The 56,056-nt window shown below is 44.2% G+C and carries 61 protein-coding genes and 2 pseudogenes (1 of these 63 running past the window's edge); 27 read left to right on the forward strand and 36 right to left on the reverse strand.

Annotated elements, in window-relative coordinates:
• Positions 1-207: 207 nt before the first annotated feature.
• Positions 208-476 (reverse strand): annotated as a pseudogene (locus NL645_RS04205) (IS1-like element transposase); the annotation flags it as partial.
• A gap of 404 nt (positions 477-880) precedes the next feature.
• Between NL645_RS04205 and NL645_RS04210 the strand changes: the two are divergent.
• The gene (locus tag NL645_RS04210) at positions 881-2,485 is read left to right on the forward strand and encodes a S8 family peptidase (RefSeq protein WP_253651266.1); all 1,605 of its coding nucleotides are present in this window, start codon (positions 881-883) and stop codon (positions 2,483-2,485) included.
• Positions 2,486-3,256: 771 nt separating this feature from the next.
• Positions 3,257-3,526 (forward strand): hypothetical protein, encoded by a 270-nt coding sequence (locus NL645_RS04215; RefSeq protein ID WP_253651267.1) that lies wholly within the window; start codon positions 3,257-3,259, stop codon positions 3,524-3,526.
• 111 nt (positions 3,527-3,637) lie between these two features.
• Here NL645_RS04215 and NL645_RS04220 read toward each other — a convergent pair whose 3' ends face one another.
• Both NL645_RS04220 and NL645_RS04225 read right to left on the reverse strand, forming a co-directional pair.
• Entirely contained in the window at positions 3,638-3,883 is a 246-nt protein-coding gene (locus NL645_RS04220; protein ID WP_046873683.1) for a hypothetical protein, read from the reverse strand.
• A 40-nt stretch (positions 3,884-3,923) separates the two neighbouring features.
• Entirely contained in the window at positions 3,924-4,139 is a 216-nt protein-coding gene (locus NL645_RS04225; protein ID WP_005375557.1) for a DUF3820 family protein, read from the reverse strand.
• A 143-nt stretch (positions 4,140-4,282) separates the two neighbouring features.
• On the opposite strand from NL645_RS04225, the gene NL645_RS04230 reads away from it, so the two are divergent.
• On the forward strand, positions 4,283-4,591 hold the full coding sequence (locus NL645_RS04230; RefSeq protein ID WP_074189939.1) for a cysteine-rich CWC family protein: 309 nt from the start codon (positions 4,283-4,285) through the stop codon (positions 4,589-4,591).
• Between the two features lie 38 nt (positions 4,592-4,629).
• On the opposite strand, the gene NL645_RS04235 is transcribed toward NL645_RS04230, so the two are convergent.
• A complete protein-coding gene (locus tag NL645_RS04235; RefSeq protein ID WP_253651268.1) occupies positions 4,630-4,974 on the reverse strand; it encodes a HopJ type III effector protein in 345 nt (114 codons plus the stop codon).
• A 199-nt stretch (positions 4,975-5,173) separates the two neighbouring features.
• On the opposite strand from NL645_RS04235, the gene NL645_RS04240 reads away from it, so the two are divergent.
• Complete coding sequence (locus NL645_RS04240; protein WP_253651269.1) at positions 5,174-6,943, forward strand: choice-of-anchor I family protein; 1,770 nt, start codon at positions 5,174-5,176, stop codon at positions 6,941-6,943.
• 70 nt (positions 6,944-7,013) lie between these two features.
• Here the strand turns inward: NL645_RS04240 and NL645_RS04245 are convergent, their stop codons facing one another.
• Both NL645_RS04245 and phhA read right to left on the reverse strand, forming a co-directional pair.
• On the reverse strand, positions 7,014-7,352 hold the full coding sequence (locus NL645_RS04245) for a 4a-hydroxytetrahydrobiopterin dehydratase (protein WP_167427626.1): 339 nt from the start codon (positions 7,350-7,352) through the stop codon (positions 7,014-7,016).
• On the reverse strand, positions 7,342-8,136 hold the full coding sequence (phhA, locus tag NL645_RS04250) for a phenylalanine 4-monooxygenase (protein WP_253651270.1): 795 nt from the start codon (positions 8,134-8,136) through the stop codon (positions 7,342-7,344). The genes NL645_RS04245 and phhA overlap by 11 nt, the downstream gene beginning before the upstream one ends.
• 222 nt (positions 8,137-8,358) lie before the next feature.
• Here phhA and NL645_RS04255 point away from each other — a divergent pair.
• Positions 8,359-10,331 (forward strand): annotated as a pseudogene (locus NL645_RS04255) (acetoacetate--CoA ligase).
• Positions 10,332-10,486: 155 nt separating this feature from the next.
• Here the strand turns inward: NL645_RS04255 and NL645_RS04260 are convergent.
• A complete protein-coding gene (locus NL645_RS04260; RefSeq protein ID WP_006742039.1) occupies positions 10,487-11,062 on the reverse strand; it encodes a class I SAM-dependent methyltransferase in 576 nt (191 codons plus the stop codon).
• A 171-nt stretch (positions 11,063-11,233) separates the two neighbouring features.
• On the opposite strand from NL645_RS04260, the gene NL645_RS04265 reads away from it, so the two are divergent.
• Positions 11,234-12,112, forward strand: coding sequence for a LysR family transcriptional regulator (locus NL645_RS04265; RefSeq protein WP_006742040.1), 879 nt, complete (start codon positions 11,234-11,236; stop codon positions 12,110-12,112).
• A gap of 176 nt (positions 12,113-12,288) precedes the next feature.
• Positions 12,289-13,185, forward strand: coding sequence for a cation diffusion facilitator family transporter (locus tag NL645_RS04270; protein WP_046873689.1), 897 nt, complete (start codon positions 12,289-12,291; stop codon positions 13,183-13,185).
• A gap of 112 nt (positions 13,186-13,297) precedes the next feature.
• Here the strand turns inward: NL645_RS04270 and NL645_RS04275 are convergent, their stop codons facing one another.
• The 3 genes from NL645_RS04275 to yddG all read right to left on the reverse strand — a co-directional run bounded on the left by NL645_RS04275 (position 13,298) and on the right by yddG (position 15,661).
• Complete coding sequence (locus NL645_RS04275) at positions 13,298-13,627, reverse strand: hypothetical protein (protein ID WP_237308981.1); 330 nt, start codon at positions 13,625-13,627, stop codon at positions 13,298-13,300.
• Between the two features lie 24 nt (positions 13,628-13,651).
• Positions 13,652-13,981, reverse strand: coding sequence for a hypothetical protein (locus NL645_RS04280; RefSeq protein ID WP_080936685.1), 330 nt, complete (start codon positions 13,979-13,981; stop codon positions 13,652-13,654).
• A gap of 777 nt (positions 13,982-14,758) precedes the next feature.
• A complete protein-coding gene (gene yddG, locus NL645_RS04285) occupies positions 14,759-15,661 on the reverse strand; it encodes an aromatic amino acid DMT transporter YddG (RefSeq protein WP_253651271.1) in 903 nt (300 codons plus the stop codon).
• Between the two features lie 120 nt (positions 15,662-15,781).
• Between yddG and NL645_RS04290 the strand changes: the two genes are divergently transcribed.
• From NL645_RS04290 to NL645_RS04310, 5 genes are all read left to right on the forward strand, one after another.
• Entirely contained in the window at positions 15,782-15,931 is a 150-nt protein-coding gene (locus tag NL645_RS04290; RefSeq protein ID WP_114322900.1) for a hypothetical protein, read from the forward strand.
• 12 nt (positions 15,932-15,943) lie between these two features.
• Positions 15,944-16,594 carry an isoprenoid biosynthesis glyoxalase ElbB gene (elbB, locus tag NL645_RS04295; protein WP_104972772.1) on the forward strand — a complete coding sequence of 217 codons (651 nt, stop codon included), beginning with the start codon at positions 15,944-15,946 and terminating at the stop codon, positions 16,592-16,594.
• A gap of 333 nt (positions 16,595-16,927) precedes the next feature.
• Positions 16,928-18,076: an L-threonine dehydrogenase gene (gene yiaY / locus NL645_RS04300; RefSeq protein ID WP_005391135.1), complete on the forward strand. Its 1,149-nt coding sequence runs from the start codon at positions 16,928-16,930 to the stop codon at positions 18,074-18,076.
• Positions 18,077-18,214: 138 nt separating this feature from the next.
• Positions 18,215-19,291 (forward strand): PQQ-dependent sugar dehydrogenase, encoded by a 1,077-nt coding sequence (locus NL645_RS04305; RefSeq protein ID WP_253651272.1) that lies wholly within the window; start codon positions 18,215-18,217, stop codon positions 19,289-19,291.
• Positions 19,292-19,433: 142 nt separating this feature from the next.
• Entirely contained in the window at positions 19,434-20,054 is a 621-nt protein-coding gene (locus NL645_RS04310) for an HAD family hydrolase (protein WP_074189932.1), read from the forward strand.
• A gap of 99 nt (positions 20,055-20,153) precedes the next feature.
• Here the strand turns inward: NL645_RS04310 and NL645_RS04315 are convergent, their stop codons facing one another.
• From NL645_RS04315 to NL645_RS04355, 9 genes are all read right to left on the reverse strand, one after another.
• Complete coding sequence (locus tag NL645_RS04315; protein ID WP_048625240.1) at positions 20,154-20,633, reverse strand: Dps family protein; 480 nt, start codon at positions 20,631-20,633, stop codon at positions 20,154-20,156.
• Positions 20,634-20,933: 300 nt separating this feature from the next.
• Positions 20,934-22,934 (reverse strand): methyl-accepting chemotaxis protein, encoded by a 2,001-nt coding sequence (locus NL645_RS04320; RefSeq protein ID WP_253651273.1) that lies wholly within the window; start codon positions 22,932-22,934, stop codon positions 20,934-20,936.
• Positions 22,935-23,078: 144 nt separating this feature from the next.
• Complete coding sequence (locus NL645_RS04325; RefSeq protein WP_253651274.1) at positions 23,079-24,287, reverse strand: hypothetical protein; 1,209 nt, start codon at positions 24,285-24,287, stop codon at positions 23,079-23,081.
• Positions 24,277-24,993, reverse strand: a complete 717-nt coding sequence (locus NL645_RS04330; protein ID WP_074189928.1) for an ABC transporter ATP-binding protein — start codon at positions 24,991-24,993, stop codon at positions 24,277-24,279. Before NL645_RS04330 ends, NL645_RS04325 begins: the two co-directional genes overlap by 11 nt.
• Positions 24,993-26,228 (reverse strand): FtsX-like permease family protein, encoded by a 1,236-nt coding sequence (locus tag NL645_RS04335; RefSeq protein WP_253651275.1) that lies wholly within the window; start codon positions 26,226-26,228, stop codon positions 24,993-24,995. The genes NL645_RS04330 and NL645_RS04335 overlap by 1 nt, the downstream gene beginning before the upstream one ends.
• Positions 26,218-27,447 carry an FtsX-like permease family protein gene (locus NL645_RS04340; RefSeq protein ID WP_005391149.1) on the reverse strand — a complete coding sequence of 410 codons (1,230 nt, stop codon included), beginning with the start codon at positions 27,445-27,447 and terminating at the stop codon, positions 26,218-26,220. The genes NL645_RS04335 and NL645_RS04340 overlap by 11 nt, the downstream gene beginning before the upstream one ends.
• A 35-nt stretch (positions 27,448-27,482) precedes the next feature.
• Positions 27,483-28,229, reverse strand: a complete 747-nt coding sequence (locus NL645_RS04345; RefSeq protein WP_046873698.1) for an outer membrane lipoprotein-sorting protein — start codon at positions 28,227-28,229, stop codon at positions 27,483-27,485.
• 117 nt (positions 28,230-28,346) lie between these two features.
• Positions 28,347-29,789, reverse strand: coding sequence for a diguanylate cyclase (locus tag NL645_RS04350; protein WP_253651276.1), 1,443 nt, complete (start codon positions 29,787-29,789; stop codon positions 28,347-28,349).
• A 142-nt stretch (positions 29,790-29,931) separates the two neighbouring features.
• Positions 29,932-30,273 (reverse strand): alternative ribosome-rescue factor A, encoded by a 342-nt coding sequence (locus NL645_RS04355; RefSeq protein WP_085344318.1) that lies wholly within the window; start codon positions 30,271-30,273, stop codon positions 29,932-29,934.
• A gap of 365 nt (positions 30,274-30,638) precedes the next feature.
• On the opposite strand from NL645_RS04355, the gene NL645_RS04360 reads away from it, so the two are divergent.
• From NL645_RS04360 to NL645_RS04375, 4 genes are all read left to right on the forward strand, one after another.
• On the forward strand, positions 30,639-30,848 hold the full coding sequence (locus tag NL645_RS04360; protein WP_005375625.1) for a cold-shock protein: 210 nt from the start codon (positions 30,639-30,641) through the stop codon (positions 30,846-30,848).
• A 91-nt stretch (positions 30,849-30,939) separates the two neighbouring features.
• Positions 30,940-31,485: a YaeQ family protein gene (locus NL645_RS04365; RefSeq protein ID WP_253651277.1), complete on the forward strand. Its 546-nt coding sequence runs from the start codon at positions 30,940-30,942 to the stop codon at positions 31,483-31,485.
• Positions 31,472-32,014 (forward strand): hypothetical protein, encoded by a 543-nt coding sequence (locus NL645_RS04370; RefSeq protein ID WP_124007598.1) that lies wholly within the window; start codon positions 31,472-31,474, stop codon positions 32,012-32,014. The genes NL645_RS04365 and NL645_RS04370 overlap by 14 nt, the downstream gene beginning before the upstream one ends.
• A gap of 111 nt (positions 32,015-32,125) precedes the next feature.
• On the forward strand, positions 32,126-32,485 hold the full coding sequence (locus NL645_RS04375; protein WP_053809555.1) for a glutaredoxin: 360 nt from the start codon (positions 32,126-32,128) through the stop codon (positions 32,483-32,485).
• Positions 32,486-32,676: 191 nt separating this feature from the next.
• Here NL645_RS04375 and NL645_RS04380 read toward each other — a convergent pair whose 3' ends face one another.
• Positions 32,677-33,303 carry an OmpA family protein gene (locus NL645_RS04380; protein WP_253651278.1) on the reverse strand — a complete coding sequence of 209 codons (627 nt, stop codon included), beginning with the start codon at positions 33,301-33,303 and terminating at the stop codon, positions 32,677-32,679.
• A gap of 278 nt (positions 33,304-33,581) precedes the next feature.
• Here NL645_RS04380 and NL645_RS04385 point away from each other — a divergent pair, with 278 nt between their 5' ends.
• Positions 33,582-34,214 carry a thiol:disulfide interchange protein DsbA/DsbL gene (locus NL645_RS04385; protein WP_150917905.1) on the forward strand — a complete coding sequence of 211 codons (633 nt, stop codon included), beginning with the start codon at positions 33,582-33,584 and terminating at the stop codon, positions 34,212-34,214.
• Between the two features lie 13 nt (positions 34,215-34,227).
• Entirely contained in the window at positions 34,228-34,701 is a 474-nt protein-coding gene (locus NL645_RS04390; RefSeq protein ID WP_005391162.1) for an FKBP-type peptidyl-prolyl cis-trans isomerase, read from the forward strand.
• A gap of 79 nt (positions 34,702-34,780) precedes the next feature.
• On the opposite strand, the gene cyoE is transcribed toward NL645_RS04390, so the two are convergent.
• The 4 genes from cyoE to NL645_RS04410 are packed head-to-tail and all read right to left on the reverse strand — an operon-like array spanning position 34,781 to position 38,073.
• Entirely contained in the window at positions 34,781-35,680 is a 900-nt protein-coding gene (gene cyoE, locus NL645_RS04395) for a heme o synthase (RefSeq protein ID WP_006742059.1), read from the reverse strand.
• Entirely contained in the window at positions 35,673-36,692 is a 1,020-nt protein-coding gene (locus NL645_RS04400; RefSeq protein WP_253651279.1) for a heme A synthase, read from the reverse strand. The genes cyoE and NL645_RS04400 overlap by 8 nt, the downstream gene beginning before the upstream one ends.
• 12 nt (positions 36,693-36,704) lie before the next feature.
• The gene (locus NL645_RS04405; RefSeq protein ID WP_046873706.1) at positions 36,705-37,241 is read right to left on the reverse strand and encodes a hypothetical protein; all 537 of its coding nucleotides are present in this window, start codon (positions 37,239-37,241) and stop codon (positions 36,705-36,707) included.
• Positions 37,231-38,073, reverse strand: a complete 843-nt coding sequence (locus NL645_RS04410) for an SURF1 family protein (RefSeq protein ID WP_237284340.1) — start codon at positions 38,071-38,073, stop codon at positions 37,231-37,233. Before NL645_RS04410 ends, NL645_RS04405 begins: the two co-directional genes overlap by 11 nt.
• Between NL645_RS04410 and NL645_RS04415 the strand changes: the two genes are divergently transcribed.
• Entirely contained in the window at positions 38,021-38,257 is a 237-nt protein-coding gene (locus NL645_RS04415; RefSeq protein ID WP_005391169.1) for a DUF2909 family protein, read from the forward strand. The genes NL645_RS04410 and NL645_RS04415 overlap by 53 nt on opposite strands.
• Positions 38,258-38,270: 13 nt before the next feature.
• Here the strand turns inward: NL645_RS04415 and NL645_RS04420 are convergent, their stop codons facing one another.
• Genes NL645_RS04420 through coxB form a run of 4 tightly spaced genes read right to left on the reverse strand, consistent with a single transcriptional unit; the run spans position 38,271 to position 42,558 of the window.
• A complete protein-coding gene (locus NL645_RS04420; protein WP_114322885.1) occupies positions 38,271-39,155 on the reverse strand; it encodes a cytochrome c oxidase subunit 3 in 885 nt (294 codons plus the stop codon).
• Positions 39,156-39,206: 51 nt separating this feature from the next.
• The gene (locus NL645_RS04425; protein ID WP_005391173.1) at positions 39,207-39,746 is read right to left on the reverse strand and encodes a cytochrome c oxidase assembly protein; all 540 of its coding nucleotides are present in this window, start codon (positions 39,744-39,746) and stop codon (positions 39,207-39,209) included.
• A 20-nt stretch (positions 39,747-39,766) separates the two neighbouring features.
• Positions 39,767-41,398, reverse strand: a complete 1,632-nt coding sequence (ctaD, locus tag NL645_RS04430) for a cytochrome c oxidase subunit I (RefSeq protein ID WP_048625255.1) — start codon at positions 41,396-41,398, stop codon at positions 39,767-39,769.
• On the reverse strand, positions 41,395-42,558 hold the full coding sequence (coxB, locus tag NL645_RS04435; RefSeq protein ID WP_167427641.1) for a cytochrome c oxidase subunit II: 1,164 nt from the start codon (positions 42,556-42,558) through the stop codon (positions 41,395-41,397). The genes ctaD and coxB overlap by 4 nt, the downstream gene beginning before the upstream one ends.
• A gap of 330 nt (positions 42,559-42,888) precedes the next feature.
• Between coxB and NL645_RS04440 the strand changes: the two genes are divergently transcribed.
• Positions 42,889-44,583, forward strand: a complete 1,695-nt coding sequence (locus NL645_RS04440) for a phospho-sugar mutase (RefSeq protein WP_253651280.1) — start codon at positions 42,889-42,891, stop codon at positions 44,581-44,583.
• A gap of 99 nt (positions 44,584-44,682) precedes the next feature.
• Here NL645_RS04440 and NL645_RS04445 read toward each other — a convergent pair whose 3' ends face one another.
• Positions 44,683-45,105, reverse strand: a complete 423-nt coding sequence (locus NL645_RS04445) for a GNAT family N-acetyltransferase (RefSeq protein WP_253651281.1) — start codon at positions 45,103-45,105, stop codon at positions 44,683-44,685.
• 79 nt (positions 45,106-45,184) lie between these two features.
• Positions 45,185-45,817, reverse strand: coding sequence for a LysE family translocator (locus NL645_RS04450; protein ID WP_006742069.1), 633 nt, complete (start codon positions 45,815-45,817; stop codon positions 45,185-45,187).
• A gap of 230 nt (positions 45,818-46,047) precedes the next feature.
• Here NL645_RS04450 and NL645_RS04455 point away from each other — a divergent pair, with 230 nt between their 5' ends.
• From NL645_RS04455 to NL645_RS04465, 3 genes are all read left to right on the forward strand, one after another.
• Positions 46,048-46,875 carry an AraC family transcriptional regulator gene (locus NL645_RS04455; protein ID WP_006742070.1) on the forward strand — a complete coding sequence of 276 codons (828 nt, stop codon included), beginning with the start codon at positions 46,048-46,050 and terminating at the stop codon, positions 46,873-46,875.
• A 79-nt stretch (positions 46,876-46,954) separates the two neighbouring features.
• Entirely contained in the window at positions 46,955-47,665 is a 711-nt protein-coding gene (locus NL645_RS04460; protein WP_253651282.1) for an AzlC family ABC transporter permease, read from the forward strand.
• Positions 47,665-47,976, forward strand: a complete 312-nt coding sequence (locus tag NL645_RS04465; RefSeq protein ID WP_006742072.1) for an AzlD domain-containing protein — start codon at positions 47,665-47,667, stop codon at positions 47,974-47,976. Before NL645_RS04460 ends, NL645_RS04465 begins: the two co-directional genes overlap by 1 nt.
• On the opposite strand, the gene NL645_RS04470 is transcribed toward NL645_RS04465, so the two are convergent.
• The 3 genes from NL645_RS04470 to NL645_RS04480 all read right to left on the reverse strand — a co-directional run bounded on the left by NL645_RS04470 (position 47,973) and on the right by NL645_RS04480 (position 50,402).
• Positions 47,973-48,587: a fumarylacetoacetate hydrolase family protein gene (locus tag NL645_RS04470; protein ID WP_065645772.1), complete on the reverse strand. Its 615-nt coding sequence runs from the start codon at positions 48,585-48,587 to the stop codon at positions 47,973-47,975. The genes NL645_RS04465 and NL645_RS04470 overlap by 4 nt on opposite strands.
• 221 nt (positions 48,588-48,808) lie before the next feature.
• Positions 48,809-49,867 carry a porin gene (locus tag NL645_RS04475; protein WP_005391188.1) on the reverse strand — a complete coding sequence of 353 codons (1,059 nt, stop codon included), beginning with the start codon at positions 49,865-49,867 and terminating at the stop codon, positions 48,809-48,811.
• A gap of 256 nt (positions 49,868-50,123) precedes the next feature.
• On the reverse strand, positions 50,124-50,402 hold the full coding sequence (locus tag NL645_RS04480; RefSeq protein WP_253651283.1) for a hypothetical protein: 279 nt from the start codon (positions 50,400-50,402) through the stop codon (positions 50,124-50,126).
• Positions 50,403-50,476: 74 nt separating this feature from the next.
• On the opposite strand from NL645_RS04480, the gene NL645_RS04485 reads away from it, so the two are divergent.
• The 3 genes from NL645_RS04485 to NL645_RS04495 all read left to right on the forward strand — a co-directional run bounded on the left by NL645_RS04485 (position 50,477) and on the right by NL645_RS04495 (position 53,429).
• Complete coding sequence (locus NL645_RS04485; protein WP_253651284.1) at positions 50,477-51,448, forward strand: porin; 972 nt, start codon at positions 50,477-50,479, stop codon at positions 51,446-51,448.
• A gap of 464 nt (positions 51,449-51,912) precedes the next feature.
• Positions 51,913-52,770 (forward strand): DMT family transporter, encoded by an 858-nt coding sequence (locus NL645_RS04490; RefSeq protein WP_053809570.1) that lies wholly within the window; start codon positions 51,913-51,915, stop codon positions 52,768-52,770.
• 44 nt (positions 52,771-52,814) lie between these two features.
• The gene (locus tag NL645_RS04495) at positions 52,815-53,429 is read left to right on the forward strand and encodes a glutaredoxin domain-containing protein (RefSeq protein ID WP_053809571.1); all 615 of its coding nucleotides are present in this window, start codon (positions 52,815-52,817) and stop codon (positions 53,427-53,429) included.
• A gap of 126 nt (positions 53,430-53,555) precedes the next feature.
• Here the strand turns inward: NL645_RS04495 and NL645_RS23090 are convergent, their stop codons facing one another.
• From NL645_RS23090 to NL645_RS04505, 3 genes are all read right to left on the reverse strand, one after another.
• The gene (locus tag NL645_RS23090) at positions 53,556-53,690 is read right to left on the reverse strand and encodes a hypothetical protein (RefSeq protein WP_005391196.1); all 135 of its coding nucleotides are present in this window, start codon (positions 53,688-53,690) and stop codon (positions 53,556-53,558) included.
• Positions 53,691-53,823: 133 nt separating this feature from the next.
• Positions 53,824-54,171: a hypothetical protein gene (locus NL645_RS04500; protein WP_005391198.1), complete on the reverse strand. Its 348-nt coding sequence runs from the start codon at positions 54,169-54,171 to the stop codon at positions 53,824-53,826.
• A gap of 178 nt (positions 54,172-54,349) precedes the next feature.
• The gene (locus NL645_RS04505) at positions 54,350-55,543 is read right to left on the reverse strand and encodes a multidrug effflux MFS transporter (protein WP_253651285.1); all 1,194 of its coding nucleotides are present in this window, start codon (positions 55,541-55,543) and stop codon (positions 54,350-54,352) included.
• A 105-nt stretch (positions 55,544-55,648) separates the two neighbouring features.
• Between NL645_RS04505 and NL645_RS04510 the strand changes: the two genes are divergently transcribed.
• Positions 55,649-56,056: the beginning of a LysR family transcriptional regulator gene (locus NL645_RS04510; RefSeq protein ID WP_253651286.1), read on the forward strand. 480 nt of this gene lie beyond the right edge of the window; 408 of the gene's 888 nt are visible here — the first part of the coding sequence; the start codon lies at positions 55,649-55,651; its stop codon lies off the right edge, out of view.

Here is a 56,056-nt window from a genome sequence, read left to right on the forward strand (position 1 = left end):
GAAGTCAGACTCAAAAAATGTGTGATATCTAGTGACCCTGTAAATAATTCTCTTTGACACTTGTTGCAACTCATTTTGGGGCAAAGGTGTGTTGCAGTTCTTAAATGGGGAAGTGTTTTCCTCATATTCCTTAACCAATGCAGCTAGCCTTTCAAGTTTACAAATTAGTCTTATATTTGCTCTATCGAAAGGTATTGAGGTTACTTACCTTGGCGAGATTTTTTTAAAGTGCTCAATACCGCGTTGTATGCGACATTCAACACTTGTGCTGTTTCCCAAACTCCAGAGCTATTCATTAACATATCGACAATTTTTTCTTTTACATCTGGCTTGCGGACTTCGTAAACTTAATCGAGTTGAAAGCCCTTTCGACACTCGATACACCTGAAACGAGGAAAGACAGAATGCCCTTTTCCATGTTCACGGACGGGCTCTGTTTTATTACAGAAACGACATTGAACTTGGATAGTAGCCATGAGTTAAAAAACATCAGAAATCAGGTGGCTATATTAACATCTATCAACCGATTTGAGTCATGACCAATGAAAGAATAGTTAGGTTTTTATTGCGTAAATTATCGGTAAGAATAGTGCACATAACAGGCAATAAGTCAGGTGTGTAGAATTATTCTATTTTAGGGATTTTGCTCTAAGTCTAAATGAATTTTTGCATTTCAATTTCAATAAAGCTTGGTTATTGATCATGTTTCTGAGTATGTGAATTATTATCAATTATGCATATGGTTGGTCATTGTCTAGTTTGATTTGTGTAACGTCACTGCAGCACGTATTGAGCGTACTACGCTGATTGTCTGTGTTTTCGTGTTGACAGTTTGGTACTAGGTAAAAATCAACAAGACTATGATTTCAAGGAACATTTTATGTTAAAGAAACTACTAAGTTGTTGTATCACCTCGGCACTCTGTTTTCATTCTTCTATCGCTTTTTCGCAATCTAATGAGATTGCGGACAGTGCAGAGTTACAACAAGCTCCCGACACATTGCCTGCCACTTTGATGCTTGCACCGGACGACATCGCCATTGCAGATCGCTACATAGTGGTATTTCAACAACCGCAAATGATGGCGAGCAACTCAACGGAATTCGAGCAATTCACGCAGCAGTCTGTAGACCGCATGTCTGGTTTGTATTCGATACAAGTGGAGTCGGTTTTTGACCACTCGATCAGCGGATTTGTCGCTAACTTGAGTCCTGAGCAACTGAAAGATCTGCGTTCTGATCCTCGTGTGGATTACATTGAGCAGGACAGAATCCTATCGCTTGACCCAATAGTCTCGGCAGACGCAAATCAAACCAACGCCATTTGGGGACTAGACCGAATCGACCAACGTAACTTACCACTCGATAACAACTACAGTGCCAACTTTGATGGGACTGGGGTAACGGCTTATGTTATCGATACTGGTGTGAACAACGCGCATGTTGAGTTCGGTGGTCGCTCGGTCTCAGGGTATGACTTTGTCGATAACGATGCAGATGCAAGTGACTGTAATGGACACGGTACACACGTTGCGGGCACCATCGGCGGCAGCTTGTATGGTGTTGCGAAAAACGTCAACCTTGTCGGCGTGAGAGTGTTGAGCTGTAGCGGATCGGGTTCTACGTCTGGTGTTATCGCCGGTGTGGACTGGGTGGCAGCGAACGCTTCCGGACCTTCAGTCGCCAATATGAGTTTGGGTGGCGGTCAATCTGTCGCTCTCGATAGTGCGGTGCAAAGTGCGGTTCAATCAGGTGTCAGCTTTATGCTTGCAGCAGGTAACTCCAACGCCGATGCGTGTAATTACTCCCCGGCGCGCGTTGCTACTGGTGTCACTGTCGGCTCGACCACCAGCACGGATGCACGTTCGAGTTTTTCAAACTGGGGCAGTTGTGTGGATGTATTTGCGCCAGGCTCACAAATCAAATCTGCGTGGTATGACGGTGGTTACAAAACCATTAGTGGTACATCGATGGCGACGCCACATGTAGCGGGTGTAGCAGCACTGTATCTTCAAGAAAACAGTTCGTTATCTCCAAGCCAAGTAGAGGCCTTGATCGTGAGCCGCGCAAGTACCGGAAAGGTGACGGATACAAGAGGCAGCGTGAACAAGCTGCTTTATAGCTTAACGGATGCTGATTGTGGCCAAGACTGTGGTGGCCCAGATCCAACACCAGACCCAGAGGGCAAGTTAACCTCGGGCGTGCCAGTGAGCGGTTTAAGTGGCTCAAGCGGTCAAGTAGCGTATTACTATGTTGATGTAGAAGCTGGGCAGCGCTTAACCGTACAAATGTATGGTGGCAGCGGTGATGCGGACCTGTATCTCCGTTTTGGTGCAAAACCAGCACTGAACGCATGGGACTGCCGACCTTTCAAATACGGTAACAATGAAACATGTACGGTCAGCGCGACACAAAGTGGACGTTATCACGTCATGATTCAAGGTTACTCAAACTATAGCGGTGTCAGCATTCAAGCTAACTACTAGTTGTTACTCTCGTTACTAAAAGAGAACAAAGCCCGCTTTTCGGTGGGCTTTGCTTTCGGGAATACTGAGTTTAATAGGTGGCGTTCGATGCTATTCAAACGCACCGGCCTTTTTCTTCAAGAACTCAACTCGAAGCGGCATCGAAGCTTTCTATTAGTACACCGCATAAGTCGGGTTCTCAAAGTCGTGCACATCAAATAGGGTGGCGAACTTAATCTCCTCGAGCTAGCTCTTTCTCCATCATAAATCTTGGCATGATGGCAAACCCAAGATGATACAAAACAAATTCTTTACTGTGACCGCAGTTCTCACTTGCACTTTTGGGCTGTGAGACAAACGCGTGACCTGACCTTGGCTGTTGGTCATCGTGAACGATATGGTGGCTAATCCGAGAAGATTATATCCACTCAAAACTCAGACCCTATACTGTACATGTTGATGGGCTGGCAACAGTAACATTGGATGAAATGGGCCTTGAACCACGGCAAGATCATTATAAATGGGAACTATTAGGCAAAGAGACGCTCAAACGAGCTAAATTGGAATGGGGCAAAAACGTTACAAACCATACCGACACGCCTCTGGATATAAATGTTCGAGTCCTTTTCTATTAAATCATTAATAACCAAGGATATTGCAAAGAGAGTTGTGGACAGTTAGCAGTATCAGTAGGCTTGTGCCAGTCAGGGCACCTGACTTTGGGAGAGCACTAAACATAAACCTTGGATTCTGCTACCGTAAAGCCCATATTTAATTTGAGAGAGATGGATAATGAACGACAGTTGGGCTAACTTCTTTCCGTACTTTGCTGGAGCTTTTAAGCTTATTGTATTAGGTATTGGAGCTTACTTAGCTATTAAATGGCATTTTGATGAAGAGCGAAGAGTAAGGGAAGCCGAAGGCGTGGTATTCGATAAACCAAGCTTCAAGAAAAAGTTCGCAATGATGCTAACCTTCCCATTCCTTTTAGGTCTTCTAGTCCTTCTCGTTATTTATGCAACTAACTGGTTTCTCTACTTTATTGATACGATCAATGTTTAAGCTCTCAACGGGTTTGGAGCAAAAAAGAGTCAGCCTAACGGTCTGGCTCTTTTGAATGAAAATACATAGTATCGTGGAAGCACTAGGGAGGCTGTGGCAGGTTACACTCACTTACTCCTTAGGCAGGTGACCAGTTTCCTTCGCAAGCTTTTGCATCGCCTCGGCAAACGTTGTTGTCCCGCCTTTAGCTTTAACCTGTATTACCTTATACCCCATTTTTTCCAACGCTTGGCGCTCTGCCAAAACAGCTTTGTCATCTTGCTGGCTACCTTGAGCTGGCTGATGAATGTAACATCCCTCTAATTTACCATCTTCGACCAATTGGTGGTGTTTCAGTGCATCGATATCAAAATTCATAATAAGTCTTTTCATTAAAAGTGGGAGTTTCTGTGGCAGGTTACATACGCTTCAAAGGCTTCACGACACTATCTAAGCCTTCAATTTTGAGCGCTAAACACAGCTTGAGCAAATCCCCTAGCTCGCCGCTTGGCCAGCCCTTTTTATCGAACCACAGTAAGTATTCTTCAGGTAGGTCGATTAACACTCGCCCTGCGTATTTCCCAAATGGCATTTGCATTCTAGCGAGTTTAATGAGGTTTTCTTTTTCTAACATAAGTGACAAAGATTTGAGGTAACTCGTCCAAGAATATCACTGCCGCCCTCTCCTCACCAGCAAATCGCACTCACGTTTATTTTGGCGGCTTTGACTCGCTTTGTGCTAGAGTACGCGGCATAAAAAATGAGAACGAGAAAGCAATGAAGTCACCTTGTCGAGCAGCATGTAAAAATAACGCCGGAATATGCTCTGGTTGTCACCGAACGATGGATGAAATCATCCAATGGAAAGACAAAACCGATCTCCAACGAGATACGATTATCGAACAAATCGCAGGGAAAGATTCAACGCACAATTGTCCTGAGTGCGGGACTCAAGCCCATTGTGATATCGTCGCAGGCAAAGAAACCTGTTGGTGCTTTACTATTGAAACCCGTGATTTACCCAAGCCAAGCGCCAACCAGTTGTGTTTGTGCCGAAAATGTCTAGAAAAAAAGCCAGTCGCATAATACGACTGGCTTACTGTTCTGCGTTTTCTGACTGGTGTTTATTTAGCGGTTAAAGCGGGGGCTTCAAACTTAATACCATCCCACCCTGTTACCATAAAATTACGAATATTCTGGTGATCGTTATTCTCTGGATGCTGCAATACATCTTCACGATAAAAACGGCCAAAGCAGGCTAGCGTCGCTTCTTTGTCTAGGTTATTTAGCAAGCCGAAAGCGAAGATCTTACACGAACCGTTGTTCTCACCCGCGTTGTTTTGCGTCTCACCATTAACAAAAGCGGTTGGCTCAAACGTATAGTTTTCTTCGATCACCGCCATCGTTGCTTCAAATTCGACCTGCTCTGGTGAAGCTGCCAACAAATCTAAAAACGATTTTAATTCCATTATTCCTCTATCCCTACTTCATCATTTTGATGACACATTAGTTTCATAAAAAGCCAATATAAGAGTCATCAATCATACATATATTCAGAGCCTTACCAAATCACACGTCATTCAGCGTTCCATCATTCCAATTGCGGAAATGGACAGAAGCATAAACCCCATGCTGATTGACAACGTATCGGATTGATAAGGAGATATCATGATCACCCCTTTAAAGGCAATCGGTGCACTCGCATTGTCATCACTTGCCATCGCGTGTTCATCACAACCCGAAGATACCGTGGCTTCATTCGCTACACAATGCAAACCCACCACTACGCCCGTTGCTGGGGAAACTTCAATTCAAGGGTTAACGTTTATCGGGACATTCGTTGCTGATGCCCCATTCGACACATCGGCAGCTGAAATCGTCAGTTATGACGCCTGTACGGATAAGCTCTATGTGATCAATGCTGAAGCAAAACGTGTCGATGTACTTTCTATGGATGACAACGGCGTACCAACGCAAACCGCATTCATTGATCTCAACAGCGCTGGCGAAGCAGCTGGCGTTGAAATTGGCGCTGCAAACAGTGTCGCTGTATTCAATGGTTTGGTCGCGGTTGCGATTGAAAACAGTAATAAACAAGCGAATGGTATTGTTGGTTTGTACCGCTCCGACGATTTGTCATTAGTCACGACGTTCCCAACAGGCGCATTGCCAGACATGGTGGGCTTCTCGAAAGATGGCCGATACATCGCAACCGCTAATGAGGGCGAACCAAACAGCGATTACAGCATCGATCCTGAAGGTAGCGTCACTTTGATCGATCTGAACCTTGGCGTTACTCAAGCAGAAGTGACACAAATTGGCTTTAATGAGTTTGATGGTTCACGAAAAGCAGAGCTCCCAATGAATGTGCGTATTTCGGGGCCAAACGCCACTATCGCTCAAGATCTAGAGCCTGAATACCTCACTTTTGCAGATAACGGTAAAATCTATGTCGCGCTACAAGAAAATAACGCCATGGCAATCGTCAATCCAGTGAGCAAATCGGTAGAAAAAATTGTTGGCTTAGGTGAGAAGTCTTGGTCGGACGCTAAACTCGATGCATCTAACAAAGACAAAATTATTGGAAACTTGAAAAGCTACCCACAACTGGTTGGCTTATTTATGCCTGACACCATCGACAGCTACTCAGTGAATGGGAGTACTTACATCGTATCCGCAAATGAAGGCGACGGGCGCGAGTACGGATTCAAAACCACTCAAGAACTGTGCGACAAAGCTGGCTTTATGTGGGATGAAGACGATTACCTTGGTACAGATGAATACACATCTGAGCAAGGGAGCTGTTTAAGCCATATTGATGAAGTGCGCGGTAAGAAGCTGAAAGTAGCAGCAGAACACCCATTGGCAGAGGCACTAAAAGACAACAAACAACTCGCGCGTTTAAAAGTGATTAAGCCGGCACAAACGCTTTCTGCACAAGATAAGGTTCAAGCATTTGGCGCACGTTCATTCTCGATTTGGGATGAAAACGGCAAGTTGGTGTTCGATAGTGGTGACGATTTCGCGACCATCGCGCTGCTGAATGAAGGTAAAAACTTCAACAGTACCAACGATAACAATCACAGTGGCGATGACCGAAGTGATGATAAAGGCATTGAGCCAGAGGCGATTGAAGTAGCACAAATTAACGGTCGTCATTACGCGTTTATCGGCTTGGAGCGTCAAGGCGGTATCATGATTTATGACATTACCGATCCGAAACAAGCGCAGTTCCTACATTACGTAAACCGTCGTGATTACAATCAGCCAGTGTGTACAGAAGTCGAAGATGGTGAATGCGCGAACGGCACATACAATCCAAAAGCAGGCGATTTAGGCCCAGAATCCATCAATTACTTTACCCGTAGTGGTGGTCATTTTATCGCTGTTGGCAATGAGGTATCTGGCACGACATCCGTCTTCCGAATCAATCTATAAAGTAATGTAAAAGTCATTTAGAACCAAAACGCCCGACGTAAGCCGGGCGTTTTTTGTATGAGGTAATGTCCTACTCTGCCGATGCTAGCGCGTCACATTTTGATGCGCAGATAAAATCGTTCTTATGCAGACCTTTGATCGAGTGACTCCACCAAGTTACGGTGACCTTACCCCACTCCAACAAAATAGAAGGATGATGGAATTCATCTTCTGCCAGTTCCGCGATTTTATTGCTGAAGGCCCATGCTTGTTTGAAGTTTTTGAATTTATACGCCTTTTCTAGTTGAGGTATATCTTCTCTTTCAATGATCTGCCAATCAGACAATTGCAGCAGCAGAGATTGTTGTTCTTCTTTGCTTAGTGCAATGGCATCGATACTACAAGCTTCGCATTTTTGTTCATTCAACATGAGCAGGTTCCTTTGGTTCAAAAAGTGGAGGAAGCAGTCCAGCTTCAATCGCTAGATCGGCTTGTTTCAATAAATTTAACTGACTGATTTTAAAGAGCTGAGAAAAGTCATCAATCACGTAGTATTTCGGTTGCATGATGTCGATACGATAAGGAGTTCTCAGCACAGTTTGTAATTCAAATGGATCGCGAATTGCTACATCACTCTCTAATGCATAGAGGGTTTCGCCAGGAGATGAGAGAATACCACCACCGTAAATTTTGGTTTTGTCCCCTTCTTTCACCAAGCCAAACTCTACGGTAAACCAGTAGAGACGAGCGAGATAGGCTCTTTGTTTTGGTGTAGCGGCTTGCCCTAGTTGACCATAATGCTCGGTAAATGCAGCAAAATCTGGGTTGGTTAACATCGCGCAATGACCAAATATTTCGTGGAAGAAATCCGGCTCTTGCAAGTAATCGAACTCTTTTCTGGTACGCAAGAAGGTGGCGACGGGAAAGCGCTTATTACCGAGCAGATTAAAAAAACGGTCGAAGTCAATAAGCGCAGGAACGGGCTCCACTTGCCAACCTGTTGTCTCCATCAAGACACGATTAATTTCTGGCAATTGAGGAACGCGGTCTTGAGGTAAATCAAGCAGCGTTAAACCGTGTAAATAAGCCTTACAAGCTCTGTTTTGGATCACACCCATTTGTCGTGTTACCAAATCTCGCCAAATGGCGTCTTCTTCACGGCTCCATTCAACCCTGCCTTCCTGGTTTACGGGTTTAGAACGATACTGAGTCATGGCACATCTCCATTAACAATTCCTTTACATTAAGCCTATCTTCAGTCTTGAGAGCTTCCAATCCCTACACGATTTTCTCAGTATCGATTTGATGTAACATATTGTTTACAACACATCGTAACTGCATGATTTTTATGACACGATATAATATCTAGCTTGTTTGACTTTATCGTGTATTCCTCTCAAACTAAAATCTGTTACCACTTTGTTATAGAGGGACCTATGCGCGAGAGCAGCAAAGTATGGCAACCGAGCGAAAGTCGTATCGAAGAAGCCAACATCACACAGTTTATTGAACACATTAATCGACAAGGAAATACCATTGGAAACTTCGCCGATCTGCATCAATGGTCGCTCGATCATGTGGAAAAATTTTGGCAAGAAGTCTGGTTATTCTGCGACGTCATTGGTACTCAAGGAGAGACCGTAAAGGAGCAAGCAGAAAGTCGCTGGCAGCAACCCGTCGAAAATAGAGACATAAAATGGTTCCCAAACGCACAAATTAACTACGCAGAAAACTTGCTAACCTACGCGTGTCACCAACCCGATGATCTCGCGATTTGGTTTGAAAATGAACGTGAAGAAAAGCAAACCTACACATGGAAACAATTGTGTGAAGAAGTTTCGAGTGTCCAGCAATGGTTGAAAGAATGTGGAATCAAGCAAGGTGATGTCGTCGCTGGCTATTTGCCTCACTTACCTCAAACGGTGATAGCCATGTTAGCAACCACCAGTTTAGGGGCAACCTGGACTTCTACCTCACCTGATTTTGGCGTTGAAAGCGTTTTGGAGCGCTTTGGTCAAGTGAAACCTAAAATCCTGTTTACTTGTGATGGCTATACATTCAATGGCAAAACTTTCGATATGTCTGAGAAAAACCAGCACATTGCGGATCATCTTGATGGTCTTAAACAGGTTTGCCAAATTAGCTACCTGAAACCACACATTTTTGAATGCGACGTCTGCACTCAAGATTGGCAAAACGTCCTGAATCAATACACACCCGAAGCGCTGACTTTTACTCGTGTTAATTTTAACGATCCGCTATTTGTGCTCTATTCTTCAGGCACGACAGGCAAACCGAAATGCATCGTTCATTCCGTCGGCGGAACAGTGCTTAACCATTTGAAAGAGCATCAACTGCATTGCGACATCCAACCGAACGACAGAGTGTTTTATTACACGACCTGTGGCTGGATGATGTGGAACTGGCACGTATCTTCACTCGCGAGCGGCGCATGTTTAGTAATTTTTGATGGTAGCCCTGTTTATCCGACTCATAACGTGCTTTGGGACCTCACTGAACAAGCCGAAGTGACGCTGTTTGGAACTTCGGCGAAATACCTAGAGGCATTGGAAAAAGTTTCTTTTTCTCCGCCGAAAAGTGATGCATTTCCAAGTCTGAAACCATTTGCTCAACGGGCTCAGTTCTGTATCCAGAACAGTTTGATTATGTCTATCAGCACATTAAAGAAGATGTCCACCTCGCATCGATCTCAGGCGGGACAGACATTTGTGGCTGCTTTGTGTTAGGCAACCCTATTTCTCCCGTTTATCGAGGAGAGTGCCAATCAGCGGGATTAGGGGTCGATGTCAGAGTCTTTAACCCGCAGGGTAATAGCGCAATCGGAGAGCGCGGTGAGTTGGTTTGTGCCAATGCATTGCCCAACTTCCCCGCTGGCTTTTGGAACGACACCGGGGAGAGATATCATCGTGCTTATTGGGATAAGTTCGACAATATTTGGCACCACGGCGACGATGTTGAACAAACCAGCGTTGGTGGATACGTGTTTTATGGTCGAAGTGATACCACGTTGAATCCCGGTGGCGTAAGAATCGGCACGGCCGAAATCTATCAGCAAGTGAACAGTATAGACGGTATTCTAGATTCCATCGCAGTAGGAAAAGAAGTCGATCGCAACGAACAAATATGGCTGTTTGTCCAATTAATGAAAGGGGTAGAGCTCAACGACGAGATGATCGCCTCCATCAAAGCACAGCTAAAATCTGCATGTTCTCCAAGACATGTACCTAGTGCGATTTACGCAATAAGCGATATTCCTAAGACCCGTTCCGGAAAACTGGTTGAGTTAGCCGTTAAGCAAGTCGTTAACAATCGGAGCGTAGAAAATTTAGGCGCAATAGCCAATCCTGAAGTGTTGGAGGAGATACGCAGGATAATCGCCCAAAAATAACCTCAGAACACTTGGTTGTTAGAGAACCACTTTGCGTACACCCGCGGCGACAGGTTGAAGAACAAGTGAGATTAACTTAGTTACATCCCCTCAACCGATAAGAAAAAAGCGAGCTAGGTAGCTCGCTTTTATCATGTAGTGTTCTTTATTCAGTCTTAACGGCGACCAAGCCCCATTAATACCGACATCGTTTTACCGTCAGATGTAATGTCAAAAACGTGTTGCGATTCAACCTCAGTAAAACCTGCATCTTTCAAAGCACGTTTAGACTTCGCAAGGGTAAAACCGTCTTGTTCAGATTCTGCAATCCAATCAAAATGAACAAAGTAACCGCCGTGGTTAAGTAAAGAATGCGAGATTTTTAATGACGCATCTAAGTCTTCCACAAACGCTAAAACTGACGATGCAACTACTAGGTCAAACTGTCCACGAAACGCTGGATGCTGAGCGACCAAGCCGCGAGACAATGCATCTACGACAGGTTCTACATTGGCAAGCTCTTTTTTATCGAGTTCTTCAATCATGGCTTCCGATGCGTCTAATGCTACGATGTCTTTAACCATCGGTGACAATCGTTGACTTAACTGCCCTGTTCCGCATCCAAAATCTAGTACTTTAATGCCATCAAGCTGAGTTAGCTGTTGTAACTGCTCAAACACCGACTGCGCAAATTGCTCTGTTGCTGGATTTGATTCCCAGTTTTTTGCTAAGCCGTCCCAATCTTGTGCCATCGTGGCCTCCATGTTCACTTTTTGTAACCCACATAGATTACCGCAAAACCGTTAAAAGACCATAGACTTATCTGGCGGATTCGCGTTTTTTTCGATAATCTTTCACGGCTTTGGGAGCATATCTGCATAATACCCAAATTATTTGAATTCATTTATTGGTTGTGTCAAATCATGAACTTAACTCAAGTAGAAGCCTTCTGCACCATCGCTGAGTGTGGTTCTGTTTCTGAAGCAGCAAGGCAACTCGATTGTAATCGCACCAAACTCAGTATGTCGATTAAGGCTTTAGAGAAAGATCTCAACGTTGAGTTGTTTACCCGAACTGGCAACCAGCTCACTCTCTCTGAAGCTGGGAAAGCCATTTACAAAGATTGCGAACACCTACTTATCATCGCACAGCGGATAAGAAAAACCTGTGCTCAAATCTCGGAAGGTTTTAACGCGGAAGTTTGGGTTGCACGTGACGACTCCTTACCTGATGATCTCTGGCAAGAGCTTTCGCATACATTGAATAACCGCTTCCCTTCCACAACCTTCAACTTAATCCTGGCATCCAGTGGCGACTTGGCCAACTTAGTCAGTACCCACCAAGTGGATTTTGCTTTCGGCGTTGATTATGAGCGCGTCGACGATCCTCGTATCGTATATAACCCGCTAGGCAAGATACGTATGATGTCTGTATGCAGTGCAGAACACCGCCTAAGTAAGATGCGCCGAGTCTCAGACGAAGATCTGCGCAGCCAGATGCAAGCGTTGATGGTTTACCTAAATGAGAAAGACAACCCTGAACTGCAGCCTTTCTCGACTCGATACATTGGCTTTTCGAGTTTTGACTACATGCTCAACACCATCTTAGAAGAAGACGCTTGGGGTGTACTGCCAGAACCATTAATCCGCCATTACCTTCGCCAGCAAAAGCTCGCCGTTATCAAGCATACATACGGATTGACACAAGAAGACTACTGTATGTTTTCACCTAACGGTCAAACTGAGCACCCAGCAATGACATGGTTAGCGGATAAATTGAGCGAGTATTTATTTGACTTCTAAACATTTTATCAGTGAGCGCCAATTTTATTGGCACCAAGATCATGCAGCAAGTCATTGTTTTATAAGAGTATAAACAAAAACGCAACTTTTTAGATTAGAACCTGCTCACTTAGTGGTTGCCTAAATTACCTTATGCGAGAAGAATAGTAAGGTATTAAAATTTAAAGGCATCTTTTATGTGTGACAGGACAAGCAAAAACGAAAACCGTATTCTAACCATTTCAGCCCTTTTAGCATCTGGGTTCGCTGCTGGTGGTATGGTACTTGGCTTGCTTGTAGGATCAATTGTCATCGTTTTTGACGGTGTTTACTCTTTGGTCAGCTTACTGTTAACTTTATTGTCACTGGCCGCTTCCTACTATATTAACAAGCCCTCAAAATCTGTATTCCCATTTGGAAAAGCGGTCTTAGAGCCAATCGTTATTGCGATAAAAGCGGCTGTTATTTTAGTGGTTGTAAGCTTTTCTCTTTACTCTGCAATTTCAGCATTGATGTCCGGAGGCCGTGAAGTCGATGCTTCTATTGCCACTCTATTCGGCATCGTAAACGTCATCGGTTGTGGTTACGCTTGGTGGTTTATGGCTAAACGCAGCCGTCGCTTCTCATCAGGCTTGATTGAAGCAGAGAAAAAACAGTGGCAGATGGATACGCTATTAAGTGTGGCAGTGACGGTAGGATTTGTTGCTGCTTGGGCTGTATCACTAACGCCATTCGCTGAATATGCGGTTTATGCCGATCCTATGATGATGGTGCTAATGGGCTTCTACTTTCTGAAAGTTCCTTTTGATATGTTGGTTGGTGCACTACGTGAGCTACTAATGATGACACCAAGCAAAGAGCTATGTCAGGTCGTTGGCAATGATGTACTAGAGATAGAAAAAACATCTGACCACCAGCTAAAGTTAGCAGGTATCACTAAAGTGGGCCAAGAGCTTCGCATTAACATCGATTTGCACGTCGATGACGACACCATTGCATTGGATAAGTTGGAACAAACTCGTACTCAGTTAACAAAACGTCTGTCGAAGCACAGATTTAAACTGCAACTCCATTTAAACGTCGCAAACTGTTAGAACACGAAAGAAAAAACCAAGTATGTTTCTATCTCAAAAGCACCTAAATTGAATGTTCAGTCTTTACTAAAATGAAAAAACCGCCGATTACGACGGTTTTTTTATATCTGGATTAAACTATACCTTTGAAGTCTACTCGGCCAATTACGCGATTTACGTATTGGAAAATTTGGATTGGAGCCGAAGCTTGTTCTAGGTGGATTGGAATGTTGGCAGCTCGATAACTTACATCATTCTTAAAACCATACTTTTCAACTAACTCGTTATCGATAAGCCGATGAATGAGAGCCGTTGCAGAGTGAATATTTAACCCCGTTTTCTTGGAAATATCATCTGCATTGAGCCCAAAGTGCTTACCCTCGTATATCCGGCCACGAACCAATTCGTGATATAGAGCGATCGTCGTGTTCTTCAAAGTCTTTGTGTCTAATAAGCCAAGCATGTATAACCTTATCTAGTATTCGGATTAAGTTAGACCTTTGAAGTCTACTCGGGCAATTGCTCGTTTTACGTATTGTAAAATGCTGTTTGGAGAAGATGTTTCATCTAAATAAATCGGGACATTAACAGCTCGATAGCAAACCACATCCAAAAAATCATATTCTTCGACCAATCCGCTTGCGACAAGCCGATGAATGAGGCTGCGCGATGAGAACAAGTTGAGTCCTGTCTTTTCTGATATATCATCTGCGCTGAGTCCGTAATGCGTTCCCTCATGTATGCGTCCACGTACCAATTCTTGATATAGATTCGTCGCTATATTCTTTAAAGCTTTTCTTTTGAAGAAGCCAAACATATCCACCTCTTGCGTTGTTGCATCAAAACTTTAAGGACTGCGATTGTCCACACAATTGCATATCCAATCCTTGCAGTTCGTCACTATTTGCAATTGGTCGCAATAGAAAATAATGATCCTCGGGAATAGCAATTTTAGTTGCGTTTTAAGGGGAGTAAGTCGGTATTATTTTTTGATAATCTGGATTCAATGAGGTGAAAAAATCTTGAACTGAATCACTGTTTTAAAAGCCGAAATTGTGAAAAATCCCGCTCCGTCAGTTGGCCGTTGTAGGAATGCCACCCATCCGAAACAACGCTAACAATAATAAAAACTGACTCCCGCTTCTCGTAGGCAATACTGGCTGTATGAAATATTTTCAAAAAGTTTCACGGCATGAGCAAAAAGATAGCGGGAGTTAGCACCCCACCAGCAAAACCCACTGATTTCATTAAAGTAGTAGAGCTAATCGAAAAGTTAGATCCAATTAAGTATGGGTTTGATAACCGTGGTAATAGTTAGCAGTGTTAAACCACCAGAGCGGTGGATTTTTTGTGCCTAATTTTTTGCTAACCTAACATCATAAATCAGTTACACCTCAGAACGGCCGGAGCGTTTTCAGTTGCAGATGCGACTTCCCCTAAGACAGCTATCTCACCTTGGTAACTGATGCTTACTTTAGGAAAATGGCTGGATGCCCGTCTGATAACAACATGAAGGTTCAATCAGTCCAGCCGGGAGGCATCTATCAAAGCCTTCAAGAGCAGTAAGAGCATTAATCACTCAGATAATTTTGGTTTAACCTGCAGCTTCACGCTTCTCCTTGGTGACTACCCAACAAAGCAAAGAGCCCACCGTAACCATCACAACCCCCTGCCAAAAGCTCGGGCTCAACGTCACACCAAGGATAAGCGACGAAAACAGCGCAGAGAAAATGGGCGTAAAGTAAGAAAGTGTCGCGAGAAAGACCATGTTTCCACCAACAATCGCGATGTTCCACAAACCATAACCACCAGCCATCAACGCCGCAGAAGCAAAAAGGTAGCCCATTGCTTCCCATGAAAAAGTCATCTCTGGCTCATCAGCAAACGCATATTTCACCCATAACGAAACAGCAGTAGCAATGAAAAACAACGTAATCGCGTTATGTTTGGATTGCTGCCTTTGGGTTAAATTACAATAAAAAGCCCATATAACTGCTCCTGCAAAAGCCATAAAGTACACCAAAGGGTTACTACTGACATTGGACATAATCTGAGTAACGGATAAGCCATTCTCACCACTCACCGTCCACGCGACTCCGATAAACGCCAGCGCAACCGCTGGATAAAGCAGCCAGTTTGTTTTTTTGTTACTGCCTAAAACAGCAAACAAAACGGTGAGTGCTGGCCAAAGGTAATTAACAATCGACACCTCAATAGCCTGCGCACGCGAATTGGAATATCCCAGGGATAAAGCGAGAAATATTTCATAACAAACGAACATCGCGCCACCAAGCACGAGATACTTTGGAGAAAAGTACGATAACTTCGGAATGCCAACTACGATAAGAAGGAAAATAGAACTGAGAGAGTACAACATGGCCGCCCCGCCCACGGGACCTAGGCTCTCGGTAACCAACCTGGCAATGCCAAGTAAGCAACTCCAAGAGAAGATGGCAATACAACCATAAAGTGTGAAACGAAATTGCACTGATTTCATGTGACCTACCACTCACGAATGCCAAAGGAAACATCAGCTTAACTCAAAAATGATCAGGTTCAACGTACTGTTTTATAAAAATCAGTATAAAAATCACACCATTACGCAGTTGGAGTCGATATGAAACATTTTCTGCCCTCGAGTGTTATGCTTACACCTTTTGTTGTGCGCTACTATGATGAAGAAGACGACGATAGAGAAATCGCCGAAACTGATTCGAGCACACAACATCTAAAAGAAACAGAGCAACAAACGGAAACCTCAGACTAAAGGAATTCTCAAATGAAAAAAGTCGCAGTTATCTTCAGTGGTTCAGGTGTTTACGATGGCACAGAACTACATGAAGCCGTATTAGCACTCCATGCCATTGAAAAAGAAGGTGCATCATGGCATTGCTTTGCTCCTAACATCGATCAATTACACGTGATTAATCATCTAACTGGCGAAGAGATGGACGAAACACGAAATGTGTTGGTGGAATCTGCACGCCTTGCACGTGGCAATATTGATGATGTTGCAAGATTAAACCCAGATGAGTTTGATGCCCTACTATTACCTGGCGGTTTTGGTGCCGCTAAAAATCTCACTGACTTCGCAGTATCAGGGGCTGAGTGCTCGATTAATACACACGTAGCTCAAGCATGTCGCGCATTCGCTCATGCGAAAAAGCCAGCAGGTTATCTGTGTATTTCACCTGTCATTATTCCGATGATTTATGAGCATGGCGTGAAAGGAACCGTAGGCAACGATGAAGCGATCTCGATAGCATTTAATCAAATGGGCGGCGAGCACATCACTTGCTCTGTCGAGGATATCGTTTTTGATGAAACACACCTCGTTCTATCAACCCCAGCTTATATGTTGGCAGAGAATATCTCTCAAGCGGCATCAGGTATCGAAAAGTTAGTATCAAAGCTGATTGAAATTGCCTAATTATTGATAGATAACTTATAAACCCACCTCCCATCCCCATTGATAGTTAAGTTATTAATGGGGATTTTTTATACTTTAGTCTAATTTAGAGATATATCCGTATTAGATATCAATTTTTGCCAATCGATTGCGTCACTGATTTCATATTTGTTCTACTTTATATCTGTGTTGCACCTATACGCTGTGCAACAAGATCACTGTCACAGTTTTTCTCTTGCAAATACCTCTAAATAGGTAAACTTGCTTCAGATCAACTTCAATCTGGAAACGAGTGTGCGACAGTAAATGGCAAATTAAGAAAGATTATTAAAAATAACGACGGAGCTATCCAATATGACAAGTGCATTTTTTATCCCTACGGTAAACCTAATGGGCGCTGGTTGTTTAAAAGACGCAGCAGACAGCATCCAATCTCAAGGCTTTAAAAAAGGTTTGATCGTTACGGATAAGATCCTTAACCAAATCGGTGTAGTCAAACAAGTTCAAGACCTTCTCACTGAACGCGACGTAGCAACCGTTGTGTACGATGGCACTCAACCAAACCCTACTATCACCAACGTTAATGATGGCTTAGCTTTACTAAAAGAAAACGAATGTGACTTCGTTATCTCACTCGGAGGCGGCTCACCGCACGATTGTGCAAAAGGTATCGCTTTAGTGGCGTCAAACGGCGGCAAGATCGGCGATTACGAAGGCGTTGACCAATCCGCAAAACCAATGCTGCCTCTCGTATCAATCAACACAACGGCTGGTACTGCTTCTGAAATGACGCGTTTCTGCATCATCACAGATGAAGAGCGCCACATTAAGATGGCGATTGTGGACAAACACACAACACCATTGATGTCAGTGAATGATCCTGAATTGATGCTTGCTAAACCTGCGTCTCTTACTGCCGCAACAGGTATGGATGCGCTAACACACGCGATTGAAGCTTACGTATCTATCGCTGCGACACCAATCACTGACGCGGTAGCAATCAAAGCAATTGAACTGATTCAAGCCCACCTTCGCACAGCAGTGAAAAACGGTGAAAACCTTGAAGCTCGTGAGCAAATGGCATACGCACAGTTCATGGCAGGTATGGCATTCAACAACGCATCTCTTGGTTACGTTCACGCAATGGCGCACCAACTAGGCGGCTTCTACGACCTGCCACACGGTGTATGTAACGCGATTCTTCTACCTCACGTACAACGTTACAATGCGCAAGTATGTCCAGAGCGTTTACGTGACGTTGCTAAAGCAATGGGTGTTGATGTTGAAGGTATGTCAGCAGAGCAAGGTGCTGCGGCGGCCATTGATGCTATCGTTGAGCTTGCTAAAGATGTCGGCATCCCATCAGGCATTAAAGAGCTTGGTGCGAAGCTAGAAGACATCCCAACCCTAGCGGACAACGCGCTAAAAGACGCTTGTGGTTTCACTAACCCGAAACAAGCAACGCACGAAGAGATCTCTAAGATCTTCGAAGAAGCGATGTAGGCTCGCTAAGTAAACAATTCTCTAGTCTTAATTCAATCCCCGATCTCGTATTGGGGATTTTTTATGTTCGCATACCCTGCCAAACGTCCTCTTTTAGTGTTAGTTTTTAAGTATCTTGGACTCATATTGGAAGGAACCATGAGAACGCTCACTGCGACCCTACTCGCTTGCCTAGCTTTTTCTATTGATGCTGCGGAATATCGTGCCAATGAGGTTGCCAATGGGTTTCAAATCCCATGGGGAATTGAATTTCTCGATAAGCAACAAATGATCGTGAATGAAAAAAACGGCACCGTTTCATTACTTAATATTGCTTCGGGAAAACAGCAAACCCTCTTCAAAGTACCGAATGTGAACACCAGTGGGCAAGCTGGTTTATTAGATGTAGCTCTAGTGCCGAATACCGCTCCACAAAATCCACAACTTTTCTTTACTTACAGCAAACGTACCGATAAAGGAAATACTGTGGCCTTAGCGACCGCACAATTGAAAAACAATCAACTTGTGGATTGGAAAGACGTCTTTGTCGCCGACGCAATCACAGACACCAGCCGTCATTACGGCAGCCGTATTGCGTTTGTCGATGACAAGGTTTACTTCTCAATTGGGGACCGTGGCGAACGTGATAATGGGCAAGACACTCAAACCCATGCAGGCACTATTCTTCGCCTCAACCTTGATGGCTCGGTACCACAAGATAATCCATTCAAGACTTCTGAGGCTCGCCCTGAAATATGGAGTTACGGGCACCGTAACCCACAAGGCATGTTTTACGACGAAGCAACAAAACTACTTTGGTCGATTGAGCATGGCCCTCGTGGTGGTGATGAAATCAACCTGATTAGGAAAGGTGCAAACTACGGCTGGGCAAAAGTCTCTCAGGGTAAAGAGTATTGGGGACCGTTAGACGTTGGAGAAGCGAAAAGCTTACCGAATATGGAAGACCCAAAGTTGGTTTATATTCCGTCTATCGCGCCAAGCAATATGGTGGTATATCGTGGCGATAAATACTCTGAGTTAAATGGAAAAGTTTTAGCGGGAGCACTAAAACTAACTCACATTAACGTGGTATCCATTCAAAATGGCAAACTAAAAGAATCAGCGCGATTGATGGAAGACCTCGGCGAACGAGTCAGGGATATCACCATCAGTCCGGATGGCTATGTCTATTTTTCAACAGATACAGGCAAAATTTTCCGTCTTGAAGAGAAGTAATCAAACTCCAACATCATTGAGACTATTTAATTTGTGACGTATCAGTGATTTATTTTCGTACAAGGAAAACGTTTGAATCTAAAATTAACAGTAACCTTTTGTTTTTAGAAAGATAGCTTGGTTTAAGTCGTACGAGGTCATCATGGTTCCTTTTCCATTAAAACTTGAAAGAGTCAAAGCCGTTATTTTCGACTTAGACAATACACTCGTTAGCTCCGATATGAACTTCAAAGATCTTCGTCAGCAACTAGGCTGTCCACAAAACGAAGATTTATTGGATTTTGTTGATAAGCTTGACCATCCACATCAGAGAGAGCATGCCCATAATGTTATCTTTGATCATGAAATTTCTGATGCTGAGCAATCATCTCCGATGCTGGGTTGCCACGAGCTTTTGGCATACTTACATCAGCATAAAGTTAAAACCGCGATAGTAACGCGCAACTGCTTGATCGCTACGCAGCGTAAGTTGGAACATAACCGAATTAATGTTGAACATGTCCTCACTCGTGAATGCTACCCAGCAAAACCTGATCCTTTATCGCTCCAAGTCCTAGCCAAAGAGTGGCGATTAATGCCAGATGAAGTACTTTATGTGGGCGATTTCCTTTATGACCTACAAGCCGCATACAACGCCCAAATGCCATCCTGCCTTGTTCACCACAATACGACTGCACAATTCCACGACTCCGCCTCTCTTGCTGTAACAGAACTGACCGATTTACTCGAACATTTTCAGTCTTTTAAGCACATTCACGACTAACTAGGCACTTTCATAAACAAAAGGAGCACTCGCGTGCTCCTTTGACTTATTCCCGATTTATTTATGCGCCCCCAAGTGAGTGCTCGGGTGATGCGTCGCTTAGCCTTGTAGGTAAGCGTTAAGCATCCACATTAATTTTTCTTGCTCACGGATGTAGTCACCCATCAATGCCGCGGTACCTTCGTCGCCTGCTTCACCCGCGTTTTGTAGAATCTCACGCTGTTTTAGAAGTAGAACGCTAAAGCCTTGAACCAGACCTTGTACACACTCCTTACCAGAAGTCGCGTTTTGATGTTCTTTAATTTCACTTGCTTCCAAGTAGTGGCTGAATGCGTGCGCTGGTGTATGACCCAAGGTAAGAATACGCTCTGCAAGCTCATCGATTTTGGTTTGTAGATCCGTATAGATCTCTTCAAATTTTACGTGCAGTTCGAAGAATTGCTGACCTTTGATGTTCCAGTGGTAACCGCGTGAGTTCATGTACAACACTTGGTAATGCGCTAGTAGTTGATTTAGCTGTTGAGCTAGTTGTGCTGATTGTTCGCTGTCTAGACCAATTAGGCTTACTTGTTTGTTCATAATCTTACTCCTAGAAGGATGATACCAATCGTAGTAACGAACGATTCTCTTACTCAGATCGGTATAAAGTTTAAAAATTCTTTTGCAGTATTTGCTGCCGATGGAGTCATATTACGACTCCGGCTCGGTGAAGAAAATTTGGTTTTAGCTATGATTTAAATAGCTAAATCCAATGAGCAAGTAGACAAATATCGGCGTATCATCCAACAAAAAGCCCCAACCCTTTTTGTGTAAAAAGGATTGGGGCTTTTTTACTATTTGGTTAACGAGCAAAAGTCGATGAACAGACGTAAACCTTATCTACGCCGTTTTAAAAGTTGCCATCTGTTGATTCAGCTCGGTAACTTGCTCTTTTACTTGCAATGATGTCTCTGATGCACGTTGGCTGTTATTCGAAACCTCATCCACTGATTGAGTTATATCGGACATCAATCCAGTGATCGAATTGGTCGCATGAGATTGCTGCTCTGCCGCTGCCGCAAGTTCTGCCATTTGTTCATTCAAAGAGCCAATTTGCTCAGTAGTGATAAGCAAACGAGTTACCGCTTTTTCAATGTGCTCCGCGCCCTGCTCAGCAAGCGATTGACTGTGTTCAATCTCCTCAACCACCGAATTGGTCGAGCGTTGAATCGCATTAATGATGCCGTTGATTTCTGTCGTCGATTGAGTGGTGCGAGTCGCCAACATACGTACTTCGTCCGCCACCACCGCAAAGCCTCGTCCTTGATCACCCGCACGCGCTGCTTCTATCGCGGCATTCAATGCTAGTAAGTTAGTTTGCTCTGCCAAGCCTTCAATCACTTCCGTCACGCGGCCAATAGCTTCGCTCTCTTTGCTTAACTGCGTCACTTGCGTACTCGCGGTTTCAATGCTGCCATGTAAGCTTTCCATGGTGACTTTGTTTTGCTCTAAAGCATCACGACCTTGTTCAATCTCGCCTTTTGAATCAGAGAGCTTCTGCACCGATTGATTGGCTTGATCTAGCGTGTTACGCGCGGCTAAAGCGATTTCATCCAATTGGCTTCCCATTTCAACAATGCTGGTTTGTTGCTGTTCTACATTCGATGAAGTGACTTGTGCCGATTCCAACAAAGCACCCATGCTGGTATCCACTTGATGCGCTTTCTCGCTCACCCCTGCCACGATGCTCGCTAACGATTGGTTCATGCGGTTAATCGAATCGGTAAGGTCTGCCAATTCATCTTTCCCAGCAACAGTGAGCGGAGGCTGAGAAACGTCCCCTGAAGCGATCGTCTTTGCACGCTCCGATAAGTTTTTCACTCGGCGACCAATGGTGTTGCCCATGTATTTTGAAATCGCTATCGCGGCAAACAAAACCAATGCCGCTGCAATCAGCATGGTGGTGAGTACGTTTTTGATCGACTGATTAATGCCCTGTCCGCTTTGATCTGCACGACTTTGTTGAGCCAATACGATCGTTTCTAAACTTTGGTCTAGGGCATCCGCTGCTGGCAACAGTTCGTTCGCCATCAGCAAGTTTGATTCGTTCCACTCTGGCGACTGACGTAATGCAATGACCTGATCTGCTAAGGGAAAGTACAGTTGCTGCATTTCTTTAAACAGTGACCACAGTGATTGATCGTTATCAGTGAGTCTGTCGAGTTTACTGTCGATTTCCGCCACAGACTGATTGTGGTACTTAATCAAGTCGTGGTATTTGTCCAGATGATCTTGCTGTCCGTACAACAGGAAATCACGCAGAGCAGACAGAGCATTGGCGAGCGAGGTATAACTGTCGGCGTAAACTTTAAACAGACGTTTTCTGTCTCCACCAAATGGGTTTCCTGACTCTTCATTGATTAAGCTTTGAAGCTGATCAAGTGCCACTTCTGCAATGGGTGCCGCTTCGTTAATAAAGAGGTTGTGCGCGGGTAAGTTCTCATCACTGTGGCTGAGCTCAATCAACTTGTTCAGAGAGACTTTTACCGCGTCCCACTGGCTTTGAATCGCTTGAAAATCCTGTTCAGAGATCAAAGCCTGCAAAGTCGGAAGCGACTCGTCAGTAGACATCATGATATTACGCACGTCCTCACTCAGACGTGCGCTCGCTTCTTCATTACCACCTAGCAACATGTAGGCTCGAATAGAAGACAGCGACGCTTGAACGGACTGTTGGATACCGCGACTGGTGTCTACGGTAGGTAAATCAGATTTAAGTAGCGAAGAGGCGTGTTGCTCTACGGTGGTGACGTTGCGATACGTGAATACCGCTGATGCCATAAAAAGTACGGCTAGCAGCACAAAACTGAGCTGCAACTTCCCTGATATCGTAAGGTTCATCCATAAACTCCTGACAACGATGAGCCTTAAATATAACGATGTTTATAAAAATGTTAAATGCTTGTATCAAAAACAACTTCAGAACAAGGCATTATTTGTGATTGATTGCATTATTTAGGGATAGCAGTTAAATGAAAGGCGGCTCTAGTAACTATACCGGATATTAGCAAACACCAAAGTTGCAGGTGTTTCTCCAAATAAGCTGCCGTCCGTACCGTTAAAATGTTGAACTACAGTTAGCAGTTGCCAATTATCACTGAGTGAATAGCTGCTGGATAATCCAGCAAAGTAAGAGCCATCATCATAGTAACTAGCCGATAAGGTGACGCGGTTAAGCGCCGTTAAGTCGAAGCTAGCATCGGCATAAACAGTATGCTCCGTGAAGCTCAAGGTTTTCGCAGAGAGAGGGAGGTTTAGGTAAGTTAATGCGCTGCTCGCTGGCTTTGGTTCAGAAATAAACAACCAAGCACCTCTCACCATCCAGTTACGCACACCACCAAAACTGTAGTCTGACTCCAAACTAGCGACTGTCGTATCCTCAGTAGGCTGACCTTGATGCTCTGTATCAATAAGATCAAACCAGCTTAACTCGCCTCGAAACCCGGCTTGATAGATATCAGTCGCGAACCCTGCTCCAAGAACATAGTCTTGCCGAGATCGACCCGCAATGATTTGATAGTCCCAACCAGAAACGTTGGAGAAATATCGTAGTGACGTGCTGTTTTCTTTAGACTGCTTTGACGGAGAGAAAACGAGATCTAACCCATCGGCAAACCCAAGTTTTTTACTCACCATGACAGCGTCGGTGCCCGCCCGCTCTTCGTAATCAAAGTCGTAAATAGAATAGGCGTTGTAGATGTCGTGTGGGTTCCAAATGGTGTTCATTGACCAGTTGACCCGGAACCGCCCTAACCTTGCCCCCCAATCTTGGTCACTCCAAGAGACGTAGAGTCGATCCAGTTGGGTATTGAGGATTACATTATCTTCTCGCCAGTTTTTGCTTAGATCAAAATACCCATTATCAAGCGCCACGAGTTCCGCATATTGAGGAATCTCAAGCGCATCGCCCCACAATGCTCTATTCCTGATACCAAGATTTATTCGCCATTCAGGAGAAAAGCGATATTCAACGTTAATCCGGTTATGGAGTAGATGGTCAAGGGTATTACCCTGCTCGTCAGGCATACTATAGGTCGCCATGTATTTCACATAGCCATTGATATCCCATGCTTTTTCAGGCTCCAAACCCGGTATGCTGGCATTAGTTTTAATGCAAATTACCGCAGGACTTAACGCAAAAAAAAGCCGCAATAACTTGGATAGTAAGCTCACACCTTCTACTCTACCACGCATGGCTCTTCTCTATGGTGTTATCAATGTTGGCAAAATCTCGTGCCAAACGCCCGTCCTCAAATACTATGATTCGATGTGCGCGCTTAATAACTCTAGGATCATGGGTAGAAAAGATAAATGTCGTGCCTTCTTTTTCACTGAGTTGTTCCATGATATCAAGCAACTCGGCTGTACTTTTTGCATCTAAGTTGGCGGTAGGCTCATCTGCCATTACAAACCTTGGTTTTGGTGCCAATGCTCTTGCAACCGCAACTCTCTGTTGTTGGCCTCCAGACATTTGACTCGGACGTTTATGCATCTGCTGCGATAATCCAACCTGTTGCAGTAATGCGCTGGCGCGTTCACGACATTCCCTTTCTGTTTTCCCTTGCAATTGCATAACAAACTCGACGTTTTCAAGAGCTGTCAGTACGGGGAGCAGGCTATAATCTTGGAAGATAAAACCAATGTTATCGCGCCGATAAGCGATCAACTCTTTTTCTGACATATCAGAGATTAAGCATCCATCAATTTCCACGCGTCCTGATGTAGGGGAATCGATCCCGCCCAACATGTTTAGTAGGGTCGTTTTCCCTGAACCAGAAGGTCCCATAATAGCGACAAACTCACCTTGCTTGATCTCCAAATCTACGCTCTGAACCGCATGTACCGGAAAGTCACTCTTTGGGTTGTACGTCTTGGATAAGCCTTCCAATTTAATCGTCATTACGTTTTCTCCGCCATGGCATCCGCAGGTCGATGTTTGAGAATTTGCCTTGCTGGATACAAAGCCGCAAATAAGCTCGCGACAAAAATAGCCACAATAATCAATTGATACTCGTAAAACGATACTCTTGGATAAAGCAAGGTATCGACGCCATAAGCACCTAATCCATCAGCAAGTGCGCCAAGCGATAAGCCAGTAATACTCAGTATTTTCAGCATGACTGCGCTTCCTAATAACCCTAACGCGCAACCACTCAAACCAAGGAATAGCGTTTCCAAAATAATCAGTGTGCGAATTTTATGCTGCTGCATGCCAACCGCCATTAACACCCCAAACTCTCTCGTTCTTTCAAAAACTGACATCAGCATGATGTTGATGATTCCCAGAGTCATGGCAAGTACGAAAACGACCAACATAATTTGGTTAGAGATATCCATTGAGCTCATCATTGTTGCGAGTAAAGGCTGTATTTCTTGCCATTTTCTCACGATCAATTGTTCACGGTTGGCTTGTGGTAATATTGATAACGTAAATGCCTCTGCACGATCTAGCTGTTTAGTCTCGTTGGAGTTCAACAAAACGCCAATTTCATGTGCACCCGACAAGCCTGCGATTGTTTCGAGATCGACTTTACGTACGTAGACATTACCGTCATCAAACGTGGTGGATGGCGTTTTAAAAATACCTCGAATGCGAAAAGCTGCGCCAGATACATCACCCTTGATGTCAGATAACGTTAAAACCACTTTCGATCCAACACGCAGCTTCAACCGATTTGCGGTTTTTTGCGAAACAAGAATGGGGTTTCTTCCCACTTCGTTTAACCATTCTCCGTCTATCACATGTCTTTTAAGCGGTGTGATACTTTGCTCTTGCTCAATATTGATGCCATTGATCCGAACGCCTCTCGTACTACGCGCAGAAGCAATCATGCCATCAGCAAGAAATCGCGCCGATACCGCTTTAACATCTTGATGTGCAGCCAAAGCGGCCGTTATCGTTTGATAATTCGTTATTGTGTCACTAAGGTCAGGATTATTAAGGTAGGATTTCTGATGCACTTGTAGATGACTGGTTTGCCACGCAATCGCGTTTTTGATCATGCTGTCGACCAAACCGTTCATGAATCCAATCATGGCAACAACGCCCATTAAGCCGAACACCATCGCTCCCAGCATAATGGAAGTTCTGAGCTTGTTCCGCCATAAATTACGCCACGCCAATTTAATCAACATGCGCGCCTCCTTTTAGCCCACTAGCAATGGGCAAGCGAAGAAGTCTAGCCATCGGATACATCAGACATAACGATAAAATAACGAGAACGACAAGAATTTGATCCATTAACAAATAAGGGTCTAGCGAAACAGGTACGATTGGTTCAAAGCCACTCTCCAGCATCACTTGTGCAGCATCGCCAGTAATCTCAATCGGATTGATATAGAAATACGCAAGCACAGGCGCGCTGATCAAGACACCGAGCACAAGACCAATAACGGAGATAAACATCGATTCAATGGCGACGAGCCCCATAAGCTTGCTGCGCAACATACCCGTCGCGAGCATCACCGCAAATTCACGCTGGCGCTCTAACGTCATCATCAAAATCGTGGCAAACAGGCCAAAACCAACAATGCCGTACAAGATATAGATCAAAAAGATCCCACCCGCTTTGTCCAAGGCTATCTGTTGAGAAAGTTCTGGCGACAGCTCCTGCCAGCTTTTTACTGCGACGCCATTCCCGTAGTGGCGCTTTAGTTGTTTAACAATGTCAGGCAACACGCGTAAACTTTGAGTGTTAAGGACCCATGCGGTGACTTGGTTATCAAGCGAATACAACGCTTGTGCGGTATCAAGAGGCATGTAGACCAACTGAGAATCTAACTGCTGCAAAGGAAAGTGCAAAATACCGGACACCTGATACAGTCCAGCCGCCGTTTGACCACGATAACCCGAACCATACAACACCAGCTCATCACCAACGTTCAAATGAAGGTAGTTTGCCAAACCCTCACCAACAAGCACCGAGTTTTGTCCAGATGCAATAAAGCGCCCTTGTACGATTTTGTCACTAATGCTGGAGTAGCTATCTTCAGCGTCAGGCTCAACGCCGAGCACCATCACGCCTTTGGATCGTTCGTCTTTGGCGGCAAGCGCAAATGACTCAATTCTCGGCAGAACGATGTCGATATCAGGATTATTTTTGGCAGATGCAATGAACGCAGGCGTTTGAGGAAGGACATCATCAATGCTAGAGGAGTCCCCAAAATCGGGATGTTGTAGCTGAATTAATCCCGTATAGAACTTCGCAGCGTTTTTAATATTTGAGGAGTAACTTCCTTCTTGGAACGCTCGAGTCAGTAAGGAGAGAAACAGAACAAGAGCTAACGCAGAAGCGGTTAACAATGTCCGCCGTTTTTGCCGCCATAGATTTCGCCATGCGAGCTTGATGAGCATCCGATTCTCACCTCTTATCTAAACCAAAATCCACCCTAATCTCGCAGAGCCTTCATTTGCTGCTGGGAGAAAAAGTCATCATCGATATCAAAATCAAATTGCGCTTCGTGCGTAATCAAAACCGTTTTATTTCCTGGTTTATCTATCGGCTGCATCTCCATGCGAGTCGCAACGTCTCGCCCACCCAACGTTTTCACATCGTAAGTCGTCAAAACATTTACCAGTTCATCAAATTCATCGTAAAACTCGACTTTGCGCTGTAACAAGCTCGTTTGAGAAATCCACAGTCTGACTTTGCTCCAAACCACTGGGGCGTCAGGCTTGGCAAGTGCATCAACTACCCAAACTTTGTCGCCATCAAAGGTTTCACTTTGAAGCAGTTGATGTTGATAATCGACAACAATAGAAGATTGGTTAATTAAATCATCATTCGTGAAGTCTGATCCCATCCAAGACTGACTGAGCATGGATGGCGCAATTTTAATCACTCGCTCGATACTCGGCACCCAATTCCACATTTCTCTATGACGTTTTAACGAGGCGCTACCTTTATCTTTCGCCGGAGCAGTCACCAAGACCAAAGATAATTCCGTACCTTTCGTCCAACTCTTCATGGTCATTGAACGTGACCAGTCAGGGCGAACAATTTTCATGGTGGCTTCGCTATAACTGGATTTTCCGCGCATCGCTTGATCAGACTTTTGGACTATATCGAAAGCGCTCTCAGCGTAAGAAAAAGAAGAGAGAAGTACACAAGCGAGAACACAAAACGTTTTATACATACCTTCCCTTTGTACCGACACGACCTAGAATTTGAAGCTAAACGGGTATAATAATTTTAAATTCAATTGAGTATAGCAAGTGAGGATTTAGAAATAGCGATTGGTGACTCAAAAACGCTAAGGGGCTTGACGAAGCTCAGGTTGAACCTGGCTGTCTGTTATGACTTGAAACACCGAGCGATTTTTACCTTCAGACTTACCTTGATACATCAGTTGATCAGCGTCTTGTAAATTCACGATGTGAGTAAATTCAGGGTAGTATGCGCAGCCTAAGCTAATGCTCAAATGAATCGCTTGCCCACCAAGGATAATAGGTTGTTCGTACACGGCTTTGCAGAGCATTTGAGCAAAGTTGCGCGCTTCTCGCTCAGAGAGCGATGCCGTCACGAGTGCGAACTCTTCTCCGCCAATTCTCGCCAATGTCATACGTTCATCAGTCATTGATTTTGCTGTTTCAGCCACGGCCACTATCGCTCTATCTCCGACAAGATGACCGTATTGGTCATTAATTGATTTAAAATCATCAATATCAAATACCATTACCGTCAAGCTTCGCTGCAAGTGATTCAAGAGCGCCAATTGTTCAATCAAGTGTCTACGGTTGTAGAGTTTTGTTAGGGAATCCGTTAACGTCATCTCCAGCAATTGCTGGTTGGCAATCGTCAATTGTCTTGTGCGCAGCGCAACCATGCGTTTGAGTGCGAAGATATGATACAGCGTCGCGACCGCCATAATGAAAATCGCAATAGGTAGGAGATAAAGAGGATAGACCGTTTTCACCACACTCCAGCGATTGAGGATCCTTTCTCGATCTGTATCGATAACTTTTTCAAACGCTCGAGAGACATCCAAAATGGAAGCAGAACTATGCGACCCTGCTGCAATCCGAAGGTCTTTACTATATAAATTTATTACAGGAACAAACATGCCTGCTCCCGGCATAGTTGCCATATAAAAGTTAGCAACTTGAAGGTCCGCGACAAAATACAGCACCTTCTTATCGACAGCAGCCTGTATCATCGTGTCGTTATTGATGTACTCTGCGACGGGCGCATTAGGATAATTCGTCTTAATAAACTCAGACTCGTAACTTCCTTTAACGACACCAATTGGCAACGTCATTTCACCAGCTAAAACACTTTTGACATCAATCGAAAGCACGTCTTGATTGACATACAATTTAGTTTGAATGGGCATGATAACTGCGCCAAAATCCAAGTAATCGGCTCTTTCCGATGAGTAAACCAATCCCGCGTGAAAGTCAGCACGCCCCTCTTTTACGGCCTGTAAAGAAGCCTCCCAATCAAGAAGCAGAAACTGAACATCAATTTGGTTGTCCGCCGCATACGCTTTCCAGAAGTCGATCAAAATGCCTTTGGGTTCACCGTCTGGGCTAAGGTAAGAGAATGGCTTCCAAGCTTTGGAGTTAGCAACAATTAAAGAATGAGACTCTGACTTGTGCGCATACGTCATCGGGCAAATAGACAGCCATAGTAGTAACAAAGAAGCACACGCTTTTGTACACTTGCAACCATAAGTACCATAACTCGTCGATGACATACCTACTTCTCACCAGTCTTTTTAAACCATAATCTCGGCTGTTTTGTCTGATCTAAAGATATAGCAGAGCGGTGTCGGACAGGAAGCGGCTCCTATTGATATGAATCTAACTTAGTAGGTTTTAGTACTTATTTGGTACTTTTCAGCGTCTAGTTTTAAGAAGAAAGCTAGCCAGTATAAGGTGAGATAAGAGTGATTTAACTAACACTAAACCATTGAATTTGAATAGTTTGATAAAAACCAGCTTCAATAAAAAAGCCCTATTCAAAATCCACATCGGGGAGAACTTTGAATAGGGCTCTTTGCCTCTATGCTTCATTTTCCGACTGAAGCTGCCTTTACCTTTTTTCGCTTTTACGACTCGTGTTCTGAACAATTGACTGGTGACAACCGCTTTTAACGCATTGTCCTTGATTTCACCTCTGCCGAAATCGGTCTCGTGTTGTAACTCATTCGGCTGAGGACTGGTTTTAGGTTTTGCCATAAATCCTCCTTAATGGTCGAACCAGATTGGACAATAATTATATAAATAAGTCAAATTTATAGATTTAGTTGAATTTTATGCTGAAAAACTTCACATCACCGTCATTTATTTGAAATTTAATCAAAAACATGCTGGTTAAATAGTGACTAAATACAAATATTTGTCCATAAAGCACTAATATATGTTGACTCTTCGTGGAATTAACCTAGACTCAAACACGGCTAGAAAGAAAGTTCTTTGTTTTCACATTTCGTTGGATTACTTGTAACCCGTCGTCCTGTGGTACGCAATAGCAATTTATTTTTCCACGCTATAAGCGCCGTTGAGGCGAAAGATTACATTATTTAGATATTTAGGAAATAGACATGTCTAACACAGCTACTGGCACAGTTAAGTGGTTCAACGAAACTAAAGGCTTCGGTTTCATTCAACAAGAAAACGGTCCTGACGTATTTGCTCACTTCTCTGCAATCACTGGTGACGGCTTCCGTACTCTAGTTGAAGGCCAGAAAGTAGAATTTGTTATCTCTCAAGGTCAAAAAGGCCCTCAAGCAGAGCAAATCAAAGTACTTTAATTCTTAAAGAATTTGATACGATAGCCAGCTTTTAAAGCTGGCTATTTTTTTGTCTATAACTTATTTTTGCCAACAAAAACGATATAAATCCATGGCTCTTAAACCGACTATTTATAAATTTCGTATCGCCATTTCCGATATGAATAACGACTATTACGATTCTAAAAATCTAACTATCGCCCTTCACCCTTCAGAAAAACCTCAACGAATGCTGGCTCGTGTTTTAGCTTACTGCTTAAACGCTCAAAGTAATTTAGAGTTTACGAAAGGGCTTTCTACAATTGAAGAGCCTGATTTATGGCATGTTGGCGATGATCAAAGCATTACTCACTGGATTGAAATTGGCGAACCAGAACCAGAAAGAATTAAGAAAGCCTCTCGCCTAGCAAAACACGTGAAAGTCTACACTTATAACACTAAAGCGACGGTATGGTGGGATAAAATGTCAGGAAAGTTCTCAATGCTTTCCGTCAATGTAGAAAGCTTTGACTACGACGCTATCGACTTGATTTGTCAGCACCTTGACCGAGGCACTAGCCTTTCTGTTATGATTACCGGCAGCTCTATTTTTGTTGATATCAATGATCAACACGTCGAAGTAACGGTGAAGGAACTAAAAAGCCATGACGTCTCTTAGTGAACTGAGTCAAGAGATGGGATTCAAAGAAATTCCCTTCGTTAAAGAACATAAAGCGGCAAAGCGACGTTGGTTAAAAGAACAGTCACAACTGTTTACAAAAGTTTGTGAGAACAAACCCGCCACGGCGCCTACTCTTCACCTGCTTGGTCTTTTGACTAAGTCGCATATTGAAGCCAGCGCTAACTATGAGCAACATGCGCATTCTGCCCAGCAAATGCAGCAAGTGCTGACTGACTCCTTGGGTGATGAGCACGCGGATAAGTTCACTAACCAGTCCGCAGAAGACCTTATCTTGATAACCCACCTTTGGCTTTATACTCAAGGCTATTTGAATATGGACTTTAGCTTGGCGCACGATCATGCCGAGCAAACTCAGAATACATTGCAACACGAGCTTGTTGTAAAACGCATGGATGTTGATGCATTCAGAACCGAACTGATGCAAAGCTTTTATCTAGGTAGAGAAGCCAGTCCAGCTTCGACTAGCGGTTTTTGGGGCAGGTTAAAACGCTTATTTTCCGCATAAAATACATGGTTTTATCCATTTCAAACAACTGATAGACTTCACGCTCAATGCAACAAGCATCATTATTGCATTTTTAAAGGACAATTACCCAATGAACATCAAGGGATCATTATGAAGTTTATCCGTTGGATTTTAGGCAAGGTTATCTTATTGCTGAACGCCGTGTTCTCACCTCGTGGTATTAAACGCAGTGCAGAAGAACAACAACGTATTGATGAAAAAGCAAAGCAATACGCACTTTACCAATTTGAAGCTTGCCCTTTTTGCGTAAAAGTCCGCCGTGCAATGAAGCGTCAATCAGTGAACATTGAGCTACGTGATGCAAAAAATAACCCGACTCATCGAGCTGAACTAGAGCAAGGTGGTGGACGAATTAAAGTCCCTTGTCTGCGTATCGAAAAAGATGGCGAAACACAGTGGCTATACGAGTCATCTGACATCGTCGCTTACGTTGAAAAAGAATTTGCCTAAGTTCCCCCTATGAACATTGGCGGATGTAAAAGAGGCACCTAACGGTGCCTCTTTTCTATTTTTTCTAGCTAGATGTTGCCGTGCGAGCTTTCCTTATTCAGTCTTCTTGCTCAACTCCGAACTTAAACTCCACTAAGCAAATAACGGGTATGTGAGAACAACACAACGAAGATTACCGCCCAACGTCTGCGTTATTCATCAACGATCAATGTTAGCTCTACGCGCCGATTGCAAGCTTTGCCACTTGCTGTCGCATTGCTGCACTTCGGTACATACTCTCCGAAGCCTCTAGAAAACACTCGTTGACGTGGAATACTCGTCGCCAGCAGTTGCTTTTCCACTTCACGAGCTCGCTTTTCTGACAACGTGTCATTAAAGCTGGCAGCTCCCGTGCTATCGGCATGGCCATCGATCACGACATCCACATCCGTTCTTCCTGCTAGATAGTGACCAATGTTTCGAATCCAGTCTTGAGATTGCGCTGATAACTGAGCAGAGCCAGTTTGAAAATGCACTTGCTCTTTCAAACGTATCATTAAGTGACCGCCACTGAGTGTCTCATGAGGAATATTGTGCCTGTTCAGAAACATTTCCAGAGAGGTCACATTTTGCGACTTTTTTACTGATGCCCTCTCAGTCTGATACGTGCGAGGTGAAGAAGCCACACTGGAAGCGCTCGGATAGCCCCACTCAGGATGTCTCAGCTCGGTGTTTGTTTTAGGAGCTGTATCTAAAATGTTCCCGCCAGGAACCATATCTTGATCAAGGCTACTGCACCCAACCAGAATGCCGCAAACAATTAAAAACCACTGCTTCATACCACTACCAACTTAGAAAAACTCTTGTCCATTGTGTCGACAAAACACGCCAAATCTTTAGCGCTTTTATCCACCGATTGGTTTGTATATGCAGCGTTCATGCCACTGGAATCAATATCAAGTATCTCTCAAATAAAAAGCGATGCCAAAATACCTCCCTGCAGCCTACACATCAGGAAAAGTCTGTTACCAATCGTCTCACTTTATTGTTATTTAATGGTTTTAGTCACTATCGTTAACCGATAAACTAACGCAAATTTCTTACTTAGAGCATTATTATGTTAAAAACCATATCGAAAGGCTTTGCTGTGATTGCCGCCATGATGGCCTTGTCGGCATGCGATAGCGGCAACACTCAGCCTCAGCAAGGCAAACAATACGAAGTTTTGCCTGTATCTCTTCAAGAATATGATTTGGCGCCATTGACAGAAGCTTTTGCCCTAACTTGCGGCCACTGTCGCTCAATGGAAGAGTTTGTCCCTCAAATTGAATCATTGACCGAGCAAAGCGTTGAAAAAATGCATGTAACTTTCAATGAAAGTGCACAAGTAAGCGCCATCATCTTCTACACTGCAGTCATGCAACTAGAGTCGACACCTGACAAAGCATTTATGGCGGATCTTTTTGCTGCCGTACAAATGGGTCCTGATGCGACTGCTGAGGAACGTCAAATCGCCGTAGAGAAAGCCTTTGAGTCTCGCAACCTTATCAGCCCTTACCATTTAGATGAAGCACAGCAAAAAACGCTGTTTGAGTACATCACTAAGGCAGAAGCGATCACGACTCGCGGCCAAATTAACTCCGTTCCAGCCTTTATCGTTAATGGAAAATACCAAGTCATTACTAGTGGTCATGACAGCGTCGAAGCCATGGCAGAAACCATTAACTATTTGCTAAAACAACCTAAATAGACAAGGAGCTTACGTGTCTAAATTTTTGTTTCCTCTCATTATTTTCATTCTGGCGGGCTTTTTCATTTACCGTACTTGGACAAACCATAAAGTAGCGGATGAAAACTTTGCGAAAGGCCAAGCATTCTTGCTCGAGAATGCGAAGAAAGAAGGCGTCATTACAACAGAAAGTGGTCTTCAATATATTGTTCTTGAAAAAGGCGAAGGTGAGGTTCACCCAACCGCGACAAGCAAAGTCAAAGTGCACTACCACGGCACGTTGATTGATGGCACTGTGTTTGATAGCTCCGTTAATCGCGGTGAGCCAATTTCGTTTGGTCTTAACCAAGTCATTAAAGGCTGGCAAGAAGGCCTACAATACATGGTCGAAGGTGAAAAAATCCGCCTTTTCGTACCAAGCACGCTCGGTTATGGCAAAAGTGGCTCAGGCCCAATTCCACCAGCAAGTGTTTTGATCTTTGATGTTGAATTGTTAGAGATTCAATAACTCTAGAAACTTTGCATTAAAGCCAAAGTATCAAAACAAAAAACGCCGCGAACCACGCGGCGTTTTCTGTTTAAAGAGGCTACAAACCAATATAGTGATCCGAAAGCAATGCAATGAACAACGCAAAAAGGTGATAGATAGAAAATTTAAACGCCTCCATCGCGGTATTGGGCTCTGGCGCGTATTTTAGCTTCCATGCATGGTACATAAAGCCAGCGTTAAGTAGTAACGAGGCAAAAAGATAAACTACGCCGACCATTCCAACCAACACCGGCAGCACACAAACCAACGTCAACAATACTGTATACAACAGAATGGAAGTTTTGGTGTACTCGATACCATGTGTCACTGGCAACATTGGAATATCCACCTTGCGATAGTCCTCTACGCGATGAATTGCGAGTGCCCAAAAGTGTGGTGGCGTCCAGATAAAAATGATCATCACAAGCAGCCAAGCATTCGCATGCAACTGCCCTGTTACGGCAGTCCAACCGAGAAGAGGCGGCATCGCACCCGCAATACCTGCAATTACGATATTTTGGGGCGTAGCGCGTTTGAGGTACATGGTGTACACCATCGCATAGCCGAGTAAACTCATCAAAGTCAGCCATGCCGTCAGTGGGTTAACCAGCGCATATAAAAGAACAAACCCTATGACGCCTAAAGCCGTCGCAAAGGTTATCACCGATAACGGCTTAGCTTCACCCGATGGCAACGGACGTTTGTGTGTGCGAGCCATTCTCGCATCAATGCGGCGGTCAATCAGGTGATTAAACGCTGCCGCGGAGCCTGCCATCAAACCAATGCCTGTTAGGCCAACTGCCGCCTGCAACCAAGGAAACTCAGTAACAGGCGCTAAACTCATCCCGACAACGGCCGTCACCAGCATTAATGCGACTACTTTAGGCTTCGTTAACTTCAAATAAACGGAACTTAGTCGCTTTCGCTCATTTAACGACAGTGCGATTTCTTTACTCATAGCGAACTCCTTTCGCGGTGTAACTCCAAGCTTTTTTGCCCTGCCACAAATAAAACTGACTCACACAAACAAGACTCAACATAATGGCGGCACCCAAGTTATGTGCCACGGCGACATAAATAGGAAGTTGGAATACGACGTTGCTCACGCCCAACATAATTTGACTCGCTAAAGTGAGTAGTAACCATCCTCCAATGCGCTGTGAATGATGGGAATCTTGCCTCATGAGCATAATGCTATAAGCCAATACGACGGTAGCGGTGACCATCGCACCAAGGCGATGCGTAACATGTATGGTCATTCTTGCCGGATACTCCAATACACCAAACTCGTAATTCTCGAATCCGGTTTGCCAGAAAGAAAACGCCTCTTTCCATGAGAGATGATTCATCCAATCTCCCTCACAAATAGGCAGTGAGGTGCACATGAGCGCGGCATAGTTTGACGAAGTCCACCCTCCGAGCAGCACCTGCATAAAAACAACCAGAAAAACCAATAATGAGAAGCCTCGTAGCGAGCTGGAAGATGGAGAAAAATAGAGATTATTTTGCGCTTTTAACTGGCAGTAAAAAATCGCCTGCAGAACCAGTAAAGTAAATCCACCAAGCAGATGAAGCATTACGATGACTGGCATTAATTTGAGCGTCACGGTCCACATCCCCAAAAGTGCTTGCCCGACCACCAGTACACTGAGCAGCATCGGAATAGTAGGATTCACGCGCTCAGACCTTATTGATATCACTGTCATGGCAAAAATGACCAAACCCAACGTTCCTGCAAAATAGCGATGAATCATTTCAAGCCATGCTTTCTCATGCTCGACTGCCCGTTCAGGGAAATTAAGATTGGCATGTATTACGTCTTCTTCTTGATGAGGCACACCAAAGTGCCCATAGCAGCCGGGCCAATCAGGGCAACCTAACCCTGCATCAGAAAGGCGAGTATACGCGCCTAACATGATCACCACGAAAGTTAGGAGCAAACTGAATTTAACCAACTGAATTAACTTCATATACGCCCCTTTCTAACCAACTCGTGACAATTTTAAGAGCTTGCGTAAATCCGCCAACATACCTTTGTTGAACGAGACTAAATCTTCATTCGGTTTTGGCGAGTAAGACATCACCAATTGCCCCAGAGGATCAACGATTAACATTTGTCCGGGTTTCACTTTGGCGGTAACCGATTGATTCATTTGCATTGTCGTCATCGATATATCTACGGTACCGGACAACTCTGTCTGCCAAAGCACCGGCACCACACGCTCTTGATATTTTCCTAAAGCGACATGGCTTTGCTGAAGCAGGTAAAGCTGCTGCCTGCATTGTTCTGTGCACTCATTAGGTAAAACATAAGCGAGTTGCCACCTGTGCTCCTTGAGTGGGGACTCTTGACCAAGTAGCTCTAACGTTGTGTATGGTTCAACTAACACACCTCTATTGGTCACACCGCTTTGATACCACCCTTGGGTTAGAATGACCTTAGCGATGACGGCAGGAAGCGCAAACGTACACACCAACGCAATCAACATTAGCCGCCCTTTGGTTACTTTAGATGTCATGCTTCACCTCCATGTGACGCAACTTTCTTTGCCAACGAACAAAAACAATTAAGGTCAATAACAAGAAAACGCCCGCCATCGAAAACCACTGAATCGAATAACCGAAATGCTTGGCGCTGTTGAGCGGCAATGGGTTCCAAGGAAAGTCGTAAGGCCAATTTTTTAGATTGTCTGGCTGCAAGACTGCGGGCATAAGCTCAATATTAAGTAGCTGATTCAATTGCGCGATATTCAGGTTCTGCACACGAATGGCATCGCCAACTTCTGGCATTAATTCAGAGCTCAACGGGTTAGCAGATTTTCGGTACAGACGTCCCGAGATAAAGGTCGACACTTCGAGTGTTGTGACGGTTGGTAATATTGAACGATCTGCTATTCCCTCCACAAAACCAAGCTCTAATAATGCATAGGTTCCTGATTCATCACTCATAGAGACAATCTGAAATGCTAAATAGCCCACATTGCCCTGATGCGTTTGGTTATCCAGTAAAATCACGGGAAACGCCTGAGGAACAACATTAGCTTCCACTTTTTTCCCGAGAATGCTGCCTTCTCTCCAATCGTTTTCTTCAAGAACTTCGCCTAATGCTTGGTACGCACTATCCGCTCGCGCAAGAATGGCTTGTTCCAAAGCCTGTTTCTCTTGCCCTCTTTCAAGCTGCCAAAAACCCAGTTTGACCAAAAGAGAAAACACAACCACAGTTAAACCAACTGCAACCCAAAACCGTTTCGATAGCCATAATTGTCTTGATAACAACAACGATGAAACCGGAGGTGCTATGTCCACCGTATTTCTATTCAAACTGACGCTTGTCCTTTTGCTGCTTTTCATTATCTTCAACCTCGCAAAAGCGCTTATCGAAATGGTTCGTGAAGACCCAGATAATCCCGAAAAAAGAGACAAACCTATGAGTCATTACTTAGGCCGTCGAGTCATGTTCTCCGCTTTAGTAGTTATCCTTCTACTTATTGCGCTCAGTTCAGGCTGGCTGGCTCCGAATCCCCGTCCTTACTAATCGCCCAATGCACCTACAGCACGTACACAAACACAAATAGACATAACCAAACCACATCCACAAAGTGCCAATACCAACTACCTGCTTGGAAGGCAAAATGGTTGTTAGACGAAAAATGATCTTTAGCGATTCGGAGCAATAATACGATTAAGAAAATCGTCCCAAGACAGACGTGCAAACCGTGAAAACCCGTCAGCATAAAGAAGGTGTTTCCGTAGATACCAGATTGCAACGTGAGCCCCATTTCTTGATAAGCATGAGCATACTCGACCGCTTGGTAATATAGGAAAAAGCCCGCAAGCACGATGGTGATTTCCAACCAAACAATCAGTGCCGTTCTTTTGTCTTTTTCAAGGCTTATGTGCGCCATATGTAGCGTAATCGACGACAATAACAGCAAAATAGTATTAGTAAGGGGAATGCCCTGCCACGGCATAGCTTGTGTTGTTTCTCCACCCGGAGTCAGTGTGAGTGGCCACATCGCTTCGAAGGTTGGCCACAAAACCTCGTTGGTCATGAAGTTGTTATCTGCCCCACCTAGCCAAGGCACAGAAATCATCCTGGCGTAAAATAACGCACCAAAAAAGGCACCAAAAAACATCACTTCAGAGAAGATGAACCAGCTCATCCCTTGGCGAAAAGAACGAGTAATTTGTGAGCTGTACTTTCCACTCAGTGACTCAGTAATCACATTACTAAACCAGCCCGCCAACATGTAAAGCAAGAACAGAAAACCTACCGCTAGCACAATGCTACCAATGGTTCCCACAGCCCCTTCACTTTGTGTCCCCTGAACGGTCATTCCTGCACCAACGGCAACTAAAAATAGAGCAAACGCACCGATGATCGGCCAGCTACTTTGAGCGGGAACATAATATGTTCCTGGCTTGTTACTCATAATTTCTCTCCTTACTGACCAGCCTTGGTCTGTATCTCTCTCCTTGAGTAGCTAAGAACCTGTAGGAGGGGGAAGTTTATAGAGTGTGTAAGACAGCGTTAACGTGTGTATCGACTCCGGTAAGTCCGGTTCGATATAAAAAATCAACGGCATTTGAGCTTGTTGTTTGCCATCCAAAGGCTGTTGGTTAAAACAAAAGCACTCAATCTTATTGAAATAAGCGGCACCATTCCCGGGAGAAACAGAGGGAACGGCTTGCCCTACCAACTTCTGCCCACTTTCATTAAATGCAAGGTATTCGGTTTGCACGACTTCACCGGGATGAACGTCCATCGAAATCACTTTGGGTTTAAACTCCCAAGGCATATCGGGGCTTACATGCGCCATAAACTCCACGCGAATGGTTCGGCTCATATCCGGTTGCATACCAGTTGGTTGAATGGCGGCCACTTCACTTGTTTTTCCATTGATACCCAGTGCGTCGCACATTACGTCATACAATGGGACAAGTGCGTAGCCAAACCCAAACATCAAAAGGGTCGCTAAAAGCAACTTCACTGTGAGCTTTTTGTTTGATGGATTCGGTTTCATCTCACTCACCCCGTTTGTTTCTAATCGACTTTAGGCGGCGTAGTAAACGTATGATGGGGCGCCGGGCTTGGCACCGTCCATTCTAAGCCCTCCGCACGTTCCCACGGTTTTGCAGCGGCCTTTTCACCGCCACGAATACACTTAATCACCACCCATAAAAAGATCAATTGTGACAACCCAAACGCAAATCCACCAATGGAGACGATTTGATTGACATCAGCAAACTGAATAGCGTAATCCGGGATACGTCTTGGCATACCCGCTAAACCTAGAAAGTGCATCGGGAAAAACAAAACATTAACTGAAATAATCGAGCACCAGAAATGCCACAAACTCAGCTTGTGGTCGTACATATTGCCTGTCCACTTAGGTAACCAATAGTACGCTGCCGCCATAATCGAGAATACGGCACCAGATACCAACACATAGTGGAAATGCGCAACCACGAAGTAAGTGTCATGATATTGGAAATCCGCCGGCACAATTGCCAGCATCAATCCCGAGAAACCGCCAATCGTAAAGAGCACAATAAAGGCAATGGCAAACAACATTGGCGTTTCAAATGTCAGAGCCCCACGCCACATGGTGGCGACCCAGTTAAAGACTTTCACCCCGGTTGGTACCGCAATCAGCATGGTGCAATACATAAAGAAAAGCTCTGCAAAAACTGGCATCCCCGTTGTAAACATGTGATGCGCCCACACAAGGAAAGACAACAACGCAATGCTGCACGTCGCGTAAACCATCGAATGATAACCAAACAGCTTCTTGCCACTGAAAGCAGGAAGGATGGCAGAAATGATGCCAAACGACGGTAAAATCATGATGTACACTTCTGGGTGACCAAAGAACCAAAAGATGTGTTGGAACATCACCGGGTCACCGCCACCAGCTGCATCAAAGAAGCTAGTCCCGAAATATTTGTCAGTAAGAACCATCGTCACCGCACCCGCTAATACCGGCATAACCGCGATCAATAAGAAAGCGGTGATTAACCAAGTCCAAACAAACATTGGTAACTTGAACCAAGTCATTCCCGGAGCTCGCATATTTACTATCGTCACGATAACGTTGATCGCGCCCATGATGGAGCTGATACCCATGATGTGAACAGAGAATACAAACAGCGCGGTGCTATCTGGGCCATAAGTCGTGGACAGCGGAGCATAGAACGTCCAGCCAAAATCGGGGCCGCCGCCAGGTAAAAACAACGAGCTCAATAAAATAAGAAATGCAAAAGGTAGAATCCAAAAGCTCAAGTTGTTCATGCGAGGTAGCGCCATATCTGGAGCACCGATCATCATTGGAATCATCCAGTTAGCAAGGCCCGTAAATGCTGGCATCACAGCACCAAACACCATCACCAAACCGTGTACCGTAGTCATTTGATTAAAAAACTGTGGATCAACCAGCTGAAGTCCAGGCTGGAATAGTTCGGCACGAATGACCATCGCCATCGCACCACCAGTCAGAAACATCGCGAAACTAAACCAAAGGTACAGGGTGCCAATGTCTTTATGGTTTGTGGAATACAGCCAACGAGCAATACCTTGGGGAGCATGATGATCGTGGCCATCATCAATCGCAATGGTACTGTTTGCACTGGCTTCCGCTGGAGCAGACTTCACTGCCTTATCTATTGGCTTACTCATATTTCCTCCTTAGCACTGCCTTGTGCCTTAAAGGCATTCACATCGGATGCTTGCACCCTATCACCAGTGTCGTTGCCCCATGCGTTTCGCTGGTATGTGATGACCGCAGCAATTTCTTTGTCACTTAACTGGTTCGAAAAAGACTGCATTGCAGTGCCCGGACGGCCATTCACAATCACATCAATGTGCTCTGAAATTGGGCCTGTTGCGATAGGGCTGCCCTTAATCGCGGGAAATGCACCCGGAATCCCCTCACCATTAGCCTGATGGCACACAGCACAACGCGCCGTGTATATCGATTCGCCCTGCGACATCAACTCACCCATGGATAAGTCTTGAGAGAGCTCCTCTTGTGCCGCCGCTTTTTGAAGTGCGATTTCTTCCTTCTTACTCGCTAACCATTCATCAAACTTTTCTTCTTCCATCGCATGCACCACCACCGGCATGAACCCGTGTGCACGACCACATAGCTCCGCACATTGACCGCGATATACGCCTGGCTCATCAATTCTTGTCCATGCTTCATTAATAAAACCAGGGATGGTGTCTTTCTTGACAGCAAAATCCGGCACCCACCATGAGTGAATAACATCATCAGAAGTCATCAAAAAACGCACTTTGCGATTCACAGGCAACACCAAAGGGTTGTCTACTTCCAATAGATAATGCGCGCCTTTTGTCTCGATACCATCAATTTGCTTTTGGCTGGTGGCAAGCAAACTGAAGAACTCAACATCTTCACCAAAATAGCTGTAATGCCATTTCCATTGCGAGCCTGTGATCTTGACCGTGATATCTGATTGGCTTGTGTCTTCCATTGCGACTAAAGTTTTCGTTGCGGGAATCGCCATGGCGACAAGAATGATGATAGGTATGACTGTCCAAATAATTTCCACTTTTGTACTTTCGTGGAAATGTGCGGCAACTGCTCCTTTTGACTTGCGATGACGAAAGATGGAATAGAACATGACGCCAAATACAATCAAAGCAATTACGCAGCAGATATAGAAAATCAGCATATGTAATTCATACACTTGCCCACTTATCGCTGTGACCCCTTTGGTCATGTTGTAGTCACTTTCCTTTGACCAACTGAAAGAGGAGAATGTGATTAAAATCACATTCAGTGATAAGGCTAGAGTAGTCGTTAATCTTTTCAAAAGATCTCTCCTCTGCTCAGCCGCTACGCTTGCGCGAGCTTCCTTGCGTCCCGATGCAAATATCGAACAACTTTACGAAAAATCACAAAAACTACGATTTCGACACGGTTTGTTATATTTATGTTAAAAGGCTAGTTATAGTTCCAAGGTTCTTCAAGAAATTAAATATGATTAAATTTTGTTCGGATAAGAAAAATTAATTCGGTTTATCGATTGCCCTCTTTGAAATGTAATTGAGAACCATTTACATTAATTTAAAAGAAAACATTGAGATACTTACAAAACGAAGTGTCCAAGAAAGTAGGCGCCCCCTACTAAGGAATGATTGATATGACAGCACTAATTACTCAATGGCTAGAACGAGACCCTGATCCTAAGACTCGCGAAGAGCTACAACACCTCGTCGATACAAATAATGAACAAGAGCTTACTGATCGCTTTGGATCGCGCCTTGCCTTTGGTACAGCAGGGTTACGCGGCAAAGTGGGCGCAGGTCCAAACCGAATGAACCGTTTGGTGATCCAAGAGACAGCCACTGGCCTAGGAAACTATTTGCTAGAGCAAGTCAAAGATGCCACAAGTCGTGGTGTCGTTATTGGCTACGACGGTCGTCCTGATTCGAAACAATTCGCGCATGATACCGCTTCCGTACTGACTGCCCTTGGCATCAAGGTTTACCTAACGTATGACGTTGCAGCAACCCCAATTGTTGCATTTGGTGTCCGTACATTGAATGCTGCGGCCGCTGTTGTTGTTACCGCTAGCCACAATCCACCAGAGTACAATGGCTTTAAAGTATATTGGGAGAATGGCGCACAAATCATTCCTCCACACGACTCTGGAATCGCAGCGAAAATTGATGACGCAACAACGAAGCCATTACCTTTAATGTCTCTCGATGATGCAAAACAGCACGGTTTGTTAGTTTGGTTGGAAGACGACTACTACCAAACTTACCGTAAAACGATGAACGAAAACGCGCTGCTTACTCCTGACAACAACACCGATATTTCTATCGCTTACACTGCGATGCATGGCGTTGGCGCGAATATGGCGGAAACGCTCCTCGCAGACGCTGGCTTCAAAAAAGTGGCAAGTGTTAAGGAACAGCGCGAACCTGATGGCAGCTTCCCAACCGTCAACTTCCCAAACCCTGAAGAAGCCGGTGCAATGGATATGGTGATGGCATTAGGTAAGTCCGTAGATGCAGATATCGCTTGCGCTAACGATCCAGATGCAGACCGTTTTGCAGTGGCGGTCAAACGCCCAGATGGCGAATATCAGATGTTAACCGGCGACCAAGTGGGTTCACTGTTTGGCGATTACTTGCTAGAACAGCAACCTAATGCTCTGGTTGGCAACACCATCGTATCATCAAGAATGCTGAGTAGCATTGCCAAAGCTCATGGCGCCCAATACTACCAAACGTTAACAGGCTTCAAATGGCTTACTAACGTTGCCATGGAGCAAGAGACAGAAGCCAATCCATTCTTGTTTGCTTATGAAGAAGCGCTCGGTTATACCGTGGGTAATAAGGTGTGGGATAAAGATGGTTTATCTGCAATCGTCGCATTTGCCCAGCTAACAGGTAAACTTAAAGCTCAAGGCAAAACACTATGGGATAAACTGGAAGAACTGTACCGCGAGCACGGTTTCTACTTCAACGCGCAGCGCAGTATCGCTCTCGACCCGAACTCTCCACCAATCGGTGACAAGCTCCGTGCAAACCCACCAACAGAGATTGCTGGTAAAAAAGTTGCAGTAACCGAAGATCTAAAAACATCGGTTCGCATGTTTGACGACGGCTCTGAAGAATCCATTGACTTACCGGCAAGTGACGTATTGATTTATCACCTAGAAGATCAATCACGCGTGATTGTTCGTCCTTCTGGTACTGAGCCAAAACTAAAATGTTACTACGAAGTCATCAACCTCTTCCCTGCGGATATGAGCTATGAACAAGCACAGCAAGCGGCAGAAGCGAAGATGAACGAACTTATCGACGCGCACCAGCAAAGTTTGTAAGTCAAAGAGAAACATAGATATTTGATACAACAAGAGGCGCAAATTCGCGCCTCTTTTTTGATTTTAACTAGAACAAGTCAAGCTAGCCCGTGCTTTTCCCTAGCCTACAATTTCCTTTTGTAGAAAGTACTTGTGGATGCCCTCTGCAGGATAGCCTGAGTACTGCCCTACTTTTTCAAAACCCAATTTGAGATAGAATTCGAGAGCTTGGAAGCTGTAGGTATCCAAATAAACATGGGTAACCCCGTGAGGCTTTACTTTTTCTTCTAACATTGACATTAACTGGCTACCGAGACCAGATGTCCGACTTTCAGCATCTACCCACAAAAACTCAACAAACATCGTATTTTTAAACATTTCGCCAGTCAAGCCACCCATGATCTTGCCATTCTCATCTTTTGCGAAACAGCCTACAGCATGCACTTGCCCTTCAGGTAAATGCAGTCGGTTATAAGATCGAATACCTTCACGAACAAAATCAAGGTCTGTTTGATCTGGATTTAAACAAAATTCAAGCTTCATACATCCTCTCCTTAGGAAACACCAATATCCTAAAACAAAAAGCCAGCAATTGCTGGCTTTCTGGTGGAATATGATAACTTTACAAGGCGAAACTGCTCAGCATCCACAACGCTAGAATAACGAACACTAAACCCATTAATTTATGTTGATACGTGCGGAATTTTTCGTTCTCGAGCAGCCCCTTACCCAATGTGCCTGCCAGCCCAACAAGTAATAAGTTGAATGATAAGCCAAGAACGTTCAACAGTAACCCTAGTGCCAACATTTGCTCACCAGAAGACGCTGTGATATTGCTTGAGACAAACTGCGGCAAAAACATCACAAAAAATACCAACGCTTTAGGATTAAGCAAATTACTCATTAAGGCACGTTGATAATAAGTTGATGCCATTTTGTTTTGATTATCAAGTTCTGGAGCCGAAGATGCCTCAGCTCGTAAGCAGTCCCAACCCATTTTTAACAAGTAAGCGCCACCTAAGAGATGAAGGACTTTAAGGGCGATTGGGCTCATTGCAATCAGGGTAGATACTCCCATTGCAGCAAGCAAAGTAAGAATAACACCAGACGTCGCATTGCCTAAGCTAGCAAACAGACCGACCTTCTTACCGTAACTCATACTAGAGCTCGCGATAAGCAACATATCGGGCCCTGGTAACAGCAACAAAGCCACTACTGCGGTGAGATAAACAGGAAGTACAGATAAATCAATCATGATGGAACCGCTTTTTCTACAACAAAGCGGCGAATGTTATACCAACAAAATGACAACAGCCAGCCCAAAATCACCAAGATAATTCAGAAAATAAAAATCATAGTTTGCTAGGACGAGAAATAACAATCAATTCGCCTATTTATAAAAATCGAATAGCAATTTTGTACAAAAATAAGCACGATGGATCCGTTACACTTCTAAGATGATTTTCTTGAGCAGACCGGATAAAGATGAAAGAAAAGAATAAGGAAATCGCTACCTTCAAGATAGCTCAAGAGCTCGGCGGTTTAGAACTTCTCGATGCAAAGTATGAGAAGCAGAATTTTTCACGCCATAGCCACGAAGGTTACACTATTGGCGTCATCGAGAAGGGAGCACAGCAGTTCTTTCGAACAGGCGGAAATCATATCGCGCCACAGGACAGCATCATCCTTGTAAATGCAGATGAAGTACACAACGGGCATTCGGCCTCAGAAGGCGGTTGGGAATACAAAGCAATGTACCCCGTACCACAGCAGTTTCAGACCTTGGGGCAAGAGCTTGGTTCACCAAATGTAGCTCTGCCCTATTTTCCTCAACCTGTGGTTTACGATCCTGAGCTGGCTAGTCAGTTGCGATTGGTGTTTGAAACGCTAGAAAAATCAGACAACCGACTACTACGAGAAACTTTGATTTACGGCACGTTGATCAAACTAGCCAGCAAACACAGCACCCACCGGGCACCGCTCAAAGAATCAACCAGAGCTCAGCGACAAATACAGTTGGTCAAAGAGTTTTTGGAAGACTTCCCGCAAACGGACGTCTCGCTAGAAGAGCTCGCAAAACTGGCTGGGTTAAGCCCTTTTCATTTGCTAAGAGAGTTTCAAAAACAGTTTGGCTTCCCTCCCCATGCTTATCAAATTCAGCAACGTTTACGTATGGCGAAGAAGCTACTAAAAATGGGACAAAAAATTTCAGATGTGGCACAAGAATGTGGCTTCCATGATCAAAGCCATCTGCATCGACACTTTAAAAAAGCCATGGGCGTCACTCCCGGCCAATACGTCCGTCACAGCTAAAGCAGCAATATTGTACAAGGCGTTATGCGACTACCGAGCTATCTTGGTAGCCTGATTTAGGAATAACTAAGAAGAAACTATGGACCACACTTTGTCGTTACAAGAAGAATCAAAAGCTGCGTTATTTTGGCAAGGCACACTTGCGATGATGCCACTAAGTATCGCGGTGTTACCTTGGGGTTTGCTCGCAGGCTCATTCGCGATTGATACTGGGCTTCACCCTTTGGAAGGACAAGCACTATCCGCCATTCTGTTCGCAGGTTCCGCGCAGCTCGTCGCGATGGGGATGATTAAATCGGGGGCAGGTCTAGTAACCATGTTACTAACAACGTTTTTTATCACCTCTCGACACTTCCTCTACAGTGTATCGATGCGCAGTAAAATTGCACCACTTCCTCTTAAATGGCGGTTATCACTCGGATTCTTACTCACTGATGAGCTGTTTGCGATTGTAGGTCATCATTCCGATAAACAATTTAATCGCTGGTATGCGCTTGGGGCTGGTTTGAGTTTTTACCTGTTTTGGAATATCGCGACATTGACGGGCATTATTGCGGGAAGCCTGATCCCTGAACTGAACGAAATGGGATTGGAATTTGCTGTGGCCGCGACTTTTATCGCAATTGTAGTTCCGACTATTAAAAATATGGCGGTGCTCGCGAGTGTTGTCGTGGCATTAGTGAGCTCGGTCGCCCTAACCTATTACCAAGTGGAAGGAAGTTTGATGATTTCGAGCATTTTAGCCATGCTTACAGGCTACTTTGTGGAACAAGTACAGGAGAAACACTAATGATCATGTTGTCTATTTTACTGATGACGGGACTTGTTTTCACCAGCCGCTACTTGTTTTTAGAACCCAAGCTACCACTGCGATTAGGGACACGTACACAAAAAGTGCTCAACTACGCCAGCCCTGCGGTACTCACTGCGATCTGGGCGCCTATCGTTTTCATTCCCGATGGAGCACTCAGCGTGAATGTGCACAACCCATTTTTATTGGCTGCCTTGCTGGCTGCGTTAATCGCGTACTTTACTAAAAATGTTCTTTTAACGACGGTGATCAGCATGGTGGTATTTCTCGTTCTGCGAATTTGGCTTTAATCCGCCACCCACTCAATCTCCAACAAGGTGACATCACCACACTTTAATCGTCCAAGGAAGATGTCACCTTTATGCACCTCACCAACTCCTTTTGGTGTGCCGGTCATTACCACATCGCCATCTTGAAGTGTTGTGTAACTCGTTAATTCATCCAAAATGGTTAGCGGCGGATAGAGCATCTGGTTAACGTGACCTTTTTGTACACGAACGCAGTTAATCAAGAGCTCTAGGTTAAGATCATTAATATCAATGTTATCCAAAGAGACAAATCGACTAAACACTGCGGAGCCATCAAACGCTTTAGCACGCTCCCAGGGCAACCCTTGTTGTTTAAGTGAAGACTGCAAACCGCGCTTGGTCAGATCCAATCCCAAACCGACCGCTGAATAACGTCCATCTTTGATCAGAAAACAGATTTCAGCCTCGTAATGAAGAGGCTCTTGATGAAATGAACGCAGAGTCGTCGATACGGAAGTCGCGGGTTTATTAAATACCACCATTTGCTCAGGTATCGCATTATCAAGCTCATGAATATGTTCAACGTAATTTCGCCCAACACAAAGCACTTTACCCACTTCTACTTTCTTTTCTTCAACTTGAATAACGCTCATCGCTCTTCCCTGCAAAACAAAAACCTCATCATAATCTAACCTATTGACTTAACGACACTAAATCCCATCCTCTAGTGTGAAAAATAAGACATTCACCCCGTTTTGAGTTTTGTATCATCTAATTGAAACATCACGGTATTTACAAAACAAATAGACAAAAAAGCCAGCACGAGGCTGGCTTTAAATCAATAAGGGTGAATGATTGTTCTCGCTAAATCCTATTATAGGTAGTAACGAGCACCTATCGCCCATTTGTCATCAGTTTCACGACCATGGTCATCATTTAGGTCAAACTGGTAACCCGCGTAACCAACAAATTTAGGCGTGAAGTTGTACTCTGCCTGCAGTGCCATTTCCTCACGAGCGGTTTCTGTTTTAGAATTTTTGAACTCTTTACCTTCAACCATCTCGTAGTTAACGCTCAAGTTTAAGCTGTTCGCTAGAGCGTATGCGATGATCGCTTCGTACGCATCACTTTCCGCCAAACGGTCGCCATTTACACTGAAGTTCATATTTTCATTTGAACCATATACCGCGGCAAGGAACAGACCTTGACCGTAAGCGCCGTAAGATGCAGACACAACATGTGATTCCGCGGTGTGTTTACCTGTGTAAGCAGGGTGTTGGAAGTCACCACCGTTGTATGAGTAGCCAATTTTCGCGCCCATGATTGCGTAAGAAAGCGCAACTTGCATGCGGTCATCGTATTTAAGACCACCAGTGATAGTACCTGCGTCGTTACGCGTGTAATCATCATTTGCGCCTTGCCATCCAAGACCAACGTTAATCACACCTGCTTCGCCTAAATCAAAGCCATTTCGATAAGACAGCATTTTATCCGCACGACCTGTGCCTAGGTTTCCGTGATCGTCGTAAATGAAGTCATTCGCAAACGCAATTGGCATATCCGCGATGCCTGCTACATCATAGTAAGGTGACCATTGCGTACCACCTACTGCACGACCGTAAACCTCATGTGTTAAACCTAAGTAACCTAGACGAGTTTTAAACGACTCTTCACCGCCATCTAAGTAGTTTAGAGCCCATTCACCACGTGCGTCTGCGGTGAAGCCATTGCCTAAATCTTGTGTCGCAGAGATATTGATACGAGGAGAGTTAGTACCAACATCCGTGTCACCTTGCTCTGAACCATTTAGGTTAACAGAAACGTGGCCGCCCATCGAAAATGTTGTGCCATCGTTATTATAAAGTTCCACTGCCACTGCTTGAGTGCCGAAAGTTGCTGCTGCGATTGCCGCTGCTAATAATTTTTTATTCATTTCTAAATCCATTACTTATTAGTTGGTTAGTCAGTTTTAGACCCAGCTCTGATTCACTTTCGTAAAACGAAATGATGAACACAGAAAGGAATACAAAGGCCCTCTGGGGCATCTTTTCCGCCAGAATGGATTTACCTTTGTGTAACAACTGCCGACACTTTATTTGATTAGTTCCTGATAACCGAGTGAAAAATTCTCAGCAAAAAACTAAAAAGCAAACGTTTACTTATCCGAAAAAAATCCAGACGTAAAAACCTTACAAAAAGAAATGCTTTAACGAGATAGCGCTCACAAATACTTGATGATCCCCAACTTTTGAAAATGACTTTCCCGTCAAAATGAAATATTTACTTACATTTTGGAGCAAAAATAGGTTCAGGAACTTTTTGAAAAAAGCACGGTCTCCAATAGAAGGCAGAAAAACCTCAAAAAAGCTAAAACCTTTCTTTTTATAAGAGATATAAGAAGGGACACTTATTCTCGCCAGCAATAAAAGTGCAATCAAATCATAACTTAACAGAAATCTATCTTTCATTTTCAGCGTTTACCTTAGCGTCATCAACACATCGGGCAAGAAAGCCCATCGATTACAACTAGGGTAATAAGAAAATGAAAAAGGCAGCACTAACTACTGCAATTCTTACAGCATTGGTATCAGCACCATCATTCGCAGCAACAGTATACAAAAACGACGGTACTGAATTAAAAGTTGGCGGCCGCGTTGAGTTCCGTGGTGACTTCATCGGTTCAGGTGGTGCTGAAGTTGAAGGCTCAATGGAAGATAAAAGCCGCGCTCGTCTTAATCTAAAAGGTAAAACGGACATCGGCAATGGCCTTTCTGCATTCGGTGTTTACGAAGCCGAGCAAAAAACGGGCAAGAGTGAATTCAAAAACCGCTACATGTATGCAGGTGTCGACTCTGATATCGGTGCTTTCTCTGTAGGTCGTCAAGACATGGCTGCAGTCATCATCTCTGACATGACGGATATCACTGAGTTCTCTGGTGTTCAGCAAGTTATCGATTCCTCTTCTGATAAGCAAGACAGCGTTTTCGCATACCGTGGTGCGTTTGATGCACTACAACTACAAGCAACCTACCAAGCAAACTCTAGTGATAACGAAGATAAATACGGCATCTCTGGAATGTACTCACTGCCAATGGGCCTAGACTTCGGTCTTGCATATTCTGGTGGCGACGTAGATAAAGACAACTCTGAAGATCAAGTTCTAGGTGGTATCGCTTACTCGATGGATAACCTATACCTAGCAGGTACTTATTCTCAAGGGTCCCTGACTGACGCTGAAGACTTTACGGCTTACGAGCTAGTCGCAAGTTACAAAGTAGCGAGCAAAGTGACACTTGCTGCGCTATACACAGCTCAAGAGAATGATCCAGACAACGGTTCAAAATACGACACCGTTGAAGGTATCGAGCTTGTTGGTTACTACAAACTAAACAGCAACTTCCGTACTTACCTGTCTTACTACATCAACCAACTTGACGAAGCAAAAGATGCAACAACAGGTCTAGTAACAGAAGGCGAAGATACACTGCGCCTAGGCGTACGTTACGATTTCTAATTCACTCTTGTCCTAAGAGCGAGTCCACTTGGCCAGCACCTTTGCTGGCCATTTTTTGTGTAACCCAAGATAACTCAATAAGTTTTCACACTATCCAAGCATCGCTCAGCAATGAAAAAGGAGCGTAGCGACTCATACTTCTGCCCTCTTTTAATGCGATTTGTCACTAAGTTAGTGCATTTCTCCTAATAGCCAACCGAACTAAAATAAAAAGACAATTAAAATCAAATAGATAAAAATTGGCACGCGTTCTGCAATATTATTTATGCAAATGCATGGCAGCGTTTGTGCTTCTCGTTCTTTGTACCTGTTATAACAGGCACGTCCTTTGAATTGGTAATGTCGCCTCCCTCTGGGAGGCATTTTTTTATTGGCGCGAAAAACAATAGGACGTATGATCCCGCCACCTCTATCAAACTGGAATTTTTCAATTGAATCATCATCCTGTTCAAGGTGCGTCCTGGATGCTAACAGCTGGCTTGGCATTCGCCATAGTGAACAGCTTCGCCCAAATTGCTAGCATCAACTTTGGTGTCTCTTCCACCACATTCGCATTATTCCAATACGCTATTGCCTTATTTGTCATTCTGCCCTATCTGCGTACACTTGGAATTAGACGCTCACTAAGAACCCAACACTTTGGTTGGCATGCCTTCCGTATTTTTCTCTCTGTTATCGGGATTCAGCTTTGGCTTTGGGCACTCGCTTATCCAGTTCCGATTTGGCAAGGCATTGCGCTGCTGATGACCTCTCCATTATTTGCAACGGTTGGATCTGGCTTGTTACTCAAAGAGAAAGTAGGTACTGCACGCTGGTTAGCAACATTAACAGGGTTTGTTGGTGCTATGATCATTCTTGAACCGTGGGCAGATTCATTTACATGGGCGACCCTGCTTCCTGTTGGCGCCGCATTTTTCTGGGCAGCGTATTCTCTGATGGTAAAGAAAATGTCGGTCAACGATCCGCCCTCAACCATGGTTGTCTATTTATTACTGCTGATAACGCCGTTTAATATCTTATTGGCAATACCGACATTTACGATGCCAAATACCTGGACGATATGGGGCGTACTTTTAGCCGCAGGCGCGCTTACAGCACTCGCTCAATGGGCTATCGTTAAAGCGTACGCAGTTGCAGACGCCTCGTTTGTGCAACCATTTGATCACGCAAAACTGCCTTTGAATGTCGTTGCTGGCTGGTTGGTGTTTGGCTGGGTACCACCTGGTCGTTTATGGCTAGGCGCCGCGATTATTATTGCCTCCATTGCGTTTATTACGCACTGGGAATCGAAAAAGACAAAGCTAGTTGAAAGAAAAGTCTAATTTCAAGGTTCTATATTTTCAGGAAAGGAAATGAGGAACACCATATGAGTCAACCAATCAAAATTACACTGTACCGCTGGGCTGGTAGTTGGGGTCCATTCAAAGTCAATATTCCTTGTGGTGAATGTACGTTAACTAAAGATATTTTGACGGATACTTTTAAAAACGAACTCGCTGATGTCCCCGTTGAACTGGAAGTAAAAGATTGGTTATCACATTGGTGGGAACCATTAAAAGCAGGGGCCTGGCATGCACCGATTCTTATTGTCGAAGGAAAAGTAGTCAGCCAAGGAGAAGCGCTAAACCGGGGCGTGCTTGTGCAATCAGTTATCGCTGAATGGGTCAAACGCGATGAGCTAAAAGGCAACATTGTTTATGGTAAAGCCACCTGCCCTTACTGTGTCAAAGCGAAACAACTACTTGACGATGCTGGTGTTCAATACGAGTATCATGACGTGGTTAAAGACAGCGCCGCTTTGTATCGCATGATCCCCGAAGTAAAAGCCATCATTGGAGAAAAAACGCCGGTAACAGTGCCGCAGATCTGGTTGGATGGAAAGTATGTTGGAGGCGCTGACGATTTAGAAAAGTGGTTAGCAGCAAAGGGGCTAGATAAAGTGCCTAATAATGTCGTGGAGATACCAAGCCAATCCGCTTAGCGTTTGATTCAAATGCCATCCGTCTTTGAGTAGTGGTTTACCAATGTTGTTCAATATGTAGGCTGCCACTAAAAACAAGACAGATAAAAGCAAAAAGCCCTGATTCTTCAATCAGGGCTTTTTAAATTATTTCGCCAGTTTTTTCATAACACGAGCAAAAACAGAAGCTTTTTTCTTCTTCGCTTTACCGTAAAGCGCTTTGTGCATCGCGTCTTTTGCAATCATCTGGCCAATATAAGCACCACCAAGTTCGTTACCCATGACCTTCTCCTGAATGTATTGACTTAACTATGTTGTAATTTTACACCACAATTAGATAAAAACAAGACTGACGTCACATTTATTCTGTAATTAACTTTCAGGTTGGTTCTGATTACTTTTTCGAAACGGGCGTCTATCGCTTAGGTTGTTGGTATGTTTTACCCGCTGCGACGTACGTATCTTTCTGTTTGATTTCAAAGAATGTTTCAAAGAACCACGCAGCAAACTTGATCAAGTGATCGCCTTCATTCATGACGTGCTCCACGTATTCTTGCTCTTCTCCGGACTCGTCTTCTTGAGTGGTAATATGGTAAATACGTTTCTCGCCATCAACTTCTGCAAGACCAAACTGACCCGTTAGGGATTGTGCCGCTTGTGCAACTTCTTCTTCCTCACACGCCTTCAAGACTTCGAGTGCCTTTGGCATGCTTTCTTGCTGAGTAATTTCTTTTACCAGTGTTTCAAATTCGTTTTGTTGCATTCTTTCACCTAACGATTAGAGATCGGATAGTCATTTGGGCAGAAATGTATCCCCAAACTTGAGAGTAGCATCAGGCATTGCCCTCTTCCTCTCAAACTGAGTCATTCAATATACACAATGATCCTGACTTAATTTAGCAGCGCATTTTAGAAAGCTGCCTCTTTCGTTGCAAGTATATTCAGGTGGAAGTTTCTGCTTGAATCGTCCCTTTGGGTACTTTACGAAATTGACTCAATGCAAGCACACAGCAAGAAAGTAACGCAATAAACAAATAAAACACCCCAAGCTGGTTTTGATTCGTGACCCAAGAATCTACCAAGTATCCGCCAAACAACCCGGCTAAACACATTTGAATTGATCCAGATAGCGCAGAAACCGCTCCGGCCTGTTGCTTATGTGGCGACAGCAACAAACTAATTGATACCGGAAACGACATGCCTTGGGCAAAACTTAAACACGTAAATGCCACTAGTAATGCAAATACACTGAAGGGTGTAACCAACAATATGAAGCCAGCAATAGCAACAATCGCGAAACTCATCAGCAAGATTTGCTGAGCTTTGTAACGAGCGTTGATCAAATTAAGCACCAAGCTGCCCGTCAGCAAACCAACTGACGGTATGATCATCAAAGAACCGTAATCTGCCGCCGTTAAGCCTAACTCTTGTTGCATTAAAAATGGATACAAGGAAAGCGTTACCAGAGCCGACAAATAACTAAGCCAGTTGTAGCTCGCACTACCAATCACTTGAGTATTCGTTAACAGGCGCAAATAATTTGCACTCACCTGGCCTACTTTAAATTTTCGCTTCGGGTAAGGCAGCGTTTCTGGCAGCACCAATAAACCAAGCGTAAAAATTGCCATTAAGTAAATCAGCACAAACACAAAGACAGCATGCCAGCTCAGGTGAAAAGCAATCCAACCACCAAACAGCGGAGCAATAATTGGCATCACAGATGCCGTGACTGAAATATAAGATAGCGCTTTGGTTAATTGCATACCGTCATAACTGTCACGCAATACGGAGCGACCAAGCACCGAGGCACTGCCCGCTCCCAAACCTTGAAGTAACCGCCCCGCTTCAAGAGCAATAATGTTGTCCGAAAAGGCGATACAAATAACCGTACCAACTAGGTACACACTTTGGCCCAGAATAAATACTGGTCGACGACCAATCGCATCAGACAATGGGCCATAAAAAAGCTGAGAGATACCGAAACCAACGAGAAATAGTGTGACGAGATTCTGAATCGAATGTTGCGGCAAATTCAAGTCATGACCAATCAATGGTAAAGAAGGAAGATAAATACTAACGCCAACTTGGCCTGTGGCAATGATCATCATCGCTAATAACAATGGTGTTTTACGCAAACGTTCCTCCTACTTTGTGACAGATTGATGGCAAACAGTGTATATTTGATACTCAAAGATGATAATCAGCTAAGTTGGAAAGGAATTAATTCCCAAGGAGACACAATGGACTGGATTCAAAGCGTGAAGAGTTATATTCGTGTGGTCGAAGAAGGTAGCTTTAATGCTGCAGCTCGGAAACTCAATACCACCAGCTCAGCTATCAGTAAACGAGTTCAATGGCTAGAAGATAAAATTGGCGTTCAGCTACTTAAACGCACGACCCGCTCTATTAGCCAAACCGAAGCTGGTGCGCTGTTTTATCAACGAGCAAAAAATCAGTTGGATTCATGGCAATCAGTATTAGATGAAACTCGCTCAGTCAATCAATCACCAGCGGGGTTATTGAAAATTGGCGCGACACTGGCGGTTGGTTCTAAGTTTTTGGTGCATTACCTAGATGATTTTCTTGAGAAATATCCAGACATTACGCTTCAATTAACGACAACGCTACCGGACCAATTGCCAGAGCTA

Origin of the sequence: Vibrio sp. Y51_MX_L26 (assembly GCF_024181935.1) — a bacterium.
GTDB lineage: Bacteria > Pseudomonadota > Gammaproteobacteria > Enterobacterales > Vibrionaceae > Vibrio > Vibrio diabolicus.

Bases quoted from the DNA above. Each gene is read 5' to 3' on its own strand.
- NL645_RS04210 (WP_253651266.1), top strand. From the start codon at position 881: ATGTTAAAGAAACTACTAAGTTGTTGTATCACCTCGGCACTCTGTTTT.
- NL645_RS04215 (WP_253651267.1), top strand. From the start codon at position 3,257: ATGAACGACAGTTGGGCTAACTTCTTTCCGTACTTTGCTGGAGCTTTT.
- NL645_RS04220 (WP_046873683.1), bottom strand. From the start codon at position 3,883: ATGAATTTTGATATCGATGCACTGAAACACCACCAATTGGTCGAAGAT.
- NL645_RS04225 (WP_005375557.1), bottom strand. From the start codon at position 4,139: ATGTTAGAAAAAGAAAACCTCATTAAACTCGCTAGAATGCAAATGCCA.
- NL645_RS04230 (WP_074189939.1), top strand. From the start codon at position 4,283: ATGAAGTCACCTTGTCGAGCAGCATGTAAAAATAACGCCGGAATATGC.
- NL645_RS04235 (WP_253651268.1), bottom strand. From the start codon at position 4,974: ATGGAATTAAAATCGTTTTTAGATTTGTTGGCAGCTTCACCAGAGCAG.
- NL645_RS04240 (WP_253651269.1), top strand. From the start codon at position 5,174: ATGATCACCCCTTTAAAGGCAATCGGTGCACTCGCATTGTCATCACTT.
- NL645_RS04245 (WP_167427626.1), bottom strand. From the start codon at position 7,352: ATGTTGAATGAACAAAAATGCGAAGCTTGTAGTATCGATGCCATTGCA.
- phhA (WP_253651270.1), bottom strand. From the start codon at position 8,136: ATGACTCAGTATCGTTCTAAACCCGTAAACCAGGAAGGCAGGGTTGAA.
- NL645_RS04260 (WP_006742039.1), bottom strand. From the start codon at position 11,062: ATGGCACAAGATTGGGACGGCTTAGCAAAAAACTGGGAATCAAATCCA.
- NL645_RS04265 (WP_006742040.1), top strand. From the start codon at position 11,234: ATGAACTTAACTCAAGTAGAAGCCTTCTGCACCATCGCTGAGTGTGGT.
- NL645_RS04270 (WP_046873689.1), top strand. From the start codon at position 12,289: ATGTGTGACAGGACAAGCAAAAACGAAAACCGTATTCTAACCATTTCA.
- NL645_RS04275 (WP_237308981.1), bottom strand. From the start codon at position 13,627: ATGCTTGGCTTATTAGACACAAAGACTTTGAAGAACACGACGATCGCT.
- NL645_RS04280 (WP_080936685.1), bottom strand. From the start codon at position 13,981: ATGTTTGGCTTCTTCAAAAGAAAAGCTTTAAAGAATATAGCGACGAAT.
- yddG (WP_253651271.1), bottom strand. From the start codon at position 15,661: ATGAAATCAGTGCAATTTCGTTTCACACTTTATGGTTGTATTGCCATC.
- NL645_RS04290 (WP_114322900.1), top strand. From the start codon at position 15,782: ATGAAACATTTTCTGCCCTCGAGTGTTATGCTTACACCTTTTGTTGTG.
- elbB (WP_104972772.1), top strand. From the start codon at position 15,944: ATGAAAAAAGTCGCAGTTATCTTCAGTGGTTCAGGTGTTTACGATGGC.
- yiaY (WP_005391135.1), top strand. From the start codon at position 16,928: ATGACAAGTGCATTTTTTATCCCTACGGTAAACCTAATGGGCGCTGGT.
- NL645_RS04305 (WP_253651272.1), top strand. From the start codon at position 18,215: ATGAGAACGCTCACTGCGACCCTACTCGCTTGCCTAGCTTTTTCTATT.
- NL645_RS04310 (WP_074189932.1), top strand. From the start codon at position 19,434: ATGGTTCCTTTTCCATTAAAACTTGAAAGAGTCAAAGCCGTTATTTTC.
- NL645_RS04315 (WP_048625240.1), bottom strand. From the start codon at position 20,633: ATGAACAAACAAGTAAGCCTAATTGGTCTAGACAGCGAACAATCAGCA.
- NL645_RS04320 (WP_253651273.1), bottom strand. From the start codon at position 22,934: ATGAACCTTACGATATCAGGGAAGTTGCAGCTCAGTTTTGTGCTGCTA.
- NL645_RS04325 (WP_253651274.1), bottom strand. From the start codon at position 24,287: ATGCGTGGTAGAGTAGAAGGTGTGAGCTTACTATCCAAGTTATTGCGG.
- NL645_RS04330 (WP_074189928.1), bottom strand. From the start codon at position 24,993: ATGACGATTAAATTGGAAGGCTTATCCAAGACGTACAACCCAAAGAGT.
- NL645_RS04335 (WP_253651275.1), bottom strand. From the start codon at position 26,228: ATGTTGATTAAATTGGCGTGGCGTAATTTATGGCGGAACAAGCTCAGA.
- NL645_RS04340 (WP_005391149.1), bottom strand. From the start codon at position 27,447: ATGCTCATCAAGCTCGCATGGCGAAATCTATGGCGGCAAAAACGGCGG.
- NL645_RS04345 (WP_046873698.1), bottom strand. From the start codon at position 28,229: ATGTATAAAACGTTTTGTGTTCTCGCTTGTGTACTTCTCTCTTCTTTT.
- NL645_RS04350 (WP_253651276.1), bottom strand. From the start codon at position 29,789: ATGTCATCGACGAGTTATGGTACTTATGGTTGCAAGTGTACAAAAGCG.
- NL645_RS04355 (WP_085344318.1), bottom strand. From the start codon at position 30,273: ATGGCAAAACCTAAAACCAGTCCTCAGCCGAATGAGTTACAACACGAG.
- NL645_RS04360 (WP_005375625.1), top strand. From the start codon at position 30,639: ATGTCTAACACAGCTACTGGCACAGTTAAGTGGTTCAACGAAACTAAA.
- NL645_RS04365 (WP_253651277.1), top strand. From the start codon at position 30,940: ATGGCTCTTAAACCGACTATTTATAAATTTCGTATCGCCATTTCCGAT.
- NL645_RS04370 (WP_124007598.1), top strand. From the start codon at position 31,472: ATGACGTCTCTTAGTGAACTGAGTCAAGAGATGGGATTCAAAGAAATT.
- NL645_RS04375 (WP_053809555.1), top strand. From the start codon at position 32,126: ATGAAGTTTATCCGTTGGATTTTAGGCAAGGTTATCTTATTGCTGAAC.
- NL645_RS04380 (WP_253651278.1), bottom strand. From the start codon at position 33,303: ATGAAGCAGTGGTTTTTAATTGTTTGCGGCATTCTGGTTGGGTGCAGT.
- NL645_RS04385 (WP_150917905.1), top strand. From the start codon at position 33,582: ATGTTAAAAACCATATCGAAAGGCTTTGCTGTGATTGCCGCCATGATG.
- cyoE (WP_006742059.1), bottom strand. From the start codon at position 35,680: ATGAGTAAAGAAATCGCACTGTCGTTAAATGAGCGAAAGCGACTAAGT.
- NL645_RS04400 (WP_253651279.1), bottom strand. From the start codon at position 36,692: ATGAAGTTAATTCAGTTGGTTAAATTCAGTTTGCTCCTAACTTTCGTG.
- NL645_RS04405 (WP_046873706.1), bottom strand. From the start codon at position 37,241: ATGACATCTAAAGTAACCAAAGGGCGGCTAATGTTGATTGCGTTGGTG.
- NL645_RS04415 (WP_005391169.1), top strand. From the start codon at position 38,021: ATGTCCACCGTATTTCTATTCAAACTGACGCTTGTCCTTTTGCTGCTT.
- NL645_RS04410 (WP_237284340.1), bottom strand. From the start codon at position 38,073: ATGAAAAGCAGCAAAAGGACAAGCGTCAGTTTGAATAGAAATACGGTG.
- NL645_RS04420 (WP_114322885.1), bottom strand. From the start codon at position 39,155: ATGAGTAACAAGCCAGGAACATATTATGTTCCCGCTCAAAGTAGCTGG.
- NL645_RS04425 (WP_005391173.1), bottom strand. From the start codon at position 39,746: ATGAAACCGAATCCATCAAACAAAAAGCTCACAGTGAAGTTGCTTTTA.
- ctaD (WP_048625255.1), bottom strand. From the start codon at position 41,398: ATGAGTAAGCCAATAGATAAGGCAGTGAAGTCTGCTCCAGCGGAAGCC.
- NL645_RS04440 (WP_253651280.1), top strand. From the start codon at position 42,889: ATGACAGCACTAATTACTCAATGGCTAGAACGAGACCCTGATCCTAAG.
- NL645_RS04445 (WP_253651281.1), bottom strand. From the start codon at position 45,105: ATGAAGCTTGAATTTTGTTTAAATCCAGATCAAACAGACCTTGATTTT.
- NL645_RS04450 (WP_006742069.1), bottom strand. From the start codon at position 45,817: ATGATTGATTTATCTGTACTTCCTGTTTATCTCACCGCAGTAGTGGCT.
- NL645_RS04455 (WP_006742070.1), top strand. From the start codon at position 46,048: ATGAAAGAAAAGAATAAGGAAATCGCTACCTTCAAGATAGCTCAAGAG.
- NL645_RS04460 (WP_253651282.1), top strand. From the start codon at position 46,955: ATGGACCACACTTTGTCGTTACAAGAAGAATCAAAAGCTGCGTTATTT.
- NL645_RS04465 (WP_006742072.1), top strand. From the start codon at position 47,665: ATGATCATGTTGTCTATTTTACTGATGACGGGACTTGTTTTCACCAGC.
- NL645_RS04470 (WP_065645772.1), bottom strand. From the start codon at position 48,587: ATGAGCGTTATTCAAGTTGAAGAAAAGAAAGTAGAAGTGGGTAAAGTG.
- NL645_RS04475 (WP_005391188.1), bottom strand. From the start codon at position 49,867: ATGAATAAAAAATTATTAGCAGCGGCAATCGCAGCAGCAACTTTCGGC.
- NL645_RS04480 (WP_253651283.1), bottom strand. From the start codon at position 50,402: ATGAAAGATAGATTTCTGTTAAGTTATGATTTGATTGCACTTTTATTG.
- NL645_RS04485 (WP_253651284.1), top strand. From the start codon at position 50,477: ATGAAAAAGGCAGCACTAACTACTGCAATTCTTACAGCATTGGTATCA.
- NL645_RS04490 (WP_053809570.1), top strand. From the start codon at position 51,913: ATGCTAACAGCTGGCTTGGCATTCGCCATAGTGAACAGCTTCGCCCAA.
- NL645_RS04495 (WP_053809571.1), top strand. From the start codon at position 52,815: ATGAGTCAACCAATCAAAATTACACTGTACCGCTGGGCTGGTAGTTGG.
- NL645_RS23090 (WP_005391196.1), bottom strand. From the start codon at position 53,690: ATGGGTAACGAACTTGGTGGTGCTTATATTGGCCAGATGATTGCAAAA.
- NL645_RS04500 (WP_005391198.1), bottom strand. From the start codon at position 54,171: ATGCAACAAAACGAATTTGAAACACTGGTAAAAGAAATTACTCAGCAA.